Source organism: Shinella daejeonensis (assembly GCF_024281235.1).
Classification (GTDB): Bacteria; Pseudomonadota; Alphaproteobacteria; order Rhizobiales; family Rhizobiaceae; genus Shinella; species Shinella daejeonensis.
Map to the genome: position 1 here is coordinate 54,993 of NZ_JAHWXY010000007.1, position 54,772 is coordinate 109,764.

Annotated in this window: 57 protein-coding genes and 6 pseudogenes (2 of these 63 only partly in view); 41 read left to right on the forward strand and 22 right to left on the reverse strand. The window is 61.7% G+C overall.

What is annotated here, in order from left to right; genetic code table 11:
* The 4 genes in view from trbF to KYK29_RS16170 are tightly spaced (at most 2 nt apart) and all read left to right on the forward strand, a layout consistent with a single transcriptional unit that may run on beyond the window.
* Nucleotides 1–467 carry the 3' portion of a conjugal transfer protein TrbF gene (gene trbF, locus KYK29_RS16155; RefSeq protein WP_254691931.1) on the forward strand. 223 nt of this gene lie to the left of the window's left edge, so only the last 467 of its 690 coding nucleotides appear in the window; its start codon lies beyond the left edge, outside the window; its stop codon occupies nucleotides 465–467.
* Nucleotides 464–1,492, forward strand: coding sequence for a P-type conjugative transfer protein TrbG (gene trbG / locus KYK29_RS16160; RefSeq protein WP_254691932.1), 1,029 nt, complete (start codon nucleotides 464–466; stop codon nucleotides 1,490–1,492). Before trbF ends, trbG begins: the two co-directional genes overlap by 4 nt.
* The gene (locus tag KYK29_RS16165) at nucleotides 1,489–2,616 is read left to right on the forward strand and encodes a TraB/TrbI/VirB10 family type IV secretion system protein (RefSeq protein WP_254691933.1); all 1,128 of its coding nucleotides are present in this window, start codon (nucleotides 1,489–1,491) and stop codon (nucleotides 2,614–2,616) included. The genes trbG and KYK29_RS16165 overlap by 4 nt, the downstream gene beginning before the upstream one ends.
* A 2-nt stretch (nucleotides 2,617–2,618) precedes the next feature.
* A complete protein-coding gene (locus KYK29_RS16170; protein WP_254691934.1) occupies nucleotides 2,619–2,858 on the forward strand; it encodes a DUF2274 domain-containing protein in 240 nt (79 codons plus the stop codon).
* Here KYK29_RS16170 and KYK29_RS16175 read toward each other — a convergent pair.
* The 7 genes from KYK29_RS16175 to KYK29_RS16205 all read right to left on the reverse strand — a co-directional run bounded on the left by KYK29_RS16175 (nucleotide 2,851) and on the right by KYK29_RS16205 (nucleotide 11,177).
* A complete protein-coding gene (locus KYK29_RS16175; RefSeq protein WP_254691935.1) occupies nucleotides 2,851–3,765 on the reverse strand; it encodes a LysR family transcriptional regulator in 915 nt (304 codons plus the stop codon). The genes KYK29_RS16170 and KYK29_RS16175 overlap by 8 nt on opposite strands.
* Nucleotides 3,766–3,876: 111 nt before the next feature.
* Entirely contained in the window at nucleotides 3,877–4,296 is a 420-nt protein-coding gene (locus KYK29_RS16180; protein WP_254691936.1) for a c-type cytochrome, read from the reverse strand.
* Between the two features lie 845 nt (nucleotides 4,297–5,141).
* Nucleotides 5,142–5,630: a DUF411 domain-containing protein gene (locus KYK29_RS16185; RefSeq protein ID WP_010398620.1), complete on the reverse strand. Its 489-nt coding sequence runs from the start codon at nucleotides 5,628–5,630 to the stop codon at nucleotides 5,142–5,144.
* Between the two features lie 50 nt (nucleotides 5,631–5,680).
* The gene (locus KYK29_RS16190; RefSeq protein WP_302795589.1) at nucleotides 5,681–8,086 is read right to left on the reverse strand and encodes a heavy metal translocating P-type ATPase; all 2,406 of its coding nucleotides are present in this window, start codon (nucleotides 8,084–8,086) and stop codon (nucleotides 5,681–5,683) included.
* A 98-nt stretch (nucleotides 8,087–8,184) separates the two neighbouring features.
* Nucleotides 8,185–9,156 (reverse strand): cation diffusion facilitator family transporter, encoded by a 972-nt coding sequence (locus KYK29_RS16195; protein ID WP_254691937.1) that lies wholly within the window; start codon nucleotides 9,154–9,156, stop codon nucleotides 8,185–8,187.
* A gap of 57 nt (nucleotides 9,157–9,213) precedes the next feature.
* The gene (locus KYK29_RS16200; protein WP_254691938.1) at nucleotides 9,214–10,722 is read right to left on the reverse strand and encodes a multicopper oxidase family protein; all 1,509 of its coding nucleotides are present in this window, start codon (nucleotides 10,720–10,722) and stop codon (nucleotides 9,214–9,216) included.
* A gap of 74 nt (nucleotides 10,723–10,796) precedes the next feature.
* Nucleotides 10,797–11,177, reverse strand: coding sequence for a hypothetical protein (locus KYK29_RS16205; protein ID WP_254691939.1), 381 nt, complete (start codon nucleotides 11,175–11,177; stop codon nucleotides 10,797–10,799).
* A 94-nt stretch (nucleotides 11,178–11,271) separates the two neighbouring features.
* On the opposite strand from KYK29_RS16205, the gene KYK29_RS16210 reads away from it, so the two are divergent.
* A complete protein-coding gene (locus KYK29_RS16210) occupies nucleotides 11,272–11,733 on the forward strand; it encodes a c-type cytochrome (protein ID WP_254691940.1) in 462 nt (153 codons plus the stop codon).
* Between the two features lie 90 nt (nucleotides 11,734–11,823).
* Here KYK29_RS16210 and KYK29_RS16215 read toward each other — a convergent pair whose 3' ends face one another.
* Genes KYK29_RS16215 through KYK29_RS16235 form a run of 5 tightly spaced genes read right to left on the reverse strand, consistent with a single transcriptional unit; the run spans nucleotide 11,824 to nucleotide 16,493 of the window.
* A complete protein-coding gene (locus KYK29_RS16215; RefSeq protein ID WP_254691941.1) occupies nucleotides 11,824–12,048 on the reverse strand; it encodes a hypothetical protein in 225 nt (74 codons plus the stop codon).
* Nucleotides 12,049–12,050: 2 nt separating this feature from the next.
* Nucleotides 12,051–12,566 carry a Cu(I)-responsive transcriptional regulator gene (gene cueR / locus KYK29_RS16220; protein ID WP_254691942.1) on the reverse strand — a complete coding sequence of 172 codons (516 nt, stop codon included), beginning with the start codon at nucleotides 12,564–12,566 and terminating at the stop codon, nucleotides 12,051–12,053.
* Nucleotides 12,567–12,586: 20 nt separating this feature from the next.
* Nucleotides 12,587–13,693: an FAD-binding oxidoreductase gene (locus KYK29_RS16225; protein WP_367881003.1), complete on the reverse strand. Its 1,107-nt coding sequence runs from the start codon at nucleotides 13,691–13,693 to the stop codon at nucleotides 12,587–12,589.
* On the reverse strand, nucleotides 13,617–13,880 hold the full coding sequence (locus KYK29_RS16230; RefSeq protein ID WP_254691943.1) for a glutaredoxin family protein: 264 nt from the start codon (nucleotides 13,878–13,880) through the stop codon (nucleotides 13,617–13,619). Before KYK29_RS16230 ends, KYK29_RS16225 begins: the two co-directional genes overlap by 77 nt.
* Nucleotides 13,881–13,934: 54 nt before the next feature.
* Nucleotides 13,935–16,493, reverse strand: a complete 2,559-nt coding sequence (locus KYK29_RS16235) for a heavy metal translocating P-type ATPase (RefSeq protein ID WP_254691944.1) — start codon at nucleotides 16,491–16,493, stop codon at nucleotides 13,935–13,937.
* A gap of 162 nt (nucleotides 16,494–16,655) precedes the next feature.
* On the opposite strand from KYK29_RS16235, the gene KYK29_RS16240 reads away from it, so the two are divergent.
* A complete protein-coding gene (locus tag KYK29_RS16240; RefSeq protein WP_254691945.1) occupies nucleotides 16,656–16,850 on the forward strand; it encodes a heavy-metal-associated domain-containing protein in 195 nt (64 codons plus the stop codon).
* Between the two features lie 14 nt (nucleotides 16,851–16,864).
* On the forward strand, nucleotides 16,865–17,269 hold the full coding sequence (copM, locus tag KYK29_RS16245; RefSeq protein WP_254691946.1) for a CopM family metallochaperone: 405 nt from the start codon (nucleotides 16,865–16,867) through the stop codon (nucleotides 17,267–17,269).
* A 16-nt stretch (nucleotides 17,270–17,285) separates the two neighbouring features.
* Here the strand turns inward: copM and KYK29_RS16250 are convergent, their stop codons facing one another.
* Nucleotides 17,286–17,549: a hypothetical protein gene (locus KYK29_RS16250; RefSeq protein ID WP_254691947.1), complete on the reverse strand. Its 264-nt coding sequence runs from the start codon at nucleotides 17,547–17,549 to the stop codon at nucleotides 17,286–17,288.
* A gap of 184 nt (nucleotides 17,550–17,733) precedes the next feature.
* Here KYK29_RS16250 and KYK29_RS16255 point away from each other — a divergent pair, with 184 nt between their 5' ends.
* The 4 genes from KYK29_RS16255 to KYK29_RS16270 all read left to right on the forward strand — a co-directional run bounded on the left by KYK29_RS16255 (nucleotide 17,734) and on the right by KYK29_RS16270 (nucleotide 20,110).
* On the forward strand, nucleotides 17,734–18,009 hold the full coding sequence (locus tag KYK29_RS16255; RefSeq protein WP_254691948.1) for a metal-sensitive transcriptional regulator: 276 nt from the start codon (nucleotides 17,734–17,736) through the stop codon (nucleotides 18,007–18,009).
* Nucleotides 18,010–18,027: 18 nt separating this feature from the next.
* A complete protein-coding gene (locus KYK29_RS16260; protein ID WP_254691949.1) occupies nucleotides 18,028–18,792 on the forward strand; it encodes a glutaredoxin family protein in 765 nt (254 codons plus the stop codon).
* 12 nt (nucleotides 18,793–18,804) lie between these two features.
* Nucleotides 18,805–19,302, forward strand: a complete 498-nt coding sequence (locus KYK29_RS16265) for a DUF305 domain-containing protein (RefSeq protein ID WP_254691950.1) — start codon at nucleotides 18,805–18,807, stop codon at nucleotides 19,300–19,302.
* Nucleotides 19,303–19,642: 340 nt separating this feature from the next.
* On the forward strand, nucleotides 19,643–20,110 hold the full coding sequence (locus KYK29_RS16270) for a cytochrome b (RefSeq protein WP_302795590.1): 468 nt from the start codon (nucleotides 19,643–19,645) through the stop codon (nucleotides 20,108–20,110).
* A 55-nt stretch (nucleotides 20,111–20,165) separates the two neighbouring features.
* Here the strand turns inward: KYK29_RS16270 and KYK29_RS16275 are convergent.
* Nucleotides 20,166–20,345 (reverse strand): annotated as a pseudogene (locus KYK29_RS16275) (site-specific integrase); the annotation flags it as partial.
* Nucleotides 20,346–21,089: 744 nt separating this feature from the next.
* Between KYK29_RS16275 and KYK29_RS16280 the strand changes: the two are divergent.
* The 7 genes and pseudogenes from KYK29_RS16280 to KYK29_RS16310 all read left to right on the forward strand — a co-directional run.
* A complete protein-coding gene (locus KYK29_RS16280; RefSeq protein ID WP_254691952.1) occupies nucleotides 21,090–21,422 on the forward strand; it encodes a four-helix bundle copper-binding protein in 333 nt (110 codons plus the stop codon).
* A 39-nt stretch (nucleotides 21,423–21,461) separates the two neighbouring features.
* A complete protein-coding gene (locus KYK29_RS16285) occupies nucleotides 21,462–21,947 on the forward strand; it encodes a DUF305 domain-containing protein (RefSeq protein ID WP_254691953.1) in 486 nt (161 codons plus the stop codon).
* Nucleotides 21,948–22,225: 278 nt separating this feature from the next.
* Nucleotides 22,226–22,573: an ArsR/SmtB family transcription factor gene (locus KYK29_RS16290; protein WP_254691954.1), complete on the forward strand. Its 348-nt coding sequence runs from the start codon at nucleotides 22,226–22,228 to the stop codon at nucleotides 22,571–22,573.
* Entirely contained in the window at nucleotides 22,570–22,983 is a 414-nt protein-coding gene (gene arsC / locus KYK29_RS16295; RefSeq protein ID WP_254691955.1) for an arsenate reductase (glutaredoxin), read from the forward strand. The genes KYK29_RS16290 and arsC overlap by 4 nt, the downstream gene beginning before the upstream one ends.
* The gene (arsH, locus tag KYK29_RS16300; RefSeq protein WP_367881001.1) at nucleotides 22,980–23,705 is read left to right on the forward strand and encodes an arsenical resistance protein ArsH; all 726 of its coding nucleotides are present in this window, start codon (nucleotides 22,980–22,982) and stop codon (nucleotides 23,703–23,705) included. Before arsC ends, arsH begins: the two co-directional genes overlap by 4 nt.
* Nucleotides 23,706–23,724: 19 nt before the next feature.
* Complete coding sequence (locus tag KYK29_RS16305; RefSeq protein ID WP_254691956.1) at nucleotides 23,725–25,029, forward strand: arsenic transporter; 1,305 nt, start codon at nucleotides 23,725–23,727, stop codon at nucleotides 25,027–25,029.
* An 837-nt stretch (nucleotides 25,030–25,866) separates the two neighbouring features.
* Nucleotides 25,867–26,010, forward strand: a pseudogene (locus tag KYK29_RS16310) (IS6 family transposase); the annotation flags it as partial.
* A 54-nt stretch (nucleotides 26,011–26,064) separates the two neighbouring features.
* Here the strand turns inward: KYK29_RS16310 and KYK29_RS16315 are convergent.
* Entirely contained in the window at nucleotides 26,065–26,235 is a 171-nt protein-coding gene (locus KYK29_RS16315; protein ID WP_254691957.1) for a hypothetical protein, read from the reverse strand.
* Between the two features lie 224 nt (nucleotides 26,236–26,459).
* Here KYK29_RS16315 and KYK29_RS16320 point away from each other — a divergent pair, with 224 nt between their 5' ends.
* From KYK29_RS16320 to KYK29_RS16330, 3 genes are read left to right on the forward strand one after another with little or no spacing between them, the layout of a single operon-like run.
* Nucleotides 26,460–27,038 (forward strand): hypothetical protein, encoded by a 579-nt coding sequence (locus tag KYK29_RS16320; protein ID WP_254691958.1) that lies wholly within the window; start codon nucleotides 26,460–26,462, stop codon nucleotides 27,036–27,038.
* Entirely contained in the window at nucleotides 27,035–27,583 is a 549-nt protein-coding gene (locus KYK29_RS16325) for a hypothetical protein (RefSeq protein ID WP_254691959.1), read from the forward strand. Before KYK29_RS16320 ends, KYK29_RS16325 begins: the two co-directional genes overlap by 4 nt.
* Nucleotides 27,580–28,128: a hypothetical protein gene (locus tag KYK29_RS16330; protein WP_254691960.1), complete on the forward strand. Its 549-nt coding sequence runs from the start codon at nucleotides 27,580–27,582 to the stop codon at nucleotides 28,126–28,128. Before KYK29_RS16325 ends, KYK29_RS16330 begins: the two co-directional genes overlap by 4 nt.
* Here KYK29_RS16330 and KYK29_RS16335 read toward each other — a convergent pair.
* Nucleotides 28,115–29,413 (reverse strand): hypothetical protein, encoded by a 1,299-nt coding sequence (locus tag KYK29_RS16335; RefSeq protein WP_254692046.1) that lies wholly within the window; start codon nucleotides 29,411–29,413, stop codon nucleotides 28,115–28,117. The two genes, KYK29_RS16330 and KYK29_RS16335, sit on opposite strands and share 14 nt — an antisense overlap.
* A 1,101-nt stretch (nucleotides 29,414–30,514) precedes the next feature.
* On the opposite strand from KYK29_RS16335, the gene KYK29_RS16340 reads away from it, so the two are divergent.
* From KYK29_RS16340 to KYK29_RS16365, 6 genes are all read left to right on the forward strand, one after another.
* Nucleotides 30,515–31,855: an extracellular solute-binding protein gene (locus KYK29_RS16340; RefSeq protein ID WP_254691961.1), complete on the forward strand. Its 1,341-nt coding sequence runs from the start codon at nucleotides 30,515–30,517 to the stop codon at nucleotides 31,853–31,855.
* A 76-nt stretch (nucleotides 31,856–31,931) separates the two neighbouring features.
* Nucleotides 31,932–32,816: a carbohydrate ABC transporter permease gene (locus KYK29_RS16345; RefSeq protein WP_254691962.1), complete on the forward strand. Its 885-nt coding sequence runs from the start codon at nucleotides 31,932–31,934 to the stop codon at nucleotides 32,814–32,816.
* 10 nt (nucleotides 32,817–32,826) lie between these two features.
* Complete coding sequence (ugpE, locus tag KYK29_RS16350) at nucleotides 32,827–33,723, forward strand: sn-glycerol-3-phosphate ABC transporter permease UgpE (protein WP_254691963.1); 897 nt, start codon at nucleotides 32,827–32,829, stop codon at nucleotides 33,721–33,723.
* 12 nt (nucleotides 33,724–33,735) lie between these two features.
* Nucleotides 33,736–34,854: an ABC transporter ATP-binding protein gene (locus tag KYK29_RS16355; RefSeq protein WP_254691964.1), complete on the forward strand. Its 1,119-nt coding sequence runs from the start codon at nucleotides 33,736–33,738 to the stop codon at nucleotides 34,852–34,854.
* A 27-nt stretch (nucleotides 34,855–34,881) separates the two neighbouring features.
* Nucleotides 34,882–35,805 carry a sugar phosphate isomerase/epimerase family protein gene (locus KYK29_RS16360; protein ID WP_254691965.1) on the forward strand — a complete coding sequence of 308 codons (924 nt, stop codon included), beginning with the start codon at nucleotides 34,882–34,884 and terminating at the stop codon, nucleotides 35,803–35,805.
* Nucleotides 35,806–35,945: 140 nt separating this feature from the next.
* Nucleotides 35,946–36,881 (forward strand): sugar-binding transcriptional regulator, encoded by a 936-nt coding sequence (locus tag KYK29_RS16365; RefSeq protein ID WP_254691966.1) that lies wholly within the window; start codon nucleotides 35,946–35,948, stop codon nucleotides 36,879–36,881.
* Nucleotides 36,882–37,034: 153 nt separating this feature from the next.
* Here KYK29_RS16365 and KYK29_RS16370 read toward each other — a convergent pair whose 3' ends face one another.
* Both KYK29_RS16370 and KYK29_RS16375 read right to left on the reverse strand, forming a co-directional pair.
* Nucleotides 37,035–38,318 carry an MFS transporter gene (locus KYK29_RS16370; protein ID WP_254691967.1) on the reverse strand — a complete coding sequence of 428 codons (1,284 nt, stop codon included), beginning with the start codon at nucleotides 38,316–38,318 and terminating at the stop codon, nucleotides 37,035–37,037.
* A 2-nt stretch (nucleotides 38,319–38,320) separates the two neighbouring features.
* Nucleotides 38,321–39,076 carry an SDR family oxidoreductase gene (locus KYK29_RS16375; RefSeq protein ID WP_254691968.1) on the reverse strand — a complete coding sequence of 252 codons (756 nt, stop codon included), beginning with the start codon at nucleotides 39,074–39,076 and terminating at the stop codon, nucleotides 38,321–38,323.
* A gap of 500 nt (nucleotides 39,077–39,576) precedes the next feature.
* Here KYK29_RS16375 and KYK29_RS16380 point away from each other — a divergent pair, with 500 nt between their 5' ends.
* From KYK29_RS16380 to KYK29_RS16385, 3 genes and pseudogenes are all read left to right on the forward strand, one after another.
* Nucleotides 39,577–39,822: a hypothetical protein gene (locus KYK29_RS16380; RefSeq protein WP_254688919.1), complete on the forward strand. Its 246-nt coding sequence runs from the start codon at nucleotides 39,577–39,579 to the stop codon at nucleotides 39,820–39,822.
* A gap of 122 nt (nucleotides 39,823–39,944) precedes the next feature.
* Nucleotides 39,945–40,094, forward strand: a pseudogene (locus tag KYK29_RS22640) (IS110 family transposase); the annotation flags it as partial.
* A 197-nt stretch (nucleotides 40,095–40,291) separates the two neighbouring features.
* Nucleotides 40,292–40,456 (forward strand): annotated as a pseudogene (locus KYK29_RS16385) (putative sulfate exporter family transporter); the annotation flags it as partial.
* A 119-nt stretch (nucleotides 40,457–40,575) separates the two neighbouring features.
* Here the strand turns inward: KYK29_RS16385 and KYK29_RS16390 are convergent.
* On the reverse strand, nucleotides 40,576–40,881 hold the full coding sequence (locus KYK29_RS16390; RefSeq protein ID WP_254691970.1) for a hypothetical protein: 306 nt from the start codon (nucleotides 40,879–40,881) through the stop codon (nucleotides 40,576–40,578).
* A 164-nt stretch (nucleotides 40,882–41,045) separates the two neighbouring features.
* Here KYK29_RS16390 and KYK29_RS16395 point away from each other — a divergent pair, with 164 nt between their 5' ends.
* The 4 genes from KYK29_RS16395 to KYK29_RS16410 all read left to right on the forward strand — a co-directional run bounded on the left by KYK29_RS16395 (nucleotide 41,046) and on the right by KYK29_RS16410 (nucleotide 45,241).
* Entirely contained in the window at nucleotides 41,046–41,993 is a 948-nt protein-coding gene (locus tag KYK29_RS16395; protein WP_254691971.1) for a LysR substrate-binding domain-containing protein, read from the forward strand.
* Between the two features lie 272 nt (nucleotides 41,994–42,265).
* Nucleotides 42,266–43,363, forward strand: a complete 1,098-nt coding sequence (locus KYK29_RS16400; RefSeq protein ID WP_254691972.1) for a glycine betaine ABC transporter substrate-binding protein — start codon at nucleotides 42,266–42,268, stop codon at nucleotides 43,361–43,363.
* Nucleotides 43,364–43,376: 13 nt separating this feature from the next.
* On the forward strand, nucleotides 43,377–44,306 hold the full coding sequence (locus tag KYK29_RS16405) for a nucleoside hydrolase (RefSeq protein ID WP_254691973.1): 930 nt from the start codon (nucleotides 43,377–43,379) through the stop codon (nucleotides 44,304–44,306).
* 26 nt (nucleotides 44,307–44,332) lie between these two features.
* Nucleotides 44,333–45,241: a ribokinase gene (locus tag KYK29_RS16410; protein WP_254691974.1), complete on the forward strand. Its 909-nt coding sequence runs from the start codon at nucleotides 44,333–44,335 to the stop codon at nucleotides 45,239–45,241.
* Here the strand turns inward: KYK29_RS16410 and KYK29_RS16415 are convergent.
* Nucleotides 45,187–45,585, reverse strand: coding sequence for a trimethylamine methyltransferase family protein (locus tag KYK29_RS16415; RefSeq protein WP_254691975.1), 399 nt, complete (start codon nucleotides 45,583–45,585; stop codon nucleotides 45,187–45,189). The two genes, KYK29_RS16410 and KYK29_RS16415, sit on opposite strands and share 55 nt — an antisense overlap.
* Before the next feature lie 257 nt (nucleotides 45,586–45,842).
* On the opposite strand from KYK29_RS16415, the pseudogene KYK29_RS16420 reads away from it, so the two are divergent.
* Nucleotides 45,843–46,245, forward strand: a pseudogene (locus KYK29_RS16420) (phytanoyl-CoA dioxygenase family protein); the annotation flags it as partial.
* On the opposite strand, the gene KYK29_RS16425 reads toward KYK29_RS16420, so the two are convergent.
* On the reverse strand, nucleotides 46,232–46,969 hold the full coding sequence (locus KYK29_RS16425) for an aminotransferase-like domain-containing protein (protein ID WP_254691976.1): 738 nt from the start codon (nucleotides 46,967–46,969) through the stop codon (nucleotides 46,232–46,234). The pseudogene KYK29_RS16420 and the gene KYK29_RS16425 sit on opposite strands and share 14 nt — an antisense overlap.
* Nucleotides 46,970–47,083: 114 nt before the next feature.
* Between KYK29_RS16425 and KYK29_RS16430 the strand changes: the two genes are divergently transcribed.
* A complete protein-coding gene (locus tag KYK29_RS16430) occupies nucleotides 47,084–47,446 on the forward strand; it encodes a helix-turn-helix domain-containing protein (RefSeq protein WP_254691977.1) in 363 nt (120 codons plus the stop codon).
* A gap of 187 nt (nucleotides 47,447–47,633) precedes the next feature.
* A complete protein-coding gene (locus KYK29_RS16435; RefSeq protein ID WP_254691978.1) occupies nucleotides 47,634–47,798 on the forward strand; it encodes a hypothetical protein in 165 nt (54 codons plus the stop codon).
* Nucleotides 47,799–48,353: 555 nt separating this feature from the next.
* Here the strand turns inward: KYK29_RS16435 and KYK29_RS16440 are convergent.
* On the reverse strand, nucleotides 48,354–51,776 hold the full coding sequence (locus KYK29_RS16440; RefSeq protein WP_254691979.1) for a molybdopterin-dependent oxidoreductase: 3,423 nt from the start codon (nucleotides 51,774–51,776) through the stop codon (nucleotides 48,354–48,356).
* 344 nt (nucleotides 51,777–52,120) lie between these two features.
* On the opposite strand from KYK29_RS16440, the gene KYK29_RS16445 reads away from it, so the two are divergent.
* The 4 genes and pseudogenes from KYK29_RS16445 to KYK29_RS22580 all read left to right on the forward strand — a co-directional run.
* Nucleotides 52,121–52,840, forward strand: a complete 720-nt coding sequence (locus KYK29_RS16445) for an ABC transporter ATP-binding protein (protein WP_254691980.1) — start codon at nucleotides 52,121–52,123, stop codon at nucleotides 52,838–52,840.
* Nucleotides 52,840–53,541: an ABC transporter ATP-binding protein gene (locus KYK29_RS16450; protein ID WP_254691981.1), complete on the forward strand. Its 702-nt coding sequence runs from the start codon at nucleotides 52,840–52,842 to the stop codon at nucleotides 53,539–53,541. The genes KYK29_RS16445 and KYK29_RS16450 overlap by 1 nt, the downstream gene beginning before the upstream one ends.
* Before the next feature lie 46 nt (nucleotides 53,542–53,587).
* Nucleotides 53,588–54,439: pseudogene (locus KYK29_RS22575) on the forward strand (branched-chain amino acid ABC transporter permease); the annotation flags it as partial.
* A gap of 138 nt (nucleotides 54,440–54,577) precedes the next feature.
* Nucleotides 54,578–54,772, forward strand: partial view of a branched-chain amino acid ABC transporter permease gene (locus KYK29_RS22580; protein ID WP_367881004.1) — the beginning only. The gene runs 705 nt beyond the window's last position; 195 of the gene's 900 nt are visible here — the first part of the coding sequence; the start codon lies at nucleotides 54,578–54,580; the stop codon falls past the right edge of the window.

A 54,772-nucleotide genomic window follows, 5' to 3' on the forward strand; every position in this document is an offset into this window, starting at 1 on the left:
AGGTGGACAATCTCGGCCAGGCGCAAGCCGTCGCGCCGGCAGCGGCCGATTATCGACCCACCGATCCGCAGATCGCCTTTCACCTCGGCCGTTTTATCGAACAGGTGCGCTCGCTCCCGGCGGACGCCATTGTCGTGCGCCAGAACTGGCTCAGGGCCTACGAGTTCACCACCGACCGGGGCGCGGCGGCGTTGAACGACTACGCCCGCTCCAATGATCCCTTCACGCGCGTCGGCCGCCAGCAGATCGCCGTCGAGGTGTCGAGCATCATCCGGGCGTCGCCGGACAGTTTCCGCGTGGCCTGGACCGAACGGCACTATGAGAACGGGCAACTCTCCACCACCGAACGTTGGACCGCGATCCTGACCATCGTGATCCAGACCCCGCGCACCGCCGAGAGGCTCCGCGCCAATCCCCTTGGAATCTACATCAACGCGATCAACTGGTCTCGGGAGATGAGCCAATGAACGCCACGATTTTCCGCAGAGCCGGGCTTCCGGTTTTCCGTAAACCCGCCTGCGCGGCTTTGCTGCTTTCCGCCACCATGCTGGCCGGCTGCGCGACCAACCGGACGCCGGAGTTCAGCTACGACGCCGACGTGCCGCCGTTGCCGACCGTGCAGGCGGCTGCGACCGACACAAGGTCCCGGCCGCTGCATGTCCCGCCCGCCTGGACTGTGGCGCGGGGTGGCGAGGCTGCCGGCACGGCGACGGCCCGCGTCGAGAACGCCAATGCCGCTGCCCGCGTCGAGCCGCGCCGGGAAGGCTACTACAATGCCATCCAGATTTATCCGTGGAGCGAAGGCGCGCTCTATCAGGTCTATGCCGCGGTTGGGCAGATCACCACCATCGCACTGGAGCCGGGCGAAAGCCTGACCGGCGCGGGACCGATTGCCGCCGGCGATACCGCAAGATGGATCATAGGTGATACCGAGAGCGGAAGCGGCCCGACCCGCCGGGTGCATGTGCTGGTGAAGCCGACCCGGCCGGACATCTCGACCAACCTCGTCATCACCACCGACCGGCGCATCTACATGATCGAGTTGCGCGCGCGGGAAGCGCTCTACATGCCCGCCGTCGCATGGGCCTATCCAGCACCACCGCCGGGAAGCCGCGCCACCACGCCCTCTGCCCCCGTCATCCCGGCCGAGGCCGCGCGCAACTATCGCTACGGCTTGCAGGTGCAGGGCAACAGCCCGCCTTGGCGTCCAGTCTCTGTCTTCGACGACGGCAGGCGCGTCTATGTCGTGTTCCCGCGTGGCATCGTGCAGGGAGAGATGCCGCCATTGTTCGTCCTTGGGTCGGACGGCGAGCCGCAGATCGTCAACAGCCGCATCCACCAGAACGTCCTGATCGTGGACAGGCTGTTCGGCGCGGCCGAGCTGCGCCTTGGGAGCGGCGACCGCCAGCAGGTCGTCAGGATCGTCCGCGTCGAGCAGACGCAGGCCGCAGCCCAGCCAGCCGGTGCGACCACGGGAGGATCACCCTCATGAGTGGCACCGACACCACGGCTCCCATGCGGTTGCGCGCCGAGCCGCCCCGCGTCACCCGCCTGTCCCGCAAGGTGCTGGCGGGCGCCGGAGCCGTCGCCCTTCTCGGCATCGGCGGGGCGCTGATCTATGCGCTCCAGACCCGCAACGCGGGACCGGGTGGCAGCGAACTCTATTCGACCGAGAACCGGCCCACGGCGGATGGGCTGGCGGGCTTGCCGCGTGACTATACCGGCCCGGTCCTTGGACCGGCCTTGCCCGGCGACCTCGGCCGTCCGATCCTTGAGGCGCAGAACCGGGGGCAGCCTGTCGCGCCGCCGCCCATCGCGACACCCGCCGTCGATCCGGATGAACAGCGTCGTCTCGCTGAGGAAGAAGCCGCACGGTTGAGCGGTGTGTTCTTCCAGTCCGGCCCGCGCACGGTAGCGCCGGCAGGGACGGCCATGCCAGGCCTTGCCGGTCTCGGCCTCGGCGGACAGCCCGCGACGCAGGACCGGCACACGGCTTTCCTCAACGGGCCGGTGGACCGGCAGACCGTTGCGCCTGATCGCGTCATGCCGCCGGCGTCTCCCTATATCCTTCAGGCCGGGGCCGTGATTCCGGCCGCACTCATCACCGGCATCAGGTCCGACCTTCCGGGCCAGATCACAGCCCAAGTGACGGAGAACGTCTATGACAGCCCGACGGGCTCGCTGCTTCTGATCCCGCAGGGAACGCGCATCATCGGTCAATACGATGACGGCGTAACCTTCGGCCAGCGTCGCGTGCTGCTGGTATGGAATCGCCTGATCCTGCCCGGCGGCCGTTCCATCGTTCTGGAGCGCCTGCCGGGCGCGGATGCCAGCGGTTACGCCGGCCTTGAGGATGGTGTCGATTATCATTGGTGGGATCTGATGAAGGCCGCAGGGCTGTCCACGCTGCTTGGCATGGGCACGGAGCTGGCGACGAGCGACGAGGACCGGCTTATCCGGGCCATCCGCGACGGCGCGCAGGATACCGTCAATCAGGCGGGCCAGCAGATCGTCCAGCGCCAGTTGCAGGTTGCGCCGACATTGACGATCCGGCCCGGTTTCCCGGTCAGGATCATCGTCACCCGCGACCTTGTGTTCGAGCCGGCAGGAGGTTGACCATGACCAAGCTGAAGCTCGGCCCGCTGACGGACGACAAGCCTGTCAAGGTAACGGTGGAACTGCCCGCGTCGCTTCACCGCGATCTGACCGCCTACGCTGGAGTGCTGGCCCGCGAGACGGCCCAGCCCGCCGCCGATCCCGTCAGGCTCATCGTGCCGATGCTGGAACGGTTTATCGCCACGGATCGCGGCTTCGCAAAGGCTCGTCGCTCGCCCCACTCTAAGATGCCGACTACCTGATTTTCGTGGATTTCGCGGATGCCACTCTGGCCATGGCAAGTATTCTGCGTAAGGGGGGATTGTCGTTTCGGGGGGACCAAACGGCCGAGAAGGGAAGTATCTCCCCTTTGATAGGCCGGTAAGTGATGCCGGGCAGCATGGCGACGGTCATGGCCTCGCTCACCAGCGTTAGTCCCCGGCCGATTGCCACCAGCGGCAAGAGGTTGTCGCGGCCGACCGACTGCACCTGGATCTCCGGGCGCCGGCCGAGCGATGCCAGTTCCCGCACCAGATGATCGTGAATCTCCTGGCCTGGCGCAGCCTCGCTGACGATGAATGGCTCCTCGGTCAAATCCGGCCACGACAGTTCGGCGCGGGCGGCGAGGGGATGGCGATCTGGCAGCACCACGAAGACCCGCTCAGACCACAATTGCGCGCGGTCGCAGCCGGGCCAATCCCGATCGCCGGTCAAAAAGGCGACGTCGAGGCGGAACTGCCGGATGGCGGCGACATGCTCCTCGGGATTGCCGTCGACCAACTCGATCCTAACGTTTCCATGCCGGAGGCCATAGGTGTAGAGCAGTTCGGCGAGGAAGCCGGAAGCGATGGAGGAATAGATGCCGATCCGCACCCGTCCTTGCTCGGAACGTCCAGCAGCGGTTACCTCATTTGCGCCTTCACTGATCGTCCTGATCGCTCGTCGCGCACGATGAAGAAAACGTTGACCTGCAAAAGTCTGAGACACGCCCCATGCGTGTCGGTGAAAGAGTGACGCGCCCAACCTGTCTTCGAGATCAACAATGCAGCGGCTGATTGCCGATTGCGACCGTCCAAGTACAACTCCAGCCTTGCGAAAACTGCCATGCTCGGCTGCAGCCACGAAATAGCGGAGATGACGAAGTTCGATTGATTTGGAGTGCCTCGCCATTTGCTACATTATTGTTTGTCGATGGCGAGCGTCTGGACGGTAGCCGAGAATGCGGCAAGACCGCAGCCGGATATGACCTCGGTCACGGCTAGGTCGCCATAGGTCAGCGGCTTATTGAATGCCGTTCGCAACCTGAACCTCCCGCACGAAACGGATGATGCCGGCTAGGTCCGCATCCGTGAGTCCCGGCACCGGGGGCATGTTTCCGAAGCGCCAGTGATGGGCGCGCACCCCGTTGCGTGCTGCCAAGACGAAAGCCATGTCGCTGTGATGACCCGGCTCATAGATTTTGTGGATGAGCGGAGGTGCGGTTCCCGCACGCCCTTCAGCGTTCGTGCCGTGGCAGGAAGCGCAGTTGGCGGCAAATATCTGCTGACCGGCTTCGGCCTCGGGTGACAGTGTGGCCGGCAGAGTTACAGCAGCAAGAGCCTGGCCCTCTTCCGCCGGGCTTGCAGCATCGGGCTGGCTCCAGAGCCACCAGGCACTGCCTGTCGCGATCGCGGCAATCGCCACGAGTATGAAAGTTCGCATGATGTCTTCCTCTGATTTGCTCACGCGGATGAAGAGATTTTAGGAGGAGGCCTCGATCGCCTTGGCGCTGGGGAAACCCGGCACCCAGGTTCGCGATGCAGTCAGTTCGACGGCCAATGAACGATGCGGTGAGTGTCGTTACTCGGCTTGCGCCAGCGCAATCAGGCAGCCTGCCAGCAACACTGGCGAAAGGGCGAGTGCAGTTCGTTTCATTGTTTTCATCCCTTGATACCGGAGGGCCGGCGTCATTAATCGACGCATGCGCCCGTGGTCGTCTGTCGGTTGTTCAATAGCCGGTCGACTGAGGGACCCAGGGCCAAAGCCCGCCCTCAGTCATACGCGCCTACGCCGATGTGTTCAGACGTGGAGGTCTCAGGATGCCTGGAAGAACTCGCCCGATATGGTTCGGAACTAGGAGACGCAGATGTTCGCTGCTTGCATGAGGAGTCAGCGACTGGCTCTCGGGAGTAATGGCGGCGACTAGACAGGTCGGACAGCAGTCGACCACGCCCGATACCGTATTGTCCTGTTCGCAGTGTTTGATGGAGGCTTCGTGCCCGTAGTCAGACGAATGGGTATAGGCGCAAGGCTGCGCCATTGTAGTAATGGCGACATCGTGATGGGCAGAGCGTCCGCTCGGGCCCGCATGCGCCAGTGGCTGCAGAAAAAAGGCGCTGACAGCGAGCAGCAGGAGCGCCGTCGACAGATGTCGCAACCAGTCGCTTGGCAATCGAAACGCCACTTGGGCACGCCCGTTCACGCTGAGGCCCACTCGGATGGGACACGCTGGAGCATGGTCTAACAGTAGGCCGGTCATGAGTTGAACGATCATGTGCTGACTCCGATCAAACCTCCTGCGCGCCGAGAAAACGCAAAAACACGTTGCGGCCGGAAGCGTTGAACAGCAGCACCTCATACGGCTCCGGCTCTACACCGGGGAAGTCCATGCCAGGTGAACCAGCCGGCATGCCCGGCACCGCAAGGCCGATGGCCTTTGGCCGCTCGGCCAGCAAGCGACGCACGGCGGCTGCCGGGACATGGCCTTCGATCACATATCCGTCCACCTCGGCGGTATGGCAAGAGACAAGGTCGGCTGGCACACCCAGTTGCTGTTTCAGGTTGAACACATCGTCAGATTCGATCACGCGCACCGGAAACCCCGCCGCCTTGATATGGTCCGACCAGCCGTCGCAGCAGCCACAATTGGGGTCCTTGGTGACCTTGACCAGCGGCAGCGTCTCAGCCCGCAGGTAGCCGGACAAGGACAAAGCTAGAGGAAACGCGCCGGCAGCCGCCAAAAGGACGCGTCGGCTGATGGTGAGATCGCTTTGCATCGTCAAACCTCGATCGTGGATTTCATTGTCTCGCCGTCGTTTTGTCGCCCTCACAGTTTCACCCCTCGCAGTCGCGCCGCATTGGCGATCACGCTGACCGATGACAGTGCCATGGCGGCGGCGGCGATGATCGGCGACAAGAGGATTCCGAAGAACGGATAGAGCAGCCCGGCCGCAACCGGCACGCCCAACGCGTTGTAGATGAAGGCGAAGAACAGGTTCTGACGGATGTTGCCCATCACCGCTTTCGAAAGTCGCCGGGCACGCACGATGCCAGTCAGATCGCCCTTGAGCAGGGTGACACCGGCGCTTTCCATCGCCACATCGGTGCCGGTGCCCATGGCGATGCCGACATCGGCCGCAGCCAGTGCCGGCGCGTCGTTGACGCCGTCACCCGCCATTGCCACCACTTCGCCCGCCGCCTTGTGCCGCTGCACGACCGCGCTCTTCTGATCGGGCAGAACCTCCGCTTCGACCTCGTCGATGCCGAGCTGGCGGGCGACGGCCTTCGCGGTGGTCCAGTTGTCGCCGGTCAGCATGACAACCCGGATGCCTTGCGCCTTCAGCGCGGCTAGGGCCTCGGGCGTCGATGGCTTGACCGGATCGGCGATGGCGAAAATCGCGGCGACGCGGTCATCCACGCCCATGAAGATTGCGGTCGCGCCGTCCTCGCGCAGCCGGTCGGCCTCCTCGGCCAGCGGCGCGACATCGACGCCCTGCTCGGCAAGGAATTTCGCATTGCCCAGCGGAATGCGCTTGCCATCCACCACCCCGATCGCGCCCTTGCCTGTGGGCGAGTCGAAATCCACAACCGGCGCCATCGCGATCCCGCGCTCCTCGGCAGCGCGCACGATGGCCAGCGCCAGCGGATGCTCGCTGGCGCGTTCGACGCTGGCGGCCAGCCGCAGCGCCTCCTCCTTGGTGAAGCCTGGCGCCGGCACAATGGCAGTGACGGCGGGCCGGCCCTCGGTCAGCGTGCCGGTCTTGTCGACGATGATGGTGTCGACCTTCTCCATATGCTCCAACGCCTCGGCGTTCTTGATTAGAACGCCCGCCTGTGCGCCGCGGCCGACGCCGACCATGATCGACATCGGCGTCGCTAGCCCCAGCGCGCAGGGACAGGCGATGATCAGGACCGAGACCGCCGCGATCAGACCGAATGAGAAGCGCGGCTCCGGCCCCCAAATCGACCACACGATGAAGGCAAGGACCGCGACCACGATCACCGCCGGCACGAACCAGCCCGACACCTGGTCGGCAAGCCGCTGGATCGGGGCACGGCTGCGCTGCGCCTCGGCGACGAGCTGGACGATCTGGGACAGCATGGTGTCGCGGCCGACCTTCTTCGCCTCGATCACCAGCGCCCCCGACTGGTTCATGGTGCCACCAATGGCCGTGGAACCGACCTCCTTGGTCACCGGCATCGACTCACCTGTCACCATCGACTCGTCCACGGCGCTGCGGCCTTCCAGCACCTCGCCATCCACCGGGACTTTCTCGCCGGGCCGGACCCGCAGGCGGTCGCCGACTTGGACGGCGTCGAGCTGCGCCTCCTCCTCGCTGCCGTCGTCACGAATGATCCGGGCGGTCTTGGGGGCAAGGTCGAGCAGCGCACGGATCGCGCCGCTGGTGCTTTCGCGCGCACGCAATTCCAGCACCTGTCCGAGCAGAACAAGCACGGTGATGACCGCCGCCGCCTCGAAATAGACCGCGACCGAGCCGTCGGCTTGCCGGAACGCATCCGGGAAGATGTCAGGCGCCAATGTGGCAACGATGCTGTAGAGCCATGCCGTGCCGGTGCCCATGGCGATCAGGGTGAACATGTTGAGGCTGCGGTTGACCAGCGACTGCCAGCCGCGCTGAAAGAACGGCCAACCCGCCCAGAGAACAACCGGGGACGCTAGAATCAATTGCCACCAGTTCGACGCCTGCTGACCGATGACATGCGTCAGCCCAAACAGGTGCCCGCCCATCTCGAGGATGAACACCGGGATCGTCAGAGCGAGGCCGATCCAGAACCGACGCGTCATGTCGATCAGTTCCTCGTTCGGTCCGGCGTCGAGGCTGACCAGCACCGGCTCCAGCGCCATTCCGCAAATCGGGCATGATCCGGGGCCGACCTGCCGAATCTCTGGGTGCATCGGGCAGGTGTAGATCGTCCCCTCGGGAACCGGCGCGGTCTTCTCTGCCGCAGATTCTGGATCGAGATACCGTTCCGGATCGGCCAGGAACTTTGTTCGGCACCCAGCCGAGCAGAAGTAATAGGGCCGACCGGCATGTTCAGCCTTGTGCTCGGTCGTATGTGGATCGACCATCATGCCGCAGACCGGGTCCTTAACCTTGTGGGCTGCGTCCTGCGCGACAGCCGTGTGGTCATGCACATGATCGTGCACATGCCCGTGGGCCGAATGATCGTGCGGATGCTTCTCGTGATCGTGTTCTGTCTTTCTGGTCATTTTCACGCCTCCCCGGCGTTTTCATCCTGAGTTTACGTTTCACCTGTTCTGCGCGTTCCAATCGTTGGAAGGTCAAGAGGTGATCGGAAAAACGGGAGTCAGTGACTATCGTGAATGTTTCGAACCTTGGTCTGTTCTGGCCCGGAATGTGACTGCATGATATCGATGTCGGCTGCTGTCTCCTCACCGTCGAGACAATATTCCTCGATCTGTAACGTTGAGAAATAGATGTTGAATCGCTCGCGCAGGAGATTATTCGCCTGCCGCAGCACCCGCTCACCGTCCTGCCAGTCCCGCACGCAGATGTGGCTTGAGAAGACATTCCGCCCGGATGTCAGGCTCCAGGCATGGACGTGATGCACATCCGTAACTCCCTCCAGCCCTCGGATGGCCTCGATCGTGGCTTCCAGGTCGAGATCTTCCGGCGTGCCTTGCAACAGGATATGCAATGCCTCGCGCAGAATGCCCCAGGAAGCCCATAGCAGCACTAGCCCGAAGGCCATGCCAAGCAGCGGGTCGATGGCCAGAAAGCCCGTGAACCGGATCACCAGCGCCGAGATGATGATCAGGAAGCTGCCGATGAAGGTCTGCAGGATGTGCCAATACGCGCCGCGCATGTTCAGGTTGCCCTTCTGGCGTTCGTAGAGCAACCAGAGCGCAACAACCTCGGTGGCGATCCCGCCCGCAGCGGCGAACAGCATTGGCGTCGTGGCCAGTTCGATTGGCTCCATGAGGCGCATCGCACCCATCCACAGCACTACAAGAGCCATCACGATGAGAAACAGGCCGTTGAAAAGGGCACCAAGAATCTCGGCCCGGACATAGCCGAAGGTGCGCGCCGGGCTGGATTTCCGCTCAGTCAGGCGCAGCGCGACCAGCGCGATAAGGACGCCGCCCACGGCCGAGAAGGTGTGGAAGGCATCGGAAATGACGGCGACTGAGCCTGTCCAAATGCCGATGCCGAGTTCGACTATAAAATAAAGCCCGGTGAGCCAACCCGAGATGACAAGTATCTTGCGGTCGCCGCCCGCGGGCACGTGACCGGCATGGCCGCCGTGAGACATCGACATGAGTCCGCCTCCTTGTTGCTGAAGGAGAACGCCGGAATCCGGCGTTCTCGGTTTGGCCTATGCGCTGACCGCGAATTCGGTCATCATGCCGGTTTCGAGATGCGGCATGTGGTGGCAATGCAACATCCAGCGCGCCGCCTCACCGGCGTCGAGCGCCACATCGACCATCGACATCGGCGGCACATAGACCGTGTCGCGCAACGCGCCCGCGACCGCACGTCCGTTCAGCCCGACGACCTGGAAGACATGCCCGTGCAGATGCATCGGGTGACCCATCATCGACATGTTGTGAAAGGACAGCACTACCCGCTCACCGCTGCGCGCGGCTATCGGGCGATGCTGTCCCCAGACGGCTCCGTCGATCGTCCAGACATAGGGCTGCATCGAGCCGCCCAGCATCACCATATGGCTGCGGTCCACCGGCCGATCCGGCAGCGCCTCCGCCGCGAGCAGACGCGACTCCTGCGCCAGATCGGTGTCGAAGGCGGGGGCTTCCGATTCAGCCACGGCATCGATGCGCCGGATTTCGGCACCCTGCGTGGCAAGGATCAGGCCGGTGCGCTCACGCGCGCCTTCCCGCAGCGCGAGGATCGGCCAAGCGCCGCCCTCGTTCGGCAGGTCGATCTCCAGATCGAGCCGCTGGCCCATGGCCAGGCCGAAGCGCGTGCCAGAAACCGGCTGAACCGCATGTCCGTCCACCGCAACAAGCCGCGCCTGCGCCTCGCCGGTCTCGATCCAGAACACTGTCGCCGCGGCGGCGTTGATCACACGCAGGCGGACGCGCCCGCCGCGCTCGACCTGCACCACCTCGGGGTCCGACAGCGTGCGGTCATTGGCAAGATAGGCGTCCCAGTCGTAGTCATTGAGGTCCATCGCCATGCCGTCCATGGCACCCATCCCCATCATGCCGCCCATGGCGCCGTGATCCATGCCTTCCATCGGCATGTTCCCCATGGCGCCATGATCCATACCCGCCATGCCGCCCATGCCCGCGCCGTGGCCGCCTCCATGGCCGTCTGCCGTCCCATGGCCGTCGAGGATCTCGGCCATCACTTCCTCGGGCGCCTTGAACGAGAAGTCATGCAGGAAAAGCACTACTTCCTGACGGTCGGCGCTGATATCCTCGGCGCTGCGCACGATCAGCGGTGCTGCCAGAAGGCGCATTTCGTGCAGCGGCACATGCGCGTGCATCCAGTAGGTGCCGGGCAGCGGTGCAAAGTCATAGGCGCGCGTCTCGCCGGGTGCGAGCATAGGCAAGGGCATGTCGGGCACGCCATCCTGTGCGTTGGGCGGGATCTGGCCGTGCCAGTGGATCAGCGTTTCAACATCGAGATCGTTGCGCAGATCCACCCGGAACCGCGCGCCAGGGTCGAGCGTCAAGCCCTGTCCGGCCGGGCCGGCAAGGCCCCAAACGGTGGCGGCGCGACCGTCGATGTCCAGCACCCGGCTGGCGGCGTGCAAGGGCAGCGGGGCGATGCCCTGCGCCGACGCGATTCGGGGCAAATGCGCAGAGGCCAGCATGGCTGCGCCAGCGGCAAGAAAGCCGCGTCGTGAAATGGTATTCATGGTCGTCTCCTCGGGACAGTTAGTCCCGTTCTTCAAAGCCGATGGGCGCCGCAGGCCGCAGCCCGGGCACGTGATCAGAGGAGACGGAGTTTGGGAGGTCGTTCGTTCAGTCCGGGTGCGCGGCTGGCAAGGATGGCATCAGCGGGCAGGGCATGGCTGACAGGCCCGTAATCGCTGCCAGAGCCCTCGCCGGGCAAGGTCAGGAAGACCGAAAGACCGGTGCAAAGCAGCGCACAGCTTGCGACGTCACCTGCTCCACAGTGCTGGTAGCCCTCACAGGGATTTTCGCTGCCAGCCACAGCGTGCATCATCTCGGCGACATGCACCGAGTGATCCGGCTCCGCGCTCAAGCGCGCCGCATGCGCAGACGTCACCGTCGTGATGACGGTGATCGCGAGGACGGCAAGCATGGTGACGAAGCGCGCGAACATGCCGGAAAGATAGGCGCTGGTCACGGGAATGTCCATTGCCTGTGGCATCATACCTCTGGCAGATATTCAAGCTCGGCATGCAGCCAACTAAAATTCCTTACCACCAATCATACAAATCATGCGAAAAGAGTTCCGTAATATTCTGTGGCCCGGCTTACTGCTCGGAGGGGTGCTCCTCGCGCTCCTTGCTGGCTGGCATCAGGCACGTAGCGCATCCACTGCCGCGGCATCTGTGGAAATCATCCAACAAGGCCGGCAGGTTTACACGGCCCAATGCGCCTCCTGCCACGGTGCGGATCTGGAGGGACAGCCTGACTGGAAATCGCCCCTTCCCTCCGGCCGGCTGCCGGCGCCTCCCCATGATGAGAGTGGCCACACATGGCACCACGCCGATGAACTCCTGTTCCGCATCGTCAAGGAAGGCACCGCAGCCGTCGTCGGGGGCAACTACGAAAGCGACATGCCCGGCTTTGCCGATGTTCTGACCGATGCAGAGATTCAGTCTGTCCTCGCTTTTATCAAGAGTACCTGGCCGGAACGAGAGCTCGGATACCAGGAGGAAGTTTCACGCCGCCGCTGAGTTTCGGAGTCCACCGCCCACGCGGGCAGCTGTTGACCTGCGAAGTCGGCATTGGCCCGTCCCGTTTTCCGGCTCATCCACCCTTGGATCTCACTGAACGGATGATGACTTAATGAGGCCGCTGACATTTCTCGGAGGCGCGGGAAGTTCGCCGATAGCCAGATAAGCTTGAGACAACGGCTTGTAAGAAGATGCGGCGCCATGCTGTCGCGTATCAATCAATTCAAGGGCCTGCAAAAGCTTCTCGGCAACTTCCATGTCGCCATCCGAACATGCCCGTTTGAACAGGTGCAGAATTTCGCCGGCAAGGATCATGGCTATCGCTCCCTGGCTCCGTGGCCGCTCAGTTTTACCTTCGCCGAAACGACGGGCCTCGTGTGCTCGAATCTGTTCCCCGTCGCGTCAAAATGATGACGGTTGCTTGAGGGGCTGGTCTCGATGCCGACATTGGTCGCCAGCTCGTCGATGATCGGGCAGTCTGGTCGAGCATTGCCCCGACAGTTATTGGCAAGGTGCTTGAGCGTCATACTCATCTCCTTGAGTTCGCGCGCCTTCCGTTCAAGCTCTTCGACATGCTCGAGCGCAACGCGCTTGACGTCCGCGCTCGCCCGGTCTCGGTCTCGCCAGAGTGCAAGCAATTCCGTCATTTTCTCGACCGAGAAACCGAGATCGCGCGCACGCCTGATAAAACGCAAGGTATGCACGTCCTTGTCGGAGTAATCCCGGTATCCACTATCCGTTCGCGACGCTTCCGCGATCAATCCGATCGACTCGTAGTAGCGGATCATTTTCGCCGAGACGCCCGATGCCGCCGCTGCTTTTCCGATGTTCATAGTCAGTTCCTTTCATCCACTTATGTAGGCGCTTCTTCGGGCGTAAAAAATACGTCCGCATGTATGTCCTCGCCGCGCAAGCCCAACTCGCGAAGCATGATGCCGGAGGCATCGATCATGGCTGGCGGTCCGGCCATATATGCCTTCCAACCATCGAGGTCCTGCACGTCACTCACGATCGCATCCGTTACCAAGCCGGTTCGGAAGTGATCGGATCGGCTCACTTCCGAAAGCACGGGTGTGAAGGTGAGGTTGTCGTAGGCGCTCGCCAGAAGACTGAAATGTTCGACCAGATAGAGATCGCGCTCCGTCCGTGCCCCGAAATAAAGATGGATCGGCTGCCGCAGGCCGCTTACCAGTGCCGTTTCGACAATCGACTTGATCGGCGCCAGTCCCGATCCGCCGGCAACTGCCAGAATCGGTCCCGTATGCTGTTCGCGCAGAAACGAGCTGCCGAGAGGACCGCGAACCGTAACCTCGTCACCGACCTTGAGCGATCTGGCGACGTGTTCGCTAGTCGCTCCGCCAGGCACATGCCTTATGTGGAATTCGAGACAGAATCGACCCGGCCGGTTCGCCATCGAATAGTCACGCGTCGGAACGCCGTCGAACGTCACCTGCGCATACTGGCCCGCCCTGAACGCGACAGCCTCTCCTGATTCGACTTCCAGGCTGATCTGCCGGATGTCATGGGTCGCGTCGTCGATCGCGACGACCCGCGTCCGAAAGGTGCGGACGGGAAGATCAAGCTGTTCCTCGTCCTCGTCGAGCCATGCGACCGTGCAGTCCGTAAGCGGCTGCGCGCGGCATGCGAGGATCAATCCCTGAGCCCGCTCATCGTCCGTCAGGGAAAAGCGCGTGTGCGGCAGAAGGTCGACCTCGCCGCTGAGCAATCGGGACTTGCAGGAGCCGCAGCGACCCGAAACGGCCTCCATGAGGGTATGCGATCCCTTCTTCCAGCGCCGTCTCCAGAATGGTTCGGCCGTCCGGCACGTCGATGGTGCGCGCCGCCTGCCGGATTTCGATTCGTCTTGCCATGACAATCTCCCCTCAGGCGATGTTCGATGACAGAGCCTCTGCAAGGCGGGGTTTCTGGTCGGCGAAGGTTCCGTAGAAAACCTGTTCATTGACGATGGTGATCGGGGCAACGCGCACGCCGGTCCGCGCTTTCGCCTCTTCGGCGATCTGCGGACCTGACAGGTCCCGCTCTTCGAACGGCACACCCTGATCTGTAAGCCACCGCTTGACGGCATGGCAATCGGGGCAGGTTGGCGTTGTATAAAGCAGCACCGACGGAGTTCCTGAGTTGGTCATCGCTTCATTCCTTTCGCAGATGTGGCGAGCCTGCCGAAGCAGGCTCGTTTGTTCTTATACCGCGGGTGCAAGTTCCGGCTGACGGTGCCGGACGGCACCGCTTTCAGCCTGTGCGGGGGCGCGGAAGGTCTTGAGCCTCAGCGCATTGCCGAGCACGAAGACGCTCGACAGGGCCATCGCGCCGGCGGCGAAGACCGGCGACAGCAGGATACCGTAAGCCGGATAGAGCAGGCCAGCGGCAACGGGGATCAGAGCCGTGTTGTAGGCAAAGGCCCAAAACAGGTTCTGCCGGATGTTGCCGATCGTCGCCTTGGACAACGCGATCGCGTTCGGCACGCCTTGCAGGCTGCCCGACATCAGCACCACGTCGGCGGCCTCGATGGCAATGTCCGTGCCGGTGCCGATGGCAAGGCCCACATCCGCCTCGGCCAGTGCCGGAGCGTCATTGATGCCGTCGCCGACGAAGGCGACCTTGCCATGCTCGGCCTTGAGGCGGCGTACCGCGTCGACCTTGCCGTCCGGCAGCACTTCGGCCACCACCTCGTCGATTCCCAGGCGCTTGGCGATAGCCTCGGCCGTGCGTTTGTTGTCGCCGGTGATCATCGCGACCTTGAGGCCGAGATCGTGCAGCGCCTTGATCGCCGCAGGCGTCGTCTCCTTGATCGGATCGGCCACGGCGATGATCGCCGCGAGCTTGCCCTCGATCGCCGCATAGAGCGGCGATTTACCCTCGTCGCCGAGGCGTTCGGCGACCCTGGAGAACGCAGCGACATCGTGGCCGAGTTCGCTCATATAGCGGTCAGCACCAATTTCGACCCGCTTGCCACCGGCCGTAGCCTTCACGCCGAACCCCGTCACAGATTCGAAGTCCAACACGTCCGGCAGTGAGATGTTCTCTGCGGCGGCCGCGTCCACGATCGCACGAGCGATCGGGTGTTCGGACTTGACCTCGACGGCAGCTACCAGACCCAAGACGTCTGCACGTTCAAATCCAGCCGCCAGTTCCAGATCGGTCAGAGCCGGTTTGCCTTCCGTCAACGTGCCCGTCTTGTCGACTGCAACGACTTTGGCGTCTTTCAGCAACTGGAGCGCTTCACCCTTGCGGAAAAGCACGCCCAGCTCGGCACCGCGGCCCGTGCCAACCATGATCGAGGTTGGTGTAGCCAGACCCATGGCGCAAGGGCAGGCGATAATCAGAACCGCGACGGCGTTGACCAACGCGAAAGTGAGCGCGGGCGACGGGCCAAACCACAACCAGGCAACAAAGGTGAGAATCGCCACCACAAACACCGCCGGCACGAAATACATCGTCACCTTGTCGACCAGCGCCTGGATCGGCAGCTTCGACCCTTGCGCTTCTTCCACCATGCGGATGATCTGCGACAGAACGGTGTTGCCGCCGACAGCCGTCGCACGGATGGCGAATGCGCCTTTCTGGTTCACCGTTCCGGCCACGACCTCGCTGCCGTTCTTCTTGGAGACGGGGATCGGTTCTCCCGTGATCATCGATTCGTCGACATAGCTTTCGCCTTCGATGAGGTCGCCATCCACCGGGATGCGATCGCCAGGACGAACCTCGACGATATCTCCCGACAGGACGGAATCGATCGGCAACTCGACCGTCTTTCCGTCCCTGCGCACACGGGCCATCTTGGCCTGGAGGCCGACAAGACGCTTGATCGCCTCGGAAGTGCGTCCCTTAGCACGGGCCTCCAGCAGACGGCCGAGCAGGATCAGCGTCACGATGACGGCGGCGGCCTCGAAATAGACGTTCACCGTTCCGGCGGGCAGGAAACCTGGCGCGAAGGTCGCGACCAGCGAGTAGCCATAGGCTGCCATCGTGCCGACCGCGACCAGGGAGTTCATGTCGGGGGCGAGCCGCCACAGTGCCGGAAACCCCTTGTCGTAAAAGCGGATGCCCGGCACGAACAGGACAATGGTCGTCAGCACGAACTGGAGATACCAATTCGTCTGCATGCCGATCGTTGATGCGATCAGGTCGTGCATGCCTGGAATGACGTGCGAGCCCATCTCCAGAATGAAGACAGGCACGGTCAGCACCGCAGCAATCGTGAAATCGCGTGTCAGTTCACGGCGTTCCGCGTCCTTCTTTTCGGCGCGATCATCCGTCTCGGCTGCGCTACTCCCTGCCGCCGTGGCGATCACCCAGGCTTCGTATCCCGCACCCTCAATAGCAGACACCAAAGCCGCCGCATCGGCGCTGCCCTGGATCGTGGCCTTCTCGGTCGCGAGGTTGACGACGGCATTGGTGACGCCGGGTACGGCCTTGAGCGCCTTTTCGACGCGTCCCACGCAGGATGCGCAGGTCATGCCCTCGATCGCCACTTCAAGCGAGGCTGCCGCCGGCGTGGAGAAGCTTGCCGCAACCTCATAGCCTACATCCTCCACGGCCTTGACGAGCGTGGTAGGATCGACCGCGGCGTTCGTGGTGATACTCGCCTTTTCGGTCGCCAGATTGACGACCGCATCGGCGACGCCAGGCACTGCCTTGAGGGCTCTTTCGACACGACCTACGCAGGATGCACAGGTCATCCCCTCAATGGGGAGTGATATCGTTCCAGACAGATCTGTTGCTCGAACGGGGGCATTCATAGCCGCCTCCTTTTTTTTGTCCCGAAATTCCAGTTCAGACAGAAGATGGGGCTTCCAACCATGGGAAGGTCAAGAGGGCCAAAAGAGAAAAATCGCTATTGACCTTCCCATGGTTGGAAGCCCCACATTTGGCAACGTGAGACCGAAATAAGGAGAATTCTCATGGAACTCAGAATCGAGAACATGACCTGCGGCGGCTGCGCGAAATCCGTCACCAAGGCTATCCAATCAGTCGACCCCACCGCCAGGGTGGAAGCGAATCCGGAGGCGCGCGCGGTTAAGGTCGAGACGACTGCCACCGCGGGGGCAATTCAGCAGGTTCTCGAAGAAGCAGGCTATCCCGCAACGGTAAACTGACGAGGGACTGCGTCATGAACAAGCTCACCCCGATCTTCATTGCCGGCGCGTTCTTCATTGCCAGCGGACTCGCCTACGCACAGTCTCAGATGGACGAGCCAGGCCCAGGATCGACTATGAATCACGGCGGACATGCCGAACACGGAGCCTCCGCGCTTTCGGACGACCCTGTCATTCGGGCCTACAGGCAAGTCAACGACAAGATGCATGCCGACATGGCGATCGAATTTACGGGCGATGCCGATGAGGATTTCATGCGCGGCATGATCCCCCATCACCAGGGCGCCATCGATATGGCTCGTGTCGTTCTCGAACACGGATCAGACCCCGAGGTGCGAGCACTTGCTGAGGAAGTCATCTCAGCCCAGGAGGCGGAAATCGCGCAGATGCAGGAATGGCTTACCCAGCGCGGCGAATGACAAGGACAAGGGCGGATCACTTCCGCCCTTTTTCTTTGCCGATCACCAACACAATGACTGTCGCCAACGCGAAGGCGGCAAGCGCGCCGTCGGCGCGCCTTTGATCGAGGCAGACATTCGGCATAGAGGCTGAAACATGCCCACGATCCCGTTTCGATGATGGTGTAGCGTCCGCCACATCGATGAAGGACAGTAGCGTGTCGCTCAGATTCCTGAGAGCAAGCAATGCGGATCGTAACTCACCAACAGCGGCGAAAAGGTTCTTGACCCTGATCTTCATGAGTTGAACTCCTTTGCAGTCCTACAAAGATGACCCCTTCCCACCATTGGAAGGTCAACCCACGCAGATAATTTCGCCATTGCTATGCAGTTTGAGAACGCCGGCGATAAGACGCTTTGCTGATCGAATGGAACCGGGGATGGGTGTCGCAAGTTGAATATACCCATACAGGGTATTCTGAAGCATGTGCCAGAAAGACGACAAAGCCCTCCGCGCAAGGCTCAGCCGCATCGAGGGGCAGGTCCGCGGCGTTGGCCAGATGGTGGCCGACGAACGTTACTGCATCGATATCCTGCACCAGATCCACGCCATCAAGGCGGCGCTGTCCAAGGTCGAGACCGAGATCTTGAAGAACCACGCCGCCTCCTGCGTCGAAGAGGCGATCGCGGCGGGCGATGCGAACGCGCAACGTCGCAAGTTCAGCGAGCTGGTCGAGGTGTTCGCAAAAGCAAAGCTCTGATTTCGAAGGACTGACGACATGGCTTCCATCGCAAAACGCGCCGAGCTGCACCGTATGGTGACAGCGGAACACACCTGCCCCTACGGTCTCAAATCGCTCGACCTCCTGAAGCGCGAGGGCTACGAAGTCGACGATCACGAACTGACCTCTCGCGCCGAAATCGACGTCTTCAAGGAAAAGCATGGCGTCGAAACCACGCCGCAGACCTTTATCGACGGCAAGCGCGTCGGCGGTTACGACGATCTGCTCGCCTTCTTCGGCAAGGAGGTCAAGGACAAGGACGCAACGACCTACACCCCCGTGATTGCGCTTTTCGCCATGGCCGCGCTGATGGCCTTGGCGGCGAGTTGGGCGGCGTTCGGCAGCGTTTTCACCGTCGCGGCGGCGGAATGGTTTATCGCCATCGCCATGTGTCTGCTGGCGTTGCAGAAGCTCAAGGACGTGGAGGGCTTCGCCACCATGTTCCTCAACTACGACCTGCTCGCCCAGCGCTGGGTGCGCTATTCCTATGTCTACCCCTTCGCCGAGGCGCTTGCCGGCGTGCTGATGATGGCCGGGGTGTTGATGTGGCTGTCGATCCCGGTCGCCCTCTTCATCGGCACGATCGGCGCGGTTTCGGTGTTCAAGGCCGTCTATATCGACAAGCGGGAACTCAAATGTGCCTGCGTCGGCGGCGATAGCAATGTGCCGCTGGGTTTCGTGTCTCTGACCGAAAACCTGATGATGGTCGGCATGGCGATCTGGATGCTGCTCAAGCCGATGGGCGTCGGGCTCGGCGACTAAGGGAGAATTGAAATGGCACAGTCCTCGCATTCGAGCCACCAGCACCGTGAACATAACGGTCGGCCCTACCTGATGTTCTGGATCAACATGGCGCTCGGCTTGGTCGTCATGTATGTCGTTATGTTCTCGATGATCGACGGGCTCCACGATTTCCGCAACAATCTCAATATGTTCTACATGGCCGTCACCATGTGGGCCCCCATGGGCATCTTCATGCTCGCCACTATGCCCAGAATGTTTCCGCGAAGAGGGCTCAATATCGCCCTTTACATCGTCTTCGTCGGCTTGACAGTCGCTTCGTTCGCCGCCACCCGCGCCCAAACTCTGATCGATGACGAACAATTCATCGATTCGATGATCCCGCACCACTCGGGCGCGATCCTCATGTGTCGGGAAGCTTCTTTAAGCGACGCTGAATTGCTGGCTCTTTGCGAAGAAATCATTGAGGCTCAGAGGAGCGAGATCGAACAAATGGAAACCATCAAGGTACGCCTCGATCAAGAACCTTAAGACCTGCGGACTCGTTGTTAGCACGTCGAAACGAAGCAAGCGGGCGTGAGCAATGGATCGCCCCATAAATGGGCGTAGATACCTCTCTTTGAATCAAAGCGTCGAATGGTCTAATACGGGCCATTGACAGGCCGATTTCATAAGGACGAATAAGAGGCAAAAAGTTTTTGACTTGGGCTACAGGTACGGCGTTCGATCTTAGGATCGAAACATGAGAATTTTAACGAATATGCTCCTTTTCTGTCGAGGAGCAGAAACCAAAGCAGAGAACCAATTTCCTTTGTTCACCTCCACCTCTGGTTCGACACCAAGTAAGTGAATATGTTCCCCTGCGGCGATAATGTCTAAGTATTCCAGTCTTCAGGTTACAATCCATTGGGTTGTTGTCGCCATGATCATTCTCCAATGGTCGACTGCCGGCGCGATCCCGAGAACCCACAATCCACTTCTCCCGCCCGCGGAATGGGACCTTTTCTTGCATATGATCCACAACTACTGTGGCATGGGCATCGGCGCACTGGTGCTGTTGCGCATGGCCCTTCGACTCCGGCAACGGCGTCGCATCAGCCGCTTTAGCGACCTTGTCGCTGCCACCGTTCACTGGGGCCTTTACGCGAGCCTCGCAGCCCAGGCGGCAACTGGTGTGATCGTGGCCTATTTCTGGGCACCTGCCGCATGGAGTCACAAAGCGCTTTGGAACGTGACACTTGTTCTTGTAGGCCTCCACGTCGCAGCCGCATTGTGGCATGGCGTCAGGCGGGACGGCGTAATCGGCAGAATGCTGCCCGGCCGGCGGATCAACAGTTAACCGAACGCCGCTCGATGGATCTGACTTGAGCCTACTACCTTGGGCTGCCGGGATGTCATGCGGCCAGCTTCAAACGCTTCTTCGCCAGCATGGCACGGACGAATTTATCCCATTTCGCCATCCCAGCCCGCTTCTCGGCCATGTAGTTCCAGCGGTCGTAGTGCTTGGAACTGACGTCCTGCAAGGCGTGGCTTTGCAGCCTGTTGCCGATTTCCTTCGGAACGCCGGCCTTGCCGAGACCCGTCTATGAGGCGTTCGGTCCTGTAGTTCGGGAGCCTAGCTGCCATAGTTGCTGCAGGCTTCAATGCCGCAAGTGGGAGCAGAAAAACTTCGAAACGGCTGCCTAGGAATAAGGCTGGAACAGTTTGCCTTCGGAAGAGTTCGTCTGCAATGCAACGGCAAACGACTGGCACGATGGCCGCGTCAGCTTGGCGCAAGCTTGCGAACGTGTTGGCGCTTCTCGCGATCAGCATGTTCGTAGCACATGTGGCGGTCGCCGGAAGTTTTGCGCCATCTGCCCAGGGTCACACCGCCGCTCATGCCGAGCGGTGGGCCACAAGCAGTGCTGCCTCCGAGCCCGTCTGGGGCAATGATCATCCGAGTGTTGTTGGCGAGAAGCATGAGGCCGCCCAGCATGGGACGCTTGCCTGCTGCGGGACGGCCTGTATAGCGGCGCTGATGCCAGATGATGGTCCCCGTCTGGAGGGGCCGCAAAACGTGTCATCGACACCTTCTATCCTGGTCTCCCTGTTGAACGGGTGCGGTCCTGACGGGCCGCGTCGTCCTCCTCGTCTCTTCGCTCTGAGCTGACCGTTTCCCCATCGAGAGCACGCGCCGAAATCGCGTCGCTCGTAGCTAGGCGATGGACGAATGCGGTCAGTCGACGCGAGAGCTTTGTCTCGCGTTCTTGACGGCGGCGAGGGACAGCGCCGCGCTCGCCGCTTCCCACATCCCGGCGCTCCCAAGATGGAGAACCCAGATGCACCAGATATCCCCCGAAATGCAGAGCTGCATAGATGAATGCCTGCGCTGCCATAGCGTCTGCCTTTCGATGGCGATGAATCATTGCCTGGAAGCAGGCGGCCAGCATGTCGAGCCGAACTACTTCCGGCTCATGGCCGCCTGCGCCGAGATCTGTCAGACTTCAGCGAACTTCATGCTGATCGGCACCGACCTTCACAAACGCACTTGCGCGGTCTGCGCCGAAGTCTGCAAGGAGTGCGCTCGGAGCTGCGAACAGATCAGCGACATGCAGGAATGCGTCGATGCTTGCCGCCGTGGTGCCGAAAGCTGCCGGAAGATGGCGGCCTGACCGGCAATGAAACGACTTACAACCTTCAGGAGAACGACCATGCGCAAACTTCAGCTAGCCTCAACCCTCGCCGTACTTCTCGTCGCGTCCCCGGCTCTCGCTCAGGAGGGCGGGACACAGGGGCAGGCCGGCCAGCACGGCCAGATGGCCGATCTGTCGATCCTGCCGCAGGGCTGCCGGGACGCGATCCAGCAGTCCGATGCGTCGGAGACGATGCAGGGCATGGACATGTCGGGCATGATGGGAAGCATGGAAGGCATGAACGAGGCCCAACAGGCCTCCATGCGGGCCATGATGAGGATGAACGTCCCGATGATGGCCACCCACACCATCAAGGACCCCGATCTCGCCTTCCACTGCGGAATGATCGCGCATCATGCGGGCGCCATCGCCATGGCTGAGGTCGAGCTCGAGTACGGCGACGACGAGCAGTCGAAAGCGATGGCTCAGAAGATCATCGACGCTCAAGGTCCGGAAATCGAGGAGATGACCGCCTGGGTCGAGGAGAACGCAGGCCAGCAGTAAGGACTCGGGCCGCCGGAGCTTTAAGCTGCGGCGGCCTCAACGACCGCGACGACGCATGGGGCGCAGCCAGCAGGAGGCGAACCCATGTCGATGTCGCACGGCGGCCATACGGGCCAGATGCCCGCGAGCGGTGATCGCAAAGCGCTCGTCATTTCGGGCTAGCTCACCGGTCTCTACTTCATCGTGGAACTCGGATCGGCATCTGGACGGGCTCGGTCGCCGTCATTTCCGATGCCATTCATACTTGAATATTACAAGGATATTTGTAATATCGTTCTATGGATGATGATTCAGCAGTTGCAGCTCTCTCCGCCCTTGCACACGGGGACCGCTTGGCCGCATTCCGCTTGTTGGTGCGCGCAGGGCCAGACGGCTTGCCTTCGGGCGAGATCGCTGAGGCGTTGTCGATCCCGCCGACGCGGATGAGCTTCCACCTTTCGGCTCTTGAACGAGCCGGACTTTTGCGTTCCTGGCGCGATGGTCGCCGCATCCTTTACTCAGCGAGCTACGACAACATGCGTGGCTTGCTCGTCTTCCTTACCGACGACTGCTGTTCAGGGAAGCCGGAAATCTGCGGTGATCTCGGCCAGTTGGCATTGCAATGTGAACCGGAAAAATGCAGTTGACAGTCACGATCTATCATAATCCCGCTTGCGGCACGTCCCGCAACACGCTCGCCATGATCCGCCAGTCTGGTGAGGAACCGAAAGTCATCGAGTATCTGAAGGAACCGCCCTCGCGAGAGACGCTGAAGAAACTGATCGATGCCATGGGCATGACGCCGCGCCAGCTCCTGCGCGAGAAGGGGACACCCTATGCTGATCTCGGTCTGGATGATCCGTCTCTGAGCGATGACGCGCTGTTGGACGCGATAATTGCTCACCCTATCCTCATTAACCGCCCGATCGTCGTGACGGATAAGGGTGTAGCCCTGTGTCGCCCGTCTGAAAAGGTACTCAGCCTTCTTACCAATCCGGTTTCTTCTTACGTCAAGGAAGACGGCGAGGTGGTGACGTTGGGGAGCGTTAAATCGTGACAGATCCGGTTTCCTTCGACCTGCCGGACGTTGACCTGTCACAGTTGCAGCCAATCGACACGGCAGCGCTCGTCGACCTCAACGGACCGATGCATCCGCCGCGCATCCTCATCCTCTACGGGTCGATCCGGGAGCGGTCGTATTCCCGGCTGCTGTCGGAGGAAGCGGGACGGCTTCTTCGCTGGTTCGGCTGCGACGTCCGCACATTTGACCCACGAGACTTGCCGTTGCCAGACGGCGCGGGGCCGGACCATCCCAAGGTTATGGAGCTTCGTAACCTCGCTAACTGGGCGGAGGGCATGGTGTGGGTCAGCCCCGAACGCCATGGGGCGATGACCGGTATCATGAAGGCGCAGATCGACTGGATCCCGCTTAGCCTTGGGGCGAAGCGTCCGACACAGGGAAAGACGCTTGCCGTCATGGAAGTTTCCGGGGGCTCGCAAAGCTTTAACGCCGTGAACCAGATGCGCGTTCTTGGCCGCTGGATGCGGATGGTGACGATACCGAACCAGTCATCGGTGCCAAAAGCCTTCCTGGAGTTCAACGAGGCGGGCCGCATGAAGCCGTCTTCCTACTATAACCGCGTCATCGACGTCTGCGAGGAGCTGGTGAAGTTCACTTGGCTCGTGCGCGGTCGTTCCGCCTATCTTACAGATCGCTATTCCGAACGCGTCGAAAGCGCGGCCGAATTATCCATGCGCGTGAACCAGCGCTCGATCTGATTTTCACGGGAACATTTCCATGCTCGCTCTTGCGATCTTTGTCGCCACCCTCGTTCTCGTTATCTGGCAACCAAGGGGCCTCGGCATTGGCTGGGCGGCGCTGATCGGCGCCGCCGTTGCCCTTCTGACCGGGGTCGTCGGTTGGGCCGATGTAGGCACCGTCTGGGATATCGTCTGGGACGCGACTTTTACCTTTGTTGCGCTCATCATCATCTCGCTGATCCTTGATGAGGCCGGGTTTTTTTCCTGGGCCGCACTTCACGTCGCTCGCTGGGGCGGCGGAAATGGTCGAAGGCTATTCCCGTTGATCATCATCCTCGGCGCTGCAATCGCAGCAGTGTTTGCCAATGACGGCGCCGCACTTCTCTTGACCCCAATTGTTCTTGCCATCCTTCTACGCCTCGACTTTCCGCCGACAGCGGCACTGGCGTTTACGGTCGCCTGCGGTTTCGTTGCCGATACGACCTCGCTTCCTCTCGTCGTTTCCAACCTGGTCAACATTGTCACGGCGAACTATTTCGGCATCTCCTTCGGCCGATACGCTGCCGTCATGGTTCCGGTGAATTTCGTCTCGCTCGCCGCCACACTTCTCGTCCTCTCGTTCTGGTTTCGCCGGGACATTCTTGTGACGTATCGGGTCGATGAGCTGGAAGAACCACGTCACGCCATTCATGATCATGCCGTCTTTCGAACCGCCTTTCCATTGTTGGGCCTCCTTCTTGTTGCCTATTTCGTGACCGGGCCAATGGGCGTGCCAATTTCCTTCGTGACCGGTGCGGCCGCCCTTGTCCTGCTAGCCGTTGCGGGCCGCTGGTTCCCTAGCGAAACGAGTCCTGTCGTGCCGATTGCCAAGGTACTGCGTGGCGCACCCTGGCAAATCGTCCTCTTCTCAATCGGCATGTATCTCGTCGTCTACGGGCTTGGAAACGCAGGCCTGACCGATATGGCCGCCAACATCTTGCTCTGGCTGGCCGCTCAGGGAACATTCATCGCTACCGTCGGCACAGGTTTTGTAGTCGCAGTGCTCGCCTCGGTCATGAATAATATGCCTGCCACTCTTGTTGGCGCGCTTGCTATCGACAGGGCGGATGTTCCGGCTTTCACACAGGAGCTTATGGTCTATGCCAACGTCATCGGTAACGACCTCGGGCCAAAATTCACGCCGATCGGATCGCTTGCGACATTGCTTTGGCTTCACGTGCTTGCACAGAAAGGCCAGCGCATCACATGGGGACAATACATGAAGGTTGGCCTCATACTGACACCGCCAGTCCTCCTTATCACGCTCGTCGCCCTTTGGATCTGGATGCCTGTCGTGTCGTGATTCCTCTGGTAGCTCGACATATGGCCCAATCTGTTCAAAACGCAGCCACTTGGACTAATCACTTCTACCGACTCCGGCGACCACGGTTGCGGCAATCGAGGTGCCCAAGGATTCGCGGGCAATGTCGATCAGATCGGCACCGACACCGCACCAAGTCACGACTTTCAACCAGGGAAGCGCGCCTGCCCGGATACAATCCGGAGTTGACCAGGTGTTGACCAAGTTTCAAGAGGGAAGGGCCACCTTGCGGCGACCGTTATGTAAAGCCTTGATTACCTGATGAAACTGGAGCGGGCGAAGGAATTCGAACCCTCGACCCCAACTTTGGTAAGAATCGGCATTTACGCCGCGGTCCGAAAAAGCAAGCAAAGATGGGTGCGTGCTCCCGCAACCATCTTTACCGGCGTCGATTGCAAGTTATGATCGACGCCGGTCCCCGCAACCATCTTTACTTGTTCGGGCAGCAAGTGAAGATTAGATCCTGCCCCCGCAACCAGAATTGAAGAAAAAGCCTCGTTGCCCCCGGTAGCGAGGCTTTTTGCTGTCTGCTTCCCCAAGAAGCATGATTGCTCCGAGTGACCTGCCACTGAACTTTCGTCCAGCGGCGATTAGAGCCTTGTCCGTTTCTGTTACGCCATAGGACGCGGGTTTTACAACCGGTGGAGACGCGAAGCTCACATTGAGCGAAGCGTCGGAGCAGGTTGTGGCGAGTATCTCGGCGAAGGCCGCCGTGGTCTGGTAGCCGAGCGAGGACTGCGGCCTCGACGGTACTTTCGCAAACTCGGTGTCAACCAAGACTGATGCATGAATGCTGCCCCTCATGACTGGGAGTGTTTCATGTTTTCAGGCCGCCACTTCGACCGTTCGGTGATCCTGCTGTGTGTACGCTGGTACCTGACGTATAACCTCAGCCTTCGGGATCTGGAAGAGATGATGGCCGAGCGAGGAAACCACATTGACCATTCCACAATCCATCACTGGCCGAGCAGTTCGAAATCCTCGCCGCCTGAACACAGTATCCGTTGACCCCATTCGTCACAGCTTCGAGTTTGCGACAAAGCCGTCGGATGCAGTTGCTGCAAGGACCGCCCCTGCGGCCAACCCCGCATTGCAGTGTGCCGGCTGGCTGCCACCAAGCATGTCGCAGTTGCAGCAGCCTTCGAGGGCCAGAGCGACGATGATCGATAAAGCGGCGCGATAAATCATTGCCCGATCGTTTCAACCGTGCAGCAGATCGTCAATAGGGCATATCTGCTGTGTCACGGATACCCTGCTCACGCGCTCGGTCATCGACTGGATTACGACAATAGGCCGCGTGGACGTCGGGGTTAGCGTGGAAGATCAGCCTATGGTCTCTGTCGACGGATCAACGAGGTGCGGCCGGTGACCTGGCATAAAAGCTTGAAGCTGGGCCGGGTATCCGGTTCAATATGGCTATGGCTCGATATTTGCTGAAATCTACAGCTCGTCAAATCCGCGTCCGTGTTCTCGCTGCAATCGGCGTCTTTGCTGCCATTGTCGTAACATGGTGGATGAAAGTGGAAGATGCGCGCATTCCGGATGCACCGCCCGAGATCGCGTTCGGTGAACCGGTCAGCGTTGGCCGTTCGGTCTTCACTCCGCAAAAGCTCACCATTAAACCCGGCAGGGAGCCGGGTGAGCGTATGCTGGTGCTCACTGGACTGCTTGAGAATGTAACTGGTGCGACGCAGAAGGCGGTGTTCGGCTTTCCGGAAAAACTGCCTGAACTCTCATCCGGCGATACGGATTTTCCAACCCCGCAGGTCAATCTGGTGCGGGACAATTACTTTTTGAAGCAGCTTGAGCCGCGCATTCGCGAGGCGGTCACCATCGTCTGGAAAATTCCGCAGGACTGGCAGGAGCAGGACGTATCGATCAAGTTCAGCGCGCAGAAGTTCAAGCTCAATGACAACCTCTATTCGAAGGCGAGCTGGCTGTTGTTCTATCCAACCGGCACCTTGAGCGTGCGGCCGGAGAAGGCGGCATGAACATCTTCGGCAATCTGATAGCGGTGTTGCTGGGTGGCGTGGCTCTCGGAGCAATGATGAACACTGTGCCGGACTACAACAGCAGTTTCCAGCCTTTCGCCGTTTTCGCGGGGAAGGACGGAATCGGGCAGGGTCGTCAGTTTATCGCCGAACTGACAGCGCTGAAAAGGGCCGACGCCATCTCTTACACGCGGTTCAAGGAGGATGTTTCGCGCGACACGTCGGCGACCTTTCTCGTCGCGGAGCTTTCGATTAGCGGCCGGTCTGAATCGCGACAGCTTGAGGCGATCTGGCTCGGCGCGACCGGACGGCAGTACAGCCAGTCTGCCCGCCTTGAAGAGGCGCCGCGCAACCTTTCTTTGGCCCGTTTCGAGCCGGGACTGACGGATCGAACCGTCGCCATATTCGAGGTGCCCAAAGACGAAATCGTTGGTGGGCGACTGGCTCTTGCCCCGCGTGGCGGCATGGTGATGGACAGCGCCGTGCATTTTGCGGGTCCCGCAGCCATGCCGGGAAATCAGCCAATGCTGAGGCTGGAGCCTTGAAGAATCTGCGGTGGCTTGCCGTTACAGCCGTCTTGTTCACGGCCACACTCTGCGTGACGGGGTGGTCTGTTCTCAAGGATCTCGGCCATCAGCGAGAATGGAAGGCCGTATCCGTCAGTGGAGCCGAGGGCGAGTTGGACGGCATTCGCGTCGGCGTGCGCGAGGCGCGGGCCGCTGTTGTGGATAACAAGCCCGATCGTGCGCTTCTCTTCGTGCGTATCGACCTCCAGGGACTACAGACCAATGCGCAATCGTGGGTGGATTGCCGCGCCAGCCTGCGATCATCGGATGGCCAGATGTGGTTGCCCATCTACGACTATTCAATTCGTGGCGCGATCCGGATTTTGGCTTCGGACGGGAAGGACAACGGCGATTGCAATCCCACAGAGGTTACGGAGAGTAGTCCGACCACCTTTGACCAGATCTATCGCCTGCCGGCGTCGGCGCTCGACGATTTGACCTTACGCGTCTCGGGCTATGGAACGCGGCCCGCCGCACTCGCATTTCCGCTCAAGCCGGAGGTGCGCAGGTTCAAGGCTGAGTAGCCGCGGCTTTCTGCTGTGCACGCCCGGCCAGTTCCAGTCCTGCCGCCAGAATGCAGAACTGGACGATAACCACGATTAGCCCGGTTTGTGGCTGGCCCGGATAACCGAACAGAAGATTGAGCGGCTGCTGCAGCAGCCGCCACACGGTCGGGTCCTGTGGACCTACGAACTGCGCCGTTCCAACCCATGCCCAGCGCCCGAGATAATCGGCAAAGCGCCACAGTACGATGACCGAGACCGTCAGCGCCATGCCGGCCGAGGCTGCCAGCATCACACCGTTGACGACCGCATGCCAGCGCTTCACCGTTCCGCCCCAGAAATAGCCGATGAAATCGGTAATCGGCTTCGGCAGGCCGCTCCACCGCTGCAACATATGAGCCGTCACACGCTGGGTGCTGTCCGTCATCAGGTTCAGGTCATGGCCATAGATGATGGCGCCGAGATTGAACCAGATCAGCGGTAGGGCCGAATACCAGAACAGCGCGTTCAACCACTGCAGCGGTTGAAACGCCGGCACCCAGTCGATCGGGCGCGTGGCGGGACTCATCACCTCGGCGCTGGCGGTGGGAAGCAGAAAGTCCAGAAGCTCGCGCGGCGAAGGCAATTGTGCAAGCCATGCCACAAGCTGATCCTGCCAGCCGGAAATCAGATAGAGACCGAGCAGCGCCCACGCCGTTTCGCACGCCACGATGAACAGCGGCCAGACGCCGTTGCCGGTCTTCTTGTGCAGGCTCTTGGCTACGCGACGCAGCACCCAGATCAGCAGGACTGCTACGACAATCCACCATGAGCTTTGCACCTCCAGCGCGGTCGGCCCATGATCCCTCGGCGCAAGAAAGTCGATCCGGCTGTTCTGGGTGTCGAGAAACAGTTTCGAATAGTCGCGCAGCGTGTTGGACAGGAAGCCCCAGCCCGCATAATAGCCATAGAAGGGGATGAGGACGGCGAGCAGCGCACCGGCGAAAAGACTGCCGTCACGGGGCGTGGTTTCGAGTTCCGTGGCGTCCGCCTCGACCGGCTGATGCCTGTGGCGCAGCAACGGCAGCCCGTCGCGCAGAACGATGAACATTGCCGCAAAGACGACCAGTTGCAGCAGGATGATGGGAGCAAGCGCGATCAGGCCTGCGAATCGGCTGAGAAGGCCAATCTCGACCGCGCCGCGCAAAAGCAGGATGTTGAGCAGGATGCTGCCCATCCAGATGGCGCTTAACGGCGCGCCGAAACGCAGGAACAAATTTGTACTTAGCCGGATATGGGTAGCGGCGATCTGCAGGCTTTCGGGCATATACACGTCGCGGGTCTCTGGGCAGTTGCATTCTTGTCGAGGCCCCCGCCGCGAGACGCTATTCTACGCTACTGTAGCACGATGCCGCAAGCAGCGCCCAATTGCTCGACAGGTTTCGCTGGGAATGGACAGGATGAGGCCGGAAGCCGCTAGACCGGTCGACGGCACTCGACACTGGGCTACATGTCGCCAGCAGAATTTGAAACCCAACTCGCCCAGCAGGCGGCTTAGTTCGAAGCGCCTCCGTGGTCCAGCCCGAGGGGTCCACTCCAATCCCCGGGTCAGTTCCTGGTGGAAATCAACAGCAGGGCTTCGCGCGCCGTCAGCCACGGCAGAGCAACTTTCCCGATGTGCTATGGCACCGAGCTGACCTCGAATGCCATCCTAGCGTGGCAGGAAGACCGGCATGTCGAGTGGCACTACATCGCGCCGGGTGTCTGTCGTCTCATACAGCTATGGTTGACGCAGTTCGATCGAGGGCACGGTTCGTTTCGTGGCCGCTTCAATCAGAGACTACGCCTGGAACAGCTGGGTTTCACTGTTTGACAGGATGCGCACTGGTCTCATCAGCCGCAATGCAAAGTTGATCCAGGGAGCTGCCTGACCGGCGGTCTCGAGCAGGTCGAGGAGACCCGTCACCTCGGGGCCGAAACCAGAGACCAGATTGCCACGATTGATGTGGCCAGGGACACTGAGGGGGAAGATTTGCGGTCCACTCTCTGCCAAATAAGCAAGAACTGCCTTTTCACCGCCATTTCAATCCTTCTGAGGCTCGTAAGCCATACTTCATGAAGGATCACTTTGCATGGGGCAGACCAGGGTTTCCAGATCCGGCCTCAATGATCCGGTGTCTGCGAGGCATTGGCGATTTGGTGAAGCTCCGGCAGCAGGCCAGACGTCACCCTTCTGTTCACCGAGGGTGATCGAACCATCCCCGACCTGAAGAGTGAACGATCCGTACAGCGTGTAGGCTGCAAACAGGCCACCCTTGCACATAAAAGGTTCATTCACCCGTCACCAATCTATCATGCAAGGCCGGTACAGCAACATGAGCATAAATGCTCATATTGAAAGAACGCGTCAGATCTGGACAAAGGTGGGATGATGAAACCGTATATTCTGGGGGCAATTTCGTGCTCTCTTCTGGCATTGGCCTCTGCTGCCAATGCAAATGACCGCATCAAATTCGACTTCTGGCACGGGCTGACTGGCCAGCTGGGCGAGGTGGTCGAACGGCAATGCGCCCTCTTCAACGGGTCGCAGACGGAGTATGAGGTGACCTGCACGGGGCAGGGCGGCTATGACATGGCCGAGCAAAACACGATTGCCGCCTTCCGCGCAGGCGAGCAGCCGACAATCGTGCAGATGTATGAAATCGGGACCGTGAACTTCATGCTCTCGGGCGCGATTTATCCGGCCAACCAGTTCGCCAAGGATCACGGGCTGGACATCGACTGGTCGGCCTATTTCCCCGGCATCGCGAACTATTACGCGACTTCGACGGGCGAGATGTGGTCCTTCCCCTATAATTCCTCGACCGCTGTCTTCTACTGGAACAAGGATGCCTGGGCGAAGATCGGCAAGGACCATGCGCCGCAGACCTGGGATGAGCTTGGCGCCGATCTGGCGGCGATGAAGGAAGCGGGCATCGAATGTGGCTTTGCTTTCGACTATGACGCCTGGATGAACCTGGAACAGTTCTCGGCGGTGAATGCGCTGCCGGTGGCGACCATGGACAATGGCTATGGCGGGCTGGGCGCAGAAGTCACCTTCCACGAGACGCCCTTTGTCGACCACATGCAGCGTTACAAGGACTGGGTCGATCAGGGCTTTGCCCGCGTGCAGACCCAGCAGACCGGCAAATCGCTGGTGCAGGCCTTCGCTGACGGCACCTGCGCCTCGATGGTTCATACCATCGGCAACCACAGTGTCATCAAGGACACCCAGGTTGACGGGCTGAACTGGGACGTGACCCTGATGCCGGTGATCGATGTGGATAATCGCCACAACTCGATCGTGGGCGGGGCCGCGCTCTGGGTGCTGCAGGGCAAGTCGCCCGAGGAATATAAGGCCGCCGCCGCCTTCCTCGCCTATGTCACCGGTGCTGAAACGGGGGAGCGTTATATGGTCGAGAATACCGGCTATATTCCGGTCACTCTTCCGGGCTTCGAGCTGCTGAAAAACAGCGGCTTTTATGAACAGGACCGTTTCAGGGGCCGCGAGGTCGCCATCGCTTCGCTGACGGCCTCTGACGTGACCCCCCTGACCCGTGGCATCCGGCTGGGCAACCATATCGCCATCCGCAATGAAATCCGCACTGCGATGGAAACCTTCCTGTCGGGCAAGGCCGATGTGAAGACCGCCGTAACCGAAGCCGCCGAACGGTCGAACCAGACGTTGCGCCGCTTCGAGCAGACCTATCGCGGCGCTGAACTGCCCTGATCGCCAGACCCCTGACCTGCCACGGGCGCAGTCGCGCCCGTGGTCGTATTCTGCACCCAGGCCCGGGACCACTGCCTTGAATAAACGTGCGACTTTCTCGAACAGCTGGCTAGCCGCAGCATTGCTGCTGCCACAATTGCTGCTGGTATTCATCTTCTTCTACTGGCCCTCGGGCGAAGCCTTGTGGTGGTCCTTCACCCTTGAACGCCCCTTCGGCGGCGGCAATGAGTGGGTCGGTTTCTACAATTACCTGAGTGTCTTGCAGGATTCGCGTTATTGGGGGTCGGTCCGCGTCTCTGTCATCTTCGCGATTGCCGCCTCGGCTCTGTCGATCCTCCTTGCGCTGATGCTGGCGGTCTTCGTGGATCGCCGCATGCGCGGGCATCAGATTTTAAAGACCGGCTTCTTCCTGCCCTATGCGCTGGCCGCGCCCGCCGTAGGTCTGGCGTTCCGCTTCATCTTCGCACCCGATGCAGGGCTGATTGCCGGGATCAACCGGGTATTCCCGGGCCTGTGGAACCCGGCGCTTGACGGCAATGACGCGCTGACACTGATCATCCTGGCGCAAGCCTGGAGCCTTGTTGGCTACAATTTCATCTTTTTTCTGGCCGGGTTGCAGTCGATCCCGCGCGCATTGCTCGAGGCCGGGGCGATGGATGGCGCCGGCCCCCTGCGGCGGGTGTGGGATCTGCAACTGCCGCTGCTGGCTCCAACGCTGTTCTTCCTGCTGGTGATCAATATTACCGACAGCTTCGTCAATTCCTTCGGCATCGTCGATATCGTGACCTCGGGCGGGCCGGCGCGGGCGACTGAACTGATGGTCTACAAGGTCTATACCGACGGTTTTCAGGGCAAGGATTCTTCGCTGGCCGCAACCCAGTCGGTGATCCTGATGGTGCTGATCATGGCGCTGACCTTCGTGCAATTCCGCTTCATCGAGCGGAAAGTCCATTACAACTGAGGCCCGGACAATGATCGAACGCACCCCCGTCTTCGACGCAATCGTTCAGGTCCTGCTGGTCCTGAGCTTTGTGGCGCTGCTGCTGCCCTTCTGGGTGGTGCTGGTCGCGGCCAGCCATGATTTTCACACCGTGAACCAGGTGCCGATGCCACTATTACCCGGCCGGCATCTGTTCGAGAACCTCGCCACCGCCTGGGAGAAAGGCAACTTCAGCCGCGTCATGGTCAACTCGTTGATCGTGGCCATCGCCGTGACGGCGGGAAAGATCGCGCTGGCGGCAATTTCTGCCTTTGCCATCGTCTATTTCGACTTCCGTCTGAAGAAGCTGGCTTTCTGGGCGATCTTCATCACCCTGATGTTACCGCTGGAAGTGCGGATCGTGCCCACCTATTCGGTCGCCGCCGATGTACTCGCCCCGTTCGAGGCGATCCTGAACCTGACCGGGCTCAGCGTGGATCTGCCGCAATGGAGCTTGCTGAATTCCTATTCCGGGCTGGTGCTGCCGCTGGTCGCCACCGCGACGGGGACCTTCCTTTACCGCCAGTTCTTCATGACCGTGCCGGATGAACTGGCCGAGGCGGCGCGAATGGACGGATCGGGGCCGCTGCGGTTCTTCTGGGATATCCTGCTGCCCCTGTCGCGCGCGAATATGATCGCGCTGGCGACGATCATGTTTGTCTTTGCCTGGAACCAGTATCTCTGGCCGCTGCTGATCATCACCGATCAGGCAAATTTCGCCACCGCCACCATGCAGTTGCAAAAGGTTGTCCCGAATGGCGTCTGGGGCGAGCCGCCGGTCTGGAACACCGCCATGGCCGCAAACCTGATCGTTCTGTTTCCCCCCGTCCTCGTGACCCTGCTGTTGCAGCGGTGGTTTGTGCGCGGGCTCATCTCGGCTGAAAAATAAGGAAGTGCCAATATGACCGGCATCGAGCTCCGCTCGCTTCGCAAGACCTATAGCGGCAATGACGTGCTGCACGGGCTGGACCTGACCGTGACGCCGGGCGAGTTCCTGGTGCTGCTGGGCCCCTCTGGTTGCGGGAAGTCCACCCTGATGCGGATGATCGCAGGGCTGGAGGCCGTGACGACGGGTGACATTTTGATCGATGGGCGGCGCGTCAATGACATCGAACCGCGCGCGCGCGGCTGCGCGATGGTCTTCCAGAACTATGCGCTTTACCCGCATATGTCCGTCTCGCAGAACATTGGCTATGCACTGAAGGTGGCGGGGGTTCCAAAGGCCGAACGCCAGGCCCGCATCAGCGCGGTGGCCGGATCGCTGGCGCTGACCGATTTCCTGGACCGTAAGCCGTCGCAGCTTTCGGGTGGCCAGCGCCAGCGCGTGGCGATGGGCCGCGCCATGATCCGGTCGCCGCGCGTGTTCCTGTATGACGAGCCATTGTCGAACCTCGATGCAAAACTCCGGGTGGCAATGCGACTGGAAATCCGCCGGCTGCATCAGAAACTTGGCACAACGACGGTCTTCGTCACCCATGACCAGGTAGAAGCGATGACACTGGCCGACCGGATCGTGGTGATGAATGCCGGCCGCATCGAGCAGGTCGGTACCCCGTCCGAGGTCTATCAGCACCCGCAATCAACCTTCGTGGCGGAATTCATCGGCGCGCCTGGCATGGGGCTGGTCGATGCCATCGCTGACCCGAAGCGGGGCGTGCTCTGCCTTGGCGACGGGCAGGAAGTGCGTTTTGACGCCGCCCGCTGGCCCGATCTGCCACATGGCGCTGTCAGGCTTGGCCTGCGGGCCGAAGAGATCGGCATCACCGCCCATCCGTCTGCGCACACAGTCATGGCGCGGGTGGAACTGATCGAGAATATCGGCCCCCATCGCCATGCGCATCTGAGCCTGTCCGGCTGCAATCTGATCGCACAGGTGCCAAATGATTTTGCCCTGCAATCCGGCGCGCAGGTTGCCATCGGTTTCGACATGGCCGCACTCCAGCTTTTCGATCCCGCCACAGGACGTCGCCATGCCGGGCAAAACGTCCCTCTCGCCGAGCGCATCGCGGCCACCGTTTAATTCACTCAGAACCACAGGACATCACGCATGACCAACCTCCCCGATGTCGGGCTTTCGGCCCGCGTTCCCTCGCTCGACTTGACCAGCTTTGGCCCTGAACTGGACGAATTACAGGGCTATGGCGTCACCTCAGTCGAGATCCCGACCTTTGACATGGATATTGTCATCGGTGCGAAGATCCTGCGCGACCGGCTGGCGCTTCTGAAGTCCACCTGTGCGGATCGCGGACTGGTCTACAGCGTCCACGGGCCGCTGTCCCTGAACCTGATGGATGAGCCCTGGCGGCTGCCTCACCACATGAAGGTGCTGCGCGCCTCGCTTGAGGTCGCGGCGGAACTGGGGGCCGAAAACTATGTGCTGCATGGCGGTCTGATGCGCCAGCAACAGGCCACAGGGGTCGAGGATGGCTATGCCCGCCAGCGCGAGGCACTGGCACAAGCCGGCGATATCGCCCGAGACCTGGGGCTATATATCTGCGTCGAAACGATGTTTGCGGGCTATCACGGGATGAATGTCACCGCCTCGCCTGCCAGACTGGCGCAGGAACTGGCCGCTCTCGCCCATCCGAATGTCGCCGCCACACTGGATGTCAGCCATGCTTATCTGAAGCTGACCTATGACGGTCGCCGCGAGGACTTTCTGGCGGAACTGGCGGTGCTTTCGCCGTGGGCGCGCCATGTCCACCTGCATGACAGTTTTGGCCTGCAAGACGACATCTGGATGTATAACGATTCCGAACGTGTCGTTTACGGGCATGGCGATCTGCACCTGCCGATGGGTTGGGGCGATATCCCCTGGTCCGCCATCATGGCCGGCTGCGCTTTTCCTCGTGGTGCCGTCTTCAACCTGGAAATGAAGCCCCGCTTCTGGCACGCGGTCCCCGAAAGTGTCGCGGCGGCAAAGGCGCTGGCGGCAAAGGCGCGGCTGGTCGCGCCACCGCTGGCCGTCTGATCGTTGACGCACCTGTCTTCCCGCGCAATCAATGGCGGGAAGACACATGACAAAGAGAGGCGCGCATGTCCGCGAGATCAGGGGTAGCACAAAAGGCCATTTCGGCGGCCCGATCCACGCTTATGTTGCAAGCGGCTGAGATGTATTACCTGCGCGACCAATCCCGCTCGGCCATTGCCGAGGCACTGGGGATCAGCCGCTTCAAGGTCGCACGGCTGCTGATCGACGCGCGCGAACAGGGAATCGTCCAGATCCACCTGACCCGCCCTGACGGCCTGGATCCCGACCGCGCCCGCAGACTTTGCGAGACTTGGCGCCTTCGCCATGCCATCGTCTTGCCGGAGATGCCCGAAGATGCGTTGCAGAACGCACTGGCTCATGCTGCCGCATCCTATCTTACTGAACATTTGACACCCGACGACGTATTAGGGTTGGCCTCGGGGCGAACAACAGGCCGGATCGCCCGCGCTTTGGGCAGCCTGCCGGCCTGCACCATCGTTCAGATTATCGGCGTCACCTCAGCGACGACGCTATGGGACAACCCGACCGAGGCGATACGCCGTATGGCGCAACTTTCTGGTGGTCCGTGCTATCCCGTCTTTGCTCCCTTCGGACTGGGCAGCGCCGACGCAGTGGCAATTCTGCGGCGCGAGCCTGCTATCGCTGCCGCTTGGGCGCAGTTCTCCTTCCTGACGCGTGCAATTGTCACCACAGCGCCCTGGGCGACGGGGGTCTCGATGATCCACGATTCCGTGACGCCCGCCGACCAGGTGGAAGCAGCCGCTCTTTCGCCTGCCGCCGAAATACTGGGCAATCTGATCGACAGCAACGGTCGCCCGGTTGCGGCTGATCTGACCGAGCGACTCCTGACGATCTCACTCGACGAGTTGAGCCGCATTCCAGACGTGATCCTGGTGTCGGGCGGTACAAGTCGTCAACAAGCCATCCATGCGGCTCTCATGACAGGCATTGTTGATACCCTCATCACCGACAGCGGTACTGCACGATTTCTCTTGCAGAAGTCAGAGATCAATCACGGGCAGCCAAATGGGTGCGCGCTCCCTGATGAATATTAGAATGATTTAGGTGTTTAGTTCTTTCTCCCGCTGTTCGCGATGCCTATCGCCAATTCAAGCGTGGAGCGTTCCCCGAGTATCACGGGATCTCGCGGGCAGCGTCAGTCATAAAACTCCGCACGGAAACCGAATAGGGGCAGTTCGACCGCGGCATCATTGAGATGCCGGACCTGGAAATCTTTGCTGCCCAAAAGCAAGTGACCGATCCTCGAATACTCCGCTGTGAGAGAGCAGGAATGCCCCGAACGCCATCGGGATGGCGGTGATGGCAAATACGAGAAGCGGCAGATCCCAACTTCCGGTCGCCGACGACAGCAGTCCGCCCAGGAAGGGGCCGACCGTTCCGACGGCGTAACCGCAGCCCAGGGCAAAACCGGTGACCGCGGCGGAACCTGCCGGTGAACGCGTCCGGAGGTTGAACATGGTCATGGCGAATGGAAACGCGCCGCCTCCGATGCCCGCGATAAAAGCCCAGACCATCGCCGTCGATGGTGGCGCATAGAGAATCCCGAGATAACCGATGGCGGCGACCAAGGACAGGAATATCCCGAACGGGAGCGGGTTCTTCAGCTTGCTCGCGATGGCAGGCGTGATCGCCGCCATGGGCAGTGTCATAAATGTGTAGATCGAATACATCGTCGCGGCCTGTGCCTGGGTTTGGCCTTGTGCAGCAAATATCGTTGGAAGCCAGGCAAGCAGCGCATATGTGTTGAGGGCAGCCATACTGTAGAACAATGCCGCGCCGACCGAGACCCTGTTCCTGACAAGAGCCGAGAGACCGTAACCTGGGCCGCCTGCGGAAGCAGCAGCATGCTCGACGGGTCCGCGCTGATCACGAACGATCGCAGCGATCCAGGGGAGAGCGGCAATAATCATCAGCGCAGCCCAGCAGCCGACCGCGATGCGCCAGTCGCCACCGCTCTCCAGAGGGACCGCGAGCATGGCCGGAATCGTTGCGCCGCCCTGGGTCGTCAACACCAGCAGGCTCATCGCCGTTGCTTGCCTGTCGGGGAAGTAGCGCTTGACCAGCGGCGGGCCGACGACGTTGCCCATGCCCATGCCGAACAGCGCCACCGCACCAAATACCAGGAAGACTTCGGTCCCGCCGAGAACGCGTATAATCGTGCCCAAAGCACCCAATGCAAGCGCCAATACGGCCGTCTGTGTCAGCCCTATCTTGCGGATGACCAGCGGAGTGAGGAAGCCCGCAAGGCCGAAGGCGATCGTCGGCAACATGCCGAGAATGGTCGCGCCGACCGCTCCCATGCCGATATCGGCGCTGATCGTGGACAATAGCGGCGCGACGCCGGTGACCGCGTGCCGCAGCGAAAGCCCGAGCAGCACGATGCCGACAAGCAGATAGATGCGTCCGGCCCAAGGCCGGGTAACAGGAGTTTCGCTATCGGCCGGACTGCCCGCGCGGGCAGGAGATGCCATGATCAGTTACGCTGCATGTCGGCGTCGATCGGCAGACTTTGCCCGGAGATCGTCTTGCCCGCGTCCGATGCCAGGAAGACAGCCAGGGCCGCGATGTCCCTGGGATCGATCAGCCGCTTGATCGATTGGTTCGCCATAGCGATATCCTTGATCTCGTCGATGCTCTGTCCTGTGGCCTTGGCGCGACCCTCAAAAACGCGCTGGATCCTGTCGCCATCGACGGCGCCGGGAAGGATGGCGTTAGCACGGATATTATGTTCGCCGAGTTCCATCGCCAGTGTCTTCATGAACCCGATCAGCCCCCACTTCGCGGTCGAATAGGGACTGCGGTTCGGATAGCCGAAACGGCCGGCCGCCGACGACATGATGATGATCGATCCGTTGCCCGAACGGATCAGATGCGGGATCGCGTGCTTGGTGACGAGGAAGGTGCCCGTCAGATCGACTTTGAGCACTTGCTCCCAGTCGTCGGGTTCAAGGTCCACGACTGAGGCGGTGGGCCCGCCGATCCCGGCATTGTTTACCAGCACATCGATGCCGCCGAGCTGCGCGGCGGCGTCAGCCACCATCTGCTCGATCTGGGCGCGGTCGCCGATATTACAGACACCGGTTTTCAATCCAGGAAGATCGACCGCCGCTGCTTTCAACGCATCGGCATTGATGTCGCAGGTGTAGACTGCATCGCCAGCGGCCAGAAAGGCTGCGGCTATCTCCTTACCGATGCCGGAGGCACCTGCTGTGACCAGAACCTTGCGCATTGTCGCCCTCCGTCAGCATCAGACCGAGCAATTGGGTATCTGCCGCAACAGGAAAACCAATCCGCGATCACCTTGAGACGTACTGCAACGGACCAGTATGGCTGACAAGGCGGGATGTCGGAGGCTCGGTACAAGCCCGGAACACCAGCAATTTTAAGATCATCGGCCTGCTCGCGGAAGAGAAGGTTGCAGAAGGGGGCGCCGCGCCGGTTTTCTGCACGACATCGCTTCCGGCAGGGCATATTCGATCCAGCCTGATGGCCCGCCTGTCCTGCCTGCATTTACGGCAAACCGGTTGGCGCCATAACGCGCCTCGCAAGTCAAATCACACCGATGCTCCCCAATCTCGTGATGATGGATAATCGTAATCGTTCATTTTTAATGAACATTCTGGTCAGAATTAACTGCCTTCTATGGACGATCCTACGCGGCTATCTATTCCTCATCGAAACGGACAGACCGCTTCGAGCGACAAACAAACAAAGAAGAAGGTGACTGAAATGAAGAAAATCGCTCTCTCCGCCGCTGCTTTCGCCCTGATCGCCGGTTCCGCTTTCGCAGCCATGCCCGTCAGCGGCGCGGTCCAGTCCTATGATCCCGCGGCCCGCGTCATCACGTTCGCAAGCGGCAAGACCGTCGCCATCGCATCCGACGTCGCCATTCCGGCAAACCTCGGCGCCGGCTCCCATGCCACGGTGCAGATGAACGACGCCGGCGACGCCGGGATCGTGGTTCTCAGCCGCTAACAGGCTCCACGTGTTTGATTCCTGGCTTTTTCAGGCCCGCTATCTCATTCGAATAGCGGGTCTTATACATTGCGAGGCCGGTGCATTTGTTATGATGCACCGGCCTCAGTCATTCTGGTGGTCTGGTGTCACGCTACAGGCAGCTATCGCATATGACCGTGCAGGAGAGGAACCGGCGCGAGAAGCTACGCGCGCGCAACGATGATAGAGCCAAGGCATGGATCGAGGAAACGCTGGCCTTCCTGGTACGGCAGCGCCAATCGGTGGTCGAGGTGCCAGCGGTGTTTGTGGAATTTGGCGTTCCAGCTCGAGGACGAGTTGCGCGCGATTGCGATGTCGGCTTCTCCGCACTGTCCCTCTCCTTCTTCCTTGGAGGACGGGATTGTGCGCCTTGCTTCCGATTCGTGCCGAACGCCGTCAGGACGGTTGCCAACTCGTTGAGACCCTCAATGCTGATCTCTGGCTGTGATTAGGCATGGAGACCTCGCGCTGGGCGCTGCTGGCTGGCATTGTCGCCGTCGGGATGCGTACCTCGCTGCGTCGGGTGCTGGATGTCGGCGGCGATGCCGTCGCAATTATCGTCGCTGAGACTGCCTTCATCCTGGTCGGCATACACTATCTGGGACACGCCTGATGGATCCGCTCGACCGCATTCCCGAACGGGCGTTATCGCAATTCACTTTGTTTGCTGCGCGGGGCACTTTCCACTTCTCTCTATTTCACTTTGCCTGAATGTTGGGCAACTTGTCGACATCACCAGCGCTCGAAGAGATCGGTGAGCAACTGTTCGATGCGATGGCGAGTGCAATCATGACGTTCTGCCTCTCGCTGGAACCCCGTTGACTGCGCGTCATCCGCAAGGGCGATCTCACGCATGCGTCGCTCACGCAAACGCGGTTCGTACTCCGGAGTCGTCACGAACTTCGCACAGGTGAGATACATGTCGCATTCGCAGGGTCTTTCCTCGGGAAGCCGAAGGCAATGGCTGAGCTCCAGTTCCGTGCGGAAGAAGTTCGCCTTCAACCAGGCGAGCGAGGCGTCGGGCAGGTGTCGAGCCAAGCGCCATCCGGTTCATAACGGCCGGCGAGCGGGCATGGCGATCGGCTGCGTAAAGGCCGGGACGGCAATATGCTAGTTGCAGAGAGGGGCCGTACCGTCCGATTCGAATATGGTTTAACCGGGTCCGTTGGATTATAGTGGGCGTGGCGGCGCCTTGATGCTTGTTGGCCCGACGCGCAGGGTCCAGCTGGGAGAGAACGGCGATCGTACGGAAATATTACGGCCTCCCGCCGCTCACAAGCCTGGCGGTCTTCGAAGCGACGGCGCGGCTTGCCAGCTTCAGCCGCGCGGCCGACGAGATGAATGTCACCAAGAGCGCGGTCAGCCGTCAGATCAAGGCGCTGGAAGACGAGCTTGGCATCCGTCTTTTCATACGCGGCAAGAATGGCGTGCAACTGACCGCCGCAGCTCAGGACCTCTTTGCGGAGATCTCCTCCAGCTTTTCCCGCTGGTCGGACACGATCCGGACGATCACGACGGAAAAACCCGAGGAGACGGTGACGCTCGCCTGTACCGAGGCTTTTGCGACCTTCTGGCTCATGCCACGCATGGCGAACTTCGCGAGCCTCTTTCCGGAGATCACGGTGAATTACCTGATCCCGGAAAAGGTGGGTGACTATCGCAATGCCGAGGTCGATCTCTTCGTCAGGCCGGCCAACGGCGCTTGGCCCAACGAGAACAGCGAACCGCTCTATGACGACCTGATCTACCCGGTTTGCGGCCATGCCTTTGCCGAGCAGTATCGCGACACGCCGCCATCCGCGATCTGGCAGCTGCCACTTCTGCATCTCGACTGGATCGCCCCGAACTGGCCGCGCTGGCAGGATTTTTTCCAGGCGAATTCGATCGTCCATCAGGCGCTTCGTGGCCAGCGCTTTGCCAAATATACGGTCCTGCTGGCAGCGGCAGAAGCGAACCAAGGGCTTGCGCTCGGCTGGGACGCGATGGTCCGGCCGCTGATCAATCAGGGCAAGCTCGTACGCTTTTCTGATCTCTCGGTCGTCGATCCGATCGGTTTCTGCCTGGCCTGGAGCGATCGAAAGCCCCTGTCGCCGGCCGCCAGTACTCTTCAGGCTTGGTTGCGCGAGCAGGCGCGCCCAGCAGACACATGACGGAAATGCGACAGCCAGATCAACCGCCGGTGATTTTTTTGCGCGATACGGGCGCCCGGCCGGGTGATAAATAGACGCCCGTTGGTTGTTCAGGTCCGCGATCTGCAATGGATTACGGCTTACTGACGTGGTGTAGACTGGAATATTGTAAAATGTTTCGACTTTCTGCGATGCGCTCATCCCGATGGCATCGTGTGACCGGCTCGCGTTTCCCTACATCGACGCCGCCTCAGGGCGCAACCTTAGTCGTATTCAATCAGGAGGGAACTACGATGAGAATTCTGGGTCTGGCTCTTGCCAGCGCAATCAGCCTTTTTGCTGTTCAACAGGCTCAGGCGGCGTCCTGTGACGACGTCACCATTGCCGATATGAGCTCCATGTCGGCTGAATTTCTGGCCGCGATGGACATGTTCATCCTGAACAACGGATTCGACTGCCACGCCAATCTCGTTGCGGGTGATACGGTTCCGGGCATCACCGCGATGATCGAGAAGGGCCAGCCGGACATTATCCCGGAAGGCGCGGTCGATGTCGTTCCCGCGCTCTACAAGGAAGGCGTGGAGACCGGCAAGATCGTTGCCGTGTCCGACCCGCTCTCCGACGCCGGGAACCAGGGCCTCTGGGTTCCGAAATACATGGTCGACAAGGATCGCGACCTTGCGACGCTCGCCGGTGTGCTGAAGCACCCGGAGCTTTTCCAGAACCCAGAAAATCCCTCGCGCGGCGGTATCTACAACGGTGCGCCGGGCTGGGGCGCGACAATCGTGACGGCGCAGCTCTACAAGGCCAACAAGATGGCCGACCATAATTTTGATTTGATCGATCCGGGCTCGCTCGCCGGCCTCGACAGCGCCATTTCACGCGCCTACGAGCGCCAGGAGGGCATCATCGCCTATTACTGGTCGCCGACCGGCCTTCTCGGGCGCTATGAAATGGTCAAGGTCGATCTCGGCGTTCCGAACAATCCGGAAGAGTGGAAGCGCTGCACCGCGGTCGCCGAATGCGCCGATCCGAAGCCGAATGCCTGGGCTGATTCGGACAACATCAAAACGCTCGTCTCGAAAAAGTTCTTCGAAGAGGGCGGCGAGGTCATTGACTATCTGAAGAAGCGTCAGCTGAAGGCCGACCAGATAAACAAGGTCCTTGCCTGGATGAATGAGAACCAGGCGAAGGGCGAAGACGCGGCCATGGCGAAAGGCAGCGGAACGGGAACCGGCGTTGCCGTCGCCAAAGACGACACCCTTCAGGATGCGGCCCGCAAGATCGCCGCGTCCGACGCGGACAGCGCGGATGTTGTCAACCTGGACGGCGCCGTCATCGGCAGCGTCTCGCTCCGGCAGATCGTCTCCGCCATGATCCCCCACCCCTAAGTGGACGCGCCCGATGCCCAGGCAATCCATCATTATCGACACTGATCCCGGCCAAGACGATGCGCTCGCCATCCTTCTTGCGCTGGCGCATGGCGATGCGCTCGACGTGCTTGGCATCACCGCCGTCTGTGGAAACATCAGTGTAAGCGGGACTGCGGCCAATGCCCTCAAGGTTCTGGCTCTAGCGGGGCGGGAGGATGTGCCCGTCTTCGTCGGGTCGGCGGCGCCGCTTGTGGGTAAGCTCGTCACGGCGGACGTCCTTCATGGCAAAGCGATAACGGCGGGTTGGGATCTCCCGTTTTCCAGCGCCGCGCCCCGGCCGGAGTTCGCGGCCGACTGGATCATAGACACTCTCCTGTCCCGTCCTGCGGGGACCGTGACGATCTGCGCGCTCGGGCCGCTCACCAATATCGCGCTTGCGCTCGCCAAGCGCCCGGAGATAGCGGATCGCCTCGAAGGTCTGGTGATGATGGCCGGGGCCTCGCAGGGCGGCAACATGAATGCCGTCGCCGAGTTCAACGTCTTCGTGGATCCCCATGCCGCCGCCCGCGTCTTTGCCGCACCCGTGCGCAAGGTCGTAGTCTCTCTCGACGTCACGCGGAAACTTCTGGTGACTGAGACGGAGCTTCGCCGTCTGACCGCGGCCAAAAACGGCATCACCGCCGAGGTGACGAAGCTGCTCGGGCTCTATGACGCCTGTGCCCGCGCGGGCGCGCCGCGAGCCCTTCATGACCCGGCGGTCATCGCCATGCTGCTGGCACCCGACATATTCAAGGGCAGGGAAGTCAATGTGGAGATCGAGACCGCGCAAGGGCTGACCTACGGGCAGACGATCGTCGATGTAAACGGCGTGACCGGCCGGCCGGCAAATGCTCACTGGCTGACGGATGTCGACAGTGACGCCTTCTATAGCCTCCTGTGCGACGCGCTCGCACGCGGCTGAAGTTGCCAACCAGACGGAATTTTCCCATGATCACGGTGTTCGGCTCGATCAACATGGACCTCGTCGCCAATACGCAGCGCCTGCCAAAGCCGGGCGAGACGATAGCGGGCAATCGATTTTCGACGGTTGCGGGCGGCAAGGGCGCCAATCAGGCGCTGGCGGCGACGCGCGCGGGGGCAAGCGTCGCCATGGTTGGGGCCATTGGAACGGATCCGTTCGCGGAAGCGGCGCTTGCCCTATTGTGTGAAGCGGGCACGGACCTTTCGGCAGTCCAGCGCCAAGCGGGAACGACCGGCACAGCGGTGGTTCTCGTCGGCGACGACGGTGAGAACATGATTGCGGTTATCCCCGGCGCCAACGGCACCTTGCTGCCAGAGGATGCGCACCGAACGATCGACCGGATGACCGCCGGCGACATCCTTATGCTTCAACTAGAAATTCCGGCCGAGACGGTGAAGGCGGCGATGACGGCGGCCCGCGCAAAGGGCATTCGCACGATCCTCAACCTTGCGCCGCTGGTTCCCGAGGCCGCGCATCTAGGCCGACTGGCGGACATCGTCATTGCCAACGAAACGGAATTCGAGCGTCTTGCGGGCAGCGGCCCACTCGATACGGGCGCCCGCGAGGCGGCTTTGTCTGCCCTTCATGCGCAGAACGGGCAGACGATCATCGTGACTCTCGGGGCGCAAGGCGCGATCGCCATCTCGGATCGCCGGCTTCTGCGGGTGAGGGGACTTTCGATCACGCCGCTCGACACGGTCGGCGCCGGAGACACGTTCTGCGGCACCTTCGCGGCCGCAATGGCGGGCGGGTTGTCCTTCGAGTACGCATTGCGCCGCGCTGCGGTCGCAGGCTCGCTGGCCTGCCTGGCCCCGGGTGCTCAAACCGCGATCCCGACGGCGGCCGAGGTTTCGGCCGCGTTGGACGGTGCCTGACGGTCAGTGCTTGATGTTGAGTGCATCGCGACGGGGATTTCCCGCTTGCGGCGCGCCATATAGTCCTGCAGCGCCTCGTCCATGCGCGCGTCGAGCTTCGGTTTCTCATAGTCGTCCAGCAGCCTGCGGGCATGGTGCCGTCGTGGAAAGCGGCTGACCGTCGGCAGCGGCGGTGCGCAGCAGAATGTCAAGTAGACCGAACGGGCGCTGAGCCGGCGGGTGGCACGGATCGCTTCTAAATTTCCCGCCAGTGAAAGGCCGGTCCACGGTTCGAAGGTGAGGTCGACAGCAGCTTGTTCGATATGGCGCCGAATGGGACGCAATTCCACGGTTTCGTCCGTCAACCGCTCGATCCACCCGCGATCGAACCAGAAGACGCGTGCGACATGCGGTTCGACCCCCCGGATTTTCTCCCGCGATGCCCAAGTGTGCGGAAGGTTCGGGCCTATCAGTACGAGATCGCCGGCGTCATAGTTGCCGACGAAGTGCTAGCCGCACGAATTCCGCGTTAGCGTCAACTCGAATTTGGGAGGTGTTCAAGATAGGGTCGCATAACGCACCTTTTGGACGATGGACGCCAGAATAATATTATAAGTCGCCATCCTCCATCCGTCCGCTGCCGATCGGCGTGCAGGGCGTGCTGAGCCTGCAAAAGCAGGACGGCGACGTCGGCGGATCCCATTGCGTGCCCTACCTGTTCGAGCATTTCGAAGAATGGGTGAAGACCCAGTCTGAGGACCGCGATCCGCTGCATCCAGCCATGACTGGCCTGTCCGCCGTCAACATCGACATGGAACCTGACGATCTGATGGTCTTCAACTGGTTGCTGGCGCACGGCGTCCGGCCGAACCATTCGGACAAAACGCATTCGCTTCTGGAAAGAGCTCGATCACCCGCAGCGCGACGCCTTCCCGGGCAATCCGCATGAATGGGAAAAGCACAACGCGGAAACGGCGAAACTCAATCCGCTCGGCGAGAGGCTCCCCGGTCTCACTCGCTGGTAGCCGGCCTGACGTGCTCGCCGTTCTTCACGGAGGGCAAGCACCGCTGCCGTACATCGATCAGGATATCATCCAATGCCGCCATCGCCGCCGAATATCGCCTGGGATCGGTCGATGCGAAACCGATCATCAATCCGCTGCGCGGCGTGCTGGCCTGATAGTGTGACGAGAGCGCAGTGAGCGACAAGCCTGCATCGGCGGCGCGGCGTGCCACTTCGACATCATCCATTGAGACTCGGAAAGTCCAGACGCATTGCAGACCACCGCCATGGTCGATGCGGCCAAGCCAGTGCCCCAGATGTGCCTCAACCGCCGCAACGAGCGCCTTGCGCTTTTCATTGTACACTGTCGTCATTCGCCGTGCATGCCGCGCGAAATGGCCCTCCTGGATATGGTCTGACCCTAGGGTCAGACCAGGTCGTTCGGTAAAGTCGCAGCATGATTTCGAATCAATATCCTCGAAACCTGCGTAACCATGTCCGCTGCGCGCGTCCGCGCATTTTCTGAGGAACATGACGGCAGCATCATTTGCAAAGCCTTGAAGAACCGTTTCAGCTATGACGACGGTATGGTCACCCTGGCAATGACGCGGCGCGTTGACTCGGCATTTATCAAGAGCTTCAACAGTTATGCCGCTGTCCCGATGATCTACCAGCGTGAGATTGTGAAGGCCTATGATGTACGCGTAACAATGATTGGCGCCCAGCTTTTCCCGGTCGCCATCCATTCACAAGAGCCACAGGATACTGAGGCGGCTAGAATGATTTCCGGATGCACTTTCCGGCAGGGGCGTATGCGAAGGTATTCAGGCGGGGCTCGCCGTCGATGGAAAGCGAAACCCTTGCTGGTCAGACAGGTGGCGAATGTTCTCGACATTCTCGAATTTTTCGCCGTTCACAGAAATGCTGCGACACTGGCGGAAGTGTCGCAGCATTTCGGCTGGCCGTGTTCCAATACATTTAATCTGCTGTCGCCGCTGGTGGAGCGCGGCTTTTTTCCCACCACGCGCTGGCTGGTGCTGGCTCGGGACATAGCCGGCGCCGAGCCGCTGCCCGAATCCGTGCTAGGCATGCTGCACGATCTCGCCCAGCGCGGTGGCGAGACGGTGCGGATCGCCGCGCCGAGCGGCCAGCAGGCAGTTTTTCTCGAAGTGATCGAGGCTGCTGCCTCCAGGCGCACCTTCAGATATAACTCCACCGTGTAGATCCCCTGTCCCTCCTGCCATCGGTTGCAGAAAGGAAATAGGTGGCCAGATTTTACGCCGCCTACGACTGGATCATTCCGCCGCTATCGTGGCGATTCATGAAGGCTATCGGGAGCAGTCTTTTGACTGCCTCCTGCAGAGCTTGATGATGCGAAAGCGTCGGCTCGCCAGTTCGGCACTTTGGCCTATGGATGACGTCGATGACGACGTTGCTGGCCTTCAGAAGGGTATGGCGTCCGAGCGGCTAGGCATGGAGGCCGATCCCCTTGGCAAGACCATGGCGGCCATGTTTCCTCGCGACGAACTGGAATTGCCGCCGCGAGAAGCTGACGGTTTCTACCCCATCCATTGATAGAACGGCAGATTTTAATAAACGATATTTGGGTGAGCAAAGGGCCAGTCGTCTCTTTCATTCACCCGATTGCGAGAAGGCCCAGGCGAAACGAGAAGCGTAGGTTGTGCAGAATTGATGTCTTACAAGTCTCCGTGCGCTCAGGCCTCCGCAACCACTTTTCATTGAATATATTGAGCAATATCCCCATCAGGGGAAACCATACCCACATTTTACCCATGCGATAGTGACGCTCGCGAAGGCCATGCTTCGCCGTAACTATGGCGTTTGGCCCGGCAGAAAAAATGTCCCTCGCCGCCAACCCCTGTCGTCTGCCTTTCCCTTTCGCCCATTCCGTTCAGCCTTTCCTTCTTTTTGCTTTTGCCGTTTGTGCACGGCTCCAGAAGCAACGGGCTCATCGCCGGCTCGGTTCGCGGCCTGATCTGCCATAGCAGTTCGGGAGGTAAGGTGTTGGCGTGGCGCTGCCGTGACGTATCTGGCCCATAGTGCTTCCTTCCATTCGGCAGAAAAGATCGCACCATCAAACTGTGGGATCAAACAACAGATGAAAATTCCTTATACGTCGAGCACCACATCGCTCAGCGGGACGGCCTGGCACGTGAGGCATGTGTCGGGGTCGTCCGGCTCCGTGCCGTGCAGGTGCGTCACCTTGCCGGAGACGATCCGCACGGCGCAACTTTCGCACTGGCCGACCCGGCAGCCGCTCGGCAGTTCGAGGCCGAGTCTATCGGCGAACGGGAGCAGCGGCCCGTCGGCGGCCGACCAGGTCTTCGGCCCGTCGCCCGAGCGGGAGAAGGTGACCTGGTGCGTCCTGCCGTCGTTCGCGACCGTCGTCACCGGCGAGCGGAACACCTCGCTGAAGATGTCGAAACGGGGCACGCCGCGCGCGACGAGGCCCTCGGAGAACGCGCGCATCATCGCCGGCGGGCCGCACATGTAGACGCGGGGCTGGCGGTCGATGACCGATTGCGGCACGACATCGGCGTCGATCTGCTCGCCGCTGTCGAAGATATCCTCTGGCAGCGGCTCGTTGTAGTGATCGGCCACGCGAAGGCCCGGCAGGCGGTCGCGATGCCGGCGGATCCGTTCGAGGAAGGCGTGCGTCCTGCCGTTGCGGTTGCCGTAATAGAGCCAGATCTCGCTCGGATCGCCGTCCGGCAGCGATTCGAGCAGGCTGATGAACGGGGTGATGCCGACGCCGCCCGCGAGCAGCACGAGTGGCTGGGGCGAGCGACGCGGCACGAGGAAGTTGCCGGACGGCGCCTTCAGCTCGACGAGATCGCCGATGTTGAGATCGCGGTGGATGAAGCCCGACATCCGGCCCTCGGCCACGTGGCGCACCGCGATGCTGTAGCTCCTGCGGCCGGCCGTCTCGGCGGGGCCGGTCAGCGAATAGGCGCGGCTCACCCCGCCTTCGCCGCCGACGCGGATCTGGATATGCTGGCCGGGGCGGTAGTCCGGCAATTCCCCGCCGTCGACGGCCTCGAAGGTGACGGCGCGTACGCCGTCGGCCTCCAGGCGGGCCGCAGCGACGCGGAAGGGCCGAAAACCCTGCCAGGCGCGCTGGCGCGGCTCCGTCGCCGGGTCCAGCTCGATATTGCAGCGGAACGAGCGATGCGGGATCGAGCCGCTGACCGGATCGATGGCATCGGCGGAGATCAGGCTGTTGGCGTTGCTGCTCCCGGGGCCGCGCACCGGCAGGGCGTCGCGGTCCAGTTCGGGACAGGCCTGCCACCAGCCGAATTCCGCGACGACCACGTCGTCGGCAAGCTCGGGCAGAACGCGGGCGACGAAACGTGCGGCGCCGTTGCGCGTCGATACGCGGATCCAGTCGCCGCTGTTGATGCCGCGGTCGCGGGCAAGCCCCGCACCGATTTCGGCCACCGGATCGGGCGCGCGCTTGCGCAGCGACGCGAGGCCCCGGTGCTGGGTATGGCAATAGTAGCCGTTCTTGGCGGAGCTCAGGACGAGCGGGAAACGGCGGCCCGTGCGGTTGCGCCTATTGATCGCGTCCTCGGCCGGCGGCAGAAAGGTCGCGACGGCGGGCTGGCCGTGGCGCAGCAGCAGCTCGGAATAGAGCTCCACCCGCCGCGTCTCGGTGTCGAAGCCGCGCACGCGCTGTTCGTCGTCATGATGAGGCAACGCGTATTTGCGCTCGCGCGCGTCGATCTCGCAGCGCACCCCGCCCGGCGTGTTGCGCAGCGTCTCGACGGACAGGCCGAGCGGTTCGAGCATGTGGTTCCAGCCCGCCTCCAGGCTGCCGCCGAAGAAGTCGTCGGCCATGCCGAGCCGGCGGGCGAGATCGAACACGATCTCGTTGTCGGAACGGGCCTCGCCGCGCGGGCGCACCATGCGCGGGCGGAACTGCACCAGCGCCTGCGCCGCGTCGCTGATCTCGAAGCCGAAGCGGATGCCCTCCCGCTCCCACGGCGTGTTGACGGGCAGGAAGATATCGGCGTAGCGCGCCGCCGGCGTCTCGAACAGGTCGCAGTGGACGTGGAATTCCAGCTTCGACAGGGCCTCTTCGGCCAGCCCGCTGTCGGCCTGCGAGACCGGCAGGTTGGAGCCGAAGGCCATCAGTGCGCGAAGCCGGTAGGGCTTGCCCTCGGTGATCGCCCGGTAGGTGTCGCGCGCCGTGATCCAGCCCGTCGACGGCGGGCCGAGCGGGCGCTCCTCGATGCCGATCGCCTTCGCCACGAATTCCGGCGTCAGCTTTTCCAAGGCGCTCACCGCGTTATAGAACGGCCCCCGGCGCAAGCGGTTGCCGCCGACCGTGTCGTAACTGCCGCAGAGCGCATAGATGCTGGCGATCGCCCGTTCCGTCTGGGTGGCGTTGCTGTGCTGGCCGACGCCGGTCCAGGAATGATAGGCGATGCGCTTGCCGCCGCGCAGGTAATCCGTGGCGCGGACGAGCGCCTCGGGCTCGACGCCGGTCAGGTCGCGCACGCGGGCGGGATCGTAGGGCTCGGCGGTGCGCGCCAGCAGTTCGAGCGCGGGCTTGCAGGCAAGGCCTTCGGGCGCTCCGGGCGTCGCCGGCAGCATCACCTCTCCCCGCAGCCGCAGCCGCCGGCCGGTCTGCGCATCCATGGCCTGCTCGGGATCGACCGGCACGGCCTCGCCGCGCTCGTCGTCCCATGCCAGACAGCGGTCGGTATTGCGGTCCGGCCACAGCATCCGCTCGCGCAGGAGAAGGCCGTTGTCGTCGCGCACCAGAAACGGGGCATTCGTCCATTGGCGGACGAAGGCGTCGTCATAGAGGCGATACGCCAGCAGGTGGCGTATCATGCCGAGCGCCAGCGCGCCGTCGGTACCAGGGCGCACCGGCAGCCAGACATCCGCCTGCTTCGCCAGCGACGTCGGGCGCGGATCGACGACGACGAGATTGGCGCCTTTGGCGCGGCCGTTCGAGATCGCATGCGCCTGGGCCAGCCAGGTATTGGCGGGATTGTGCCCCCAGAGCAGGATGGTGTCGGCGTTCTCGTAGTCCGCCGGCTGGATGCCGCTGCCGAAGGTGAAGGCGTGGGCGACGTCCTTGTGCCAGTTGCAGATCTCCGTGCCGTAGCAGGTGTTGGGGCTGCCGAAATGGCGAATAAAGCGCTCGATCCAGTCGATGCTGTCGGAGATCGGCGTGCCGCTCGGGGTGGTGACGTTGAAGGCGACGGCCTCCGCGCCGCTCTCCGCCTTGATGCGGGCGAGCCTTGACGCGGTCTCCGCCAGTGCCTCCTCCCAGCTTATGCGCACCCAGCCGGGATCGGCCGCGCCCTTGGGCGCGGTGCGGCGCATTGGGTGGAACTGGCGGTGCGGGCTGTGGACGAGCTCGGGTGCCGCGCGGCCCTTCATGCACATCGCCTTTCCCGTGGGATGCGACGTGTCCGGCCGCACGGAAATCAACCGGTCGTCCTCCACCGTGTTGATCGTTCCGCATCGCGACCGGCACAGGGTGCAGTAGCCGACAATTTCCACGAGCACGCCCTTCATTAGTAGTGCGTTACAGTAACGCGTTATAATGCCTTTTGTGATGAAACGCGTCAAGCGCGCTGGATATCCGGGCAAAAATGGTTCAACAGATTCCCTGTTGACACTCCCGATGTAGTGCGTCACTGTCACGCATCACAAACGGTCGGCGAAGATCGACCGAGGGGAACGAGACGACAAACCGGGCCTTCCGTAACATCGGGCGCAATGCGCCTTGTGTGGAGCACAGGCGTGTCCCGGCCGCCGGCCATCTTCCCCCCATGCGTTGAAAAAAGGCTTCGCGTTCGCCCCCGGGCGGACCGCGGCCCAGAATGGAGCGTCCTATGGCTGTGCTTGAGGCACGGGGAATGAGTATCGCGTTCAACGGCTTCTACGCCGTGAAGAATGTCGACTTCACGCTGCACGAAGGGGCATTGCATGCCGTCATCGGCCCGAACGGTGCGGGCAAGACCACGCTGTTCAATCTGCTGACCAAGTTCCTGCAGCCGACCGAGGGGCAGATCTTCCACCGGGGCGTCGAGGTCACGGCGCTGAAGCCGGCGGCGATCGCGCGGCAGGGCGTCGTGCGCTCGTTCCAGATATCGGCGGTCTTCCAGGCGCTCACCATCCGGGAGAACATCGAGCTCGCGCTCCTGCGCCGCAGCGGCCTGCAATGGCGCCTCCTCGGCAACGCCCGCCGGGACAAGGCGCTGGTGGAGCGCACCGAGCAGGTGCTGGAGCAGTTCGGCTTCACCCGCGAGGCCGATATCGCCGCGGCCGAGCTTTCCTACGGCCGCAAGCGCGTGCTGGAGCTGGCGACGACGGTGGCGACCGACCCATCCGTGCTTCTCCTCGACGAGCCGATGGCGGGGCTCGGGCGGGAGGATATCGACCGGGTCGCCGAGCTCATCCAGACCACCGCCAAGGGCCGCACGATCCTTCTCGTCGAGCACAACATGCAGGTGGTCTCGCGGCTCGCCGAGCGGATCACGGTTATGGCCCGCGGCCAGATCCTCGCCGAGGGGCCTTATTCGGAAGTCTCCAGCCGCCCGGACGTGATCGCGGCCTATACCGGGGGAACACATTGATGGCCGAGATCCTGAAGGTCGAGAGCCTCGACGCCTGGTACGGCGAATCCAAGGTGCTGCACGGCGTGGACTTCTCGCTCTCCGCAGGCGAGGTCGTGACGCTGCTCGGGCGCAACGGCGCGGGCAAGTCGACCACCCTGAAATCGATCATGGGCCTGCTTCCCACGCGCAAGGGCTCCGTGCTCTATCGCGGCGAGCAGCTCATCGACGCGCAGCCGTTCGAGATCGCCCGCAAGGGCATCGCCTACTGCCCGGAGGAGCGCGGCATCTTCGCGAGCCTCAGCGTGCGCGAGAACCTGATGCTGCCGCCGAAGGTTTCCGCCAATGGCATGGCCGTCGAGGATATCCTGACGCTCTTTCCCAACCTGCGCGAGCGCATCGACAGCCCCGGCACGAAGCTGTCGGGCGGCGAGCAGCAGATGCTGGCGCTCGCCCGCATCCTGCGCACCGGCGCGCGGGTACTGCTGCTCGACGAGCCGACGGAGGGGCTGGCGCCGATCATCATCAAGCAGATCGAGGCGACGATCGTGAAGCTGAAGGAACTCGGCTTCACCATCCTTCTCGTGGAGCAGAACGTGGGCTTCGCGCAGGCGCTGGCCGACCGCAACTACATCGTGGAGACAGGCGCAATCGTGGATGAAGTGGCCGCGGCGGATTTCGACCGCCGGCTCTCCTCCATCCAAAGTTACCTCGGACTCTAGTCCCCCGAACGGACCGATAGCAATGACGACCATATTCGGCATTCCAATGGCGCTGCTCTATGCGCAGCTTCTCCTCGGCATCATCAATGGCGCCTTCTACGCGACGCTGAGCCTGGGCCTCGCCGTCATCTTCGGCATGATGGGCATCGCGAACTTCGCCCATGGCGCGCTCTACATGATGGGCGCGGTCGGCGCGTGGTTCATGCTGAACACGCTCGGCATCGGCTACTGGCCGGCGCTGATCCTGTGTCCGCTGGTCGTCGGGGCCTTCGGCATGCTGCTGGAACGCTTCGTGCTCAGGCGCGTCAGCCATATCGACCATCTCTACGGCATGCTGCTGACCTTCGGGATCGCCTTCATCGTGCAGGGCATCTTCCGCTTCTGGTTCGGCTCGGCGGGCCTGCCCTATGCGATTCCGTCCCTGCTCACGGGCGGCGTCAATCTCGGCTTCATGTTCCTGCCCTATTACCGGGCCTGGGTAATCGTCGCCTCGCTCGGCGTTTGCTTCCTGACCTGGTTCGCGATCGAGAAGACCCGGCTCGGCGCCTATCTGCGCGCCGCGACCGAGAACTCGAAGCTGGTCCAGGCCTTCGGCATCAACGTGCCCGTCATGATCATGCTGGTCTATGGCGGCGGTGCGGCGCTCGCCGCCTTCGCCGGCGTGCTCGCCGCACCCATCCTGCAGGTCAACCCGACCATGGGCGCGGAGGTGCTGATCGTCATCTTCGCCGTGGTGGTGATCGGCGGGCTCGGCTCGATCAAGGGCGCCATCATCGCCGGCTTCCTCGCGGGGATCGCCGAGGGCCTGACCAAGGCCTTCTATCCCGAGGCCTCGACGACCGTCGTCTTTCTCCTCATGGCCTTCGTCCTCGTCGTCATGCCGACTGGCCTGTTCGGCACCAAGACGCAGGCCGCCGCGACCTCGGTCTCGCTGCCGGCGCTGGCCCACGAATCGGCCTTCATGCGCTGGGCGCTGTTCGGGGCGATGGCGATCGGCCTCGCGATCGCGCCGCTCTTTATCTATCCGGCCTTCCTGATGAAGGCGATGACCTACGCGCTCTTCGCCTGTGCCTTCAACCTGATGGCGGGCTACGGCAAGCTGGTCTCCTTCGGCCACGCCATGTTCCTCGGCACCGCCGGCTACGTGACGGCCTATGCGGCCAAGACCTGGGGCCTCTCCCCGGAACTCGCCATCCTCGCCGGAACCGCCTCGGCGGCGGTGCTCGGCCTT

Excerpts from the sequence above, each read along its gene's own strand:
- KYK29_RS16170 (WP_254691934.1), top strand. The coding sequence starts at position 2,619 with ATGACCAAGCTGAAGCTCGGCCCGCTGACGGACGACAAGCCTGTCAAG.
- KYK29_RS16405 (WP_254691973.1), top strand. The coding sequence starts at position 43,377 with ATGCCCAGGCAATCCATCATTATCGACACTGATCCCGGCCAAGACGAT.
- KYK29_RS16320 (WP_254691958.1), top strand. The coding sequence starts at position 26,460 with ATGGCTATGGCTCGATATTTGCTGAAATCTACAGCTCGTCAAATCCGC.
- KYK29_RS16240 (WP_254691945.1), top strand. The coding sequence starts at position 16,656 with ATGGAACTCAGAATCGAGAACATGACCTGCGGCGGCTGCGCGAAATCC.
- KYK29_RS16285 (WP_254691953.1), top strand. The coding sequence starts at position 21,462 with ATGCGCAAACTTCAGCTAGCCTCAACCCTCGCCGTACTTCTCGTCGCG.
- KYK29_RS16450 (WP_254691981.1), top strand. The coding sequence starts at position 52,840 with ATGGCCGAGATCCTGAAGGTCGAGAGCCTCGACGCCTGGTACGGCGAA.
- KYK29_RS16335 (WP_254692046.1), bottom strand. The coding sequence starts at position 29,413 with ATGCCCGAAAGCCTGCAGATCGCCGCTACCCATATCCGGCTAAGTACA.
- KYK29_RS16175 (WP_254691935.1), bottom strand. The coding sequence starts at position 3,765 with ATGGCGAGGCACTCCAAATCAATCGAACTTCGTCATCTCCGCTATTTC.
- KYK29_RS16210 (WP_254691940.1), top strand. The coding sequence starts at position 11,272 with ATGCGAAAAGAGTTCCGTAATATTCTGTGGCCCGGCTTACTGCTCGGA.
- KYK29_RS16305 (WP_254691956.1), top strand. The coding sequence starts at position 23,725 with ATGCTCGCTCTTGCGATCTTTGTCGCCACCCTCGTTCTCGTTATCTGG.
- KYK29_RS16340 (WP_254691961.1), top strand. The coding sequence starts at position 30,515 with ATGATGAAACCGTATATTCTGGGGGCAATTTCGTGCTCTCTTCTGGCA.
- KYK29_RS16235 (WP_254691944.1), bottom strand. The coding sequence starts at position 16,493 with ATGAATGCCCCCGTTCGAGCAACAGATCTGTCTGGAACGATATCACTC.
- KYK29_RS16200 (WP_254691938.1), bottom strand. The coding sequence starts at position 10,722 with ATGAATACCATTTCACGACGCGGCTTTCTTGCCGCTGGCGCAGCCATG.
- KYK29_RS16225 (WP_367881003.1), bottom strand. The coding sequence starts at position 13,693 with ATGAACAGGTTTTCTACGGAACCTTCGCCGACCAGAAACCCCGCCTTG.
- KYK29_RS16325 (WP_254691959.1), top strand. The coding sequence starts at position 27,035 with ATGAACATCTTCGGCAATCTGATAGCGGTGTTGCTGGGTGGCGTGGCT.
- KYK29_RS16215 (WP_254691941.1), bottom strand. The coding sequence starts at position 12,048 with ATGATCCTTGCCGGCGAAATTCTGCACCTGTTCAAACGGGCATGTTCG.
- KYK29_RS16315 (WP_254691957.1), bottom strand. The coding sequence starts at position 26,235 with ATGATTTATCGCGCCGCTTTATCGATCATCGTCGCTCTGGCCCTCGAA.
- KYK29_RS16365 (WP_254691966.1), top strand. The coding sequence starts at position 35,946 with ATGTATTACCTGCGCGACCAATCCCGCTCGGCCATTGCCGAGGCACTG.
- KYK29_RS16370 (WP_254691967.1), bottom strand. The coding sequence starts at position 38,318 with ATGGCATCTCCTGCCCGCGCGGGCAGTCCGGCCGATAGCGAAACTCCT.
- KYK29_RS16230 (WP_254691943.1), bottom strand. The coding sequence starts at position 13,880 with ATGACCAACTCAGGAACTCCGTCGGTGCTGCTTTATACAACGCCAACC.
- KYK29_RS16255 (WP_254691948.1), top strand. The coding sequence starts at position 17,734 with ATGTGCCAGAAAGACGACAAAGCCCTCCGCGCAAGGCTCAGCCGCATC.
- KYK29_RS16435 (WP_254691978.1), top strand. The coding sequence starts at position 47,634 with ATGGATGACGTCGATGACGACGTTGCTGGCCTTCAGAAGGGTATGGCG.
- KYK29_RS16165 (WP_254691933.1), top strand. The coding sequence starts at position 1,489 with ATGAGTGGCACCGACACCACGGCTCCCATGCGGTTGCGCGCCGAGCCG.
- KYK29_RS16185 (WP_010398620.1), bottom strand. The coding sequence starts at position 5,630 with ATGCAAAGCGATCTCACCATCAGCCGACGCGTCCTTTTGGCGGCTGCC.
- KYK29_RS16400 (WP_254691972.1), top strand. The coding sequence starts at position 42,266 with ATGAGAATTCTGGGTCTGGCTCTTGCCAGCGCAATCAGCCTTTTTGCT.
- KYK29_RS16260 (WP_254691949.1), top strand. The coding sequence starts at position 18,028 with ATGGCTTCCATCGCAAAACGCGCCGAGCTGCACCGTATGGTGACAGCG.
- ugpE (WP_254691963.1), top strand. The coding sequence starts at position 32,827 with ATGATCGAACGCACCCCCGTCTTCGACGCAATCGTTCAGGTCCTGCTG.
- KYK29_RS16250 (WP_254691947.1), bottom strand. The coding sequence starts at position 17,549 with ATGAAGATCAGGGTCAAGAACCTTTTCGCCGCTGTTGGTGAGTTACGA.
- KYK29_RS16360 (WP_254691965.1), top strand. The coding sequence starts at position 34,882 with ATGACCAACCTCCCCGATGTCGGGCTTTCGGCCCGCGTTCCCTCGCTC.
- KYK29_RS16195 (WP_254691937.1), bottom strand. The coding sequence starts at position 9,156 with ATGTCGATGTCTCACGGCGGCCATGCCGGTCACGTGCCCGCGGGCGGC.
- KYK29_RS16290 (WP_254691954.1), top strand. The coding sequence starts at position 22,226 with ATGGATGATGATTCAGCAGTTGCAGCTCTCTCCGCCCTTGCACACGGG.
- cueR (WP_254691942.1), bottom strand. The coding sequence starts at position 12,566 with ATGAACATCGGAAAAGCAGCGGCGGCATCGGGCGTCTCGGCGAAAATG.
- KYK29_RS16280 (WP_254691952.1), top strand. The coding sequence starts at position 21,090 with ATGCACCAGATATCCCCCGAAATGCAGAGCTGCATAGATGAATGCCTG.
- KYK29_RS16375 (WP_254691968.1), bottom strand. The coding sequence starts at position 39,076 with ATGCGCAAGGTTCTGGTCACAGCAGGTGCCTCCGGCATCGGTAAGGAG.
- KYK29_RS16180 (WP_254691936.1), bottom strand. The coding sequence starts at position 4,296 with ATGCGAACTTTCATACTCGTGGCGATTGCCGCGATCGCGACAGGCAGT.
- KYK29_RS16445 (WP_254691980.1), top strand. The coding sequence starts at position 52,121 with ATGAGTATCGCGTTCAACGGCTTCTACGCCGTGAAGAATGTCGACTTC.
- KYK29_RS16410 (WP_254691974.1), top strand. The coding sequence starts at position 44,333 with ATGATCACGGTGTTCGGCTCGATCAACATGGACCTCGTCGCCAATACG.
- KYK29_RS16380 (WP_254688919.1), top strand. The coding sequence starts at position 39,577 with ATGAAGAAAATCGCTCTCTCCGCCGCTGCTTTCGCCCTGATCGCCGGT.
- KYK29_RS16190 (WP_302795589.1), bottom strand. The coding sequence starts at position 8,086 with ATGACCAGAAAGACAGAACACGATCACGAGAAGCATCCGCACGATCAT.
- KYK29_RS16440 (WP_254691979.1), bottom strand. The coding sequence starts at position 51,776 with ATGAAGGGCGTGCTCGTGGAAATTGTCGGCTACTGCACCCTGTGCCGG.
- copM (WP_254691946.1), top strand. The coding sequence starts at position 16,865 with ATGAACAAGCTCACCCCGATCTTCATTGCCGGCGCGTTCTTCATTGCC.
- KYK29_RS16425 (WP_254691976.1), bottom strand. The coding sequence starts at position 46,969 with ATGGATGGCGACCGGGAAAAGCTGGGCGCCAATCATTGTTACGCGTAC.
- KYK29_RS16270 (WP_302795590.1), top strand. The coding sequence starts at position 19,643 with ATGTCTAAGTATTCCAGTCTTCAGGTTACAATCCATTGGGTTGTTGTC.
- KYK29_RS16265 (WP_254691950.1), top strand. The coding sequence starts at position 18,805 with ATGGCACAGTCCTCGCATTCGAGCCACCAGCACCGTGAACATAACGGT.
- KYK29_RS16355 (WP_254691964.1), top strand. The coding sequence starts at position 33,736 with ATGACCGGCATCGAGCTCCGCTCGCTTCGCAAGACCTATAGCGGCAAT.
- trbG (WP_254691932.1), top strand. The coding sequence starts at position 464 with ATGAACGCCACGATTTTCCGCAGAGCCGGGCTTCCGGTTTTCCGTAAA.